The following is a 56,609-nucleotide window of genomic DNA, read 5'->3' as shown; positions in this document are numbered from 1 at the left end:
CCTCCAGCCGGCCCGACCCCCCGCCGGGCACCCCGACAGCCTGCCCCGGACGCCGCGCTGATCGCCAGGGGCAGGAAGGTGGGGGTTACCTCTTGACTTGGGCGAAATGGGGAGGAAAATAGCAAATACACCAGAAAACCAGAGCGAGCCGCACTGTCGACGAAGACGTTCGTCGATGAGCGTGACCACTTGTTGGCTCTGGCCAGGCCCCCGGCAGGTCCTCCCGGTCCCGGAGCGTTCAGCGACGGCTGAAGCTCAGGGGATGGAGACGGACTGCCGGGGACTGCCTTTGCCCTGTGGACGTTACGCAGGGTGGCCATGCGGGGGCGTAGTGTGGTGGGGTGGAGTGTGATGGGCGGGGGTGCCTTCGCCACCAGCCGCCCCCATGGTCAGGTCCAGGTGATGATGACCGCTCCGTCTTTGCCGCTGGAGCCTGCGGTCCCGGCATCGCCTGACGGGCCGTAGCCGGCATCGGCGCCGTGGTGGCAGTCCCCTGCGGCGGTGCCGACGTTGGGTTCGTAGCAGCCGCCCGCGCCTCCCGCCCCACCGTGCCCGCCGCGTCCTCCTGCGCCGCCGTCGCCACCCGCGCCGTAGGTCGCCGTGGCACCCTTGCCCGGGGAGCCTCCGTTGCCCGAACCGCCACCTTCCCGGCCGCGGGACCGCCGGTTGCCGATTCCTTCCCCTCTTTCCCCTGCCTCGCCGGAGCGGCCTGCGGATCCGCTGCCGCCCTTGCCGCCTGTGACACCGGCTTTGGTTTCGAGGGCCTGGCATTGCGGGTGGTAATTGCCGTAACTCGTTCCGCCCCCTTGGCCGCCCGAGCCTCCCTGCCCTGTTGTCGTGGCACCCTTCCCACCGCCACCACGGCCGCCGTTCTTCTCGCCGCCGTAGCCGCCGCCTCCGCCGTGCCCGCCGCCACCGCCCGCGCCGGGTTTCCCGCCATGACCGCCGAGGGCCTGCCAAGCGCCTGCCGAGCTGGCGCCGCCGGCGGTTCCGTCGCCGGAGGCTTTCCGTCCGGCCACACCGTCGTGCCCGTTGCCACCGCCGCCGGGCATCAGGTGACTGCCGCTGCCGCCGCTGCCCCACTGCCCGCCTTCGGGGCTCGTGCCTGCGCCGTGCCCGCCGCCGCCTGTGCCCACGGTCACGGTGAATGGCGAGAAAGATGTCAAGCGGCACTTGAGGTAGCCGCCGGTGCCACCGCCGCCGCCACCCCCGCCACCGGCTCCGCCACCGCCGCCGCCCCCTCCGCCCCCGGCGTTCTGGGTGAACGAGCGGGAACCGCCGCCGCCCCCGCCGCCGCCCGCACCGGTGCCGCCGCCACCCCCGCCTCCACCGCCACCGCCGGCTCCCCAGAGCTCGATGATGACCTCATCGACGTTCGCCGGCACGGTGAACTTGTACTGACCGGGAGTGGTGAACACTTTCTTTCCCGAGGCGGCCTCTGCTGGTGTGGCGATCCCCAGCGGCAGCAGGGATGCGGTCAACGCCAGTACCGCGGAGGCGGCGTGGAGGCCACGGCGCCGTGAGCATGAGGGGCGATGGCGATGAGGACCGGACAGGGCGGAACCCAGCACGACCGGGAGGGAACGGCGCGACACGCTTCTCCTTGAGGAAGGGGGACGTCAGGCGGGCAACCGTAACCCTGCGTGCCGCACCGTGCTCACTCCGCAGTCGCCAGTCGCTTAATCGTGTGATCCCAGCGGCTTCAGGTGTACGCCCTGGGGGGCGGTCAGCCAAGAAATGATGATCCGTCGTTCGGGTTGTCGGCCATAACGCCGCCCGCGCGCGAACGGTTAACACCTCGTCGCAGTCTGGGTGGTCCAGGAGCGGCGAGCGGCTGGAGGCCCGTAGACATGAAGAAGTTCACCAAGACCGTCGTGATCGCCGTGAGCGCCGGAGTCCTCACGGGTGCCCTGGGGTTCCTCACGTCCGGTACCGCTGCGGCGGACACGATCCGCTGCTCCGATGCGAGGTCGGCGAACACGAACGGGAACCTCTCCAATGACGTCGCACAGCAGGGCAACAAGCTCATCGGTTCCGTCGTCGACGCGGCGACCTGCACCACCATGCAGACCAGCAACGGACTGAACGGCGCGGACAACGCCGCCTAGGCGGCCTCGCGGCCGGTACGAGGCGGCGGCTGCCGCGACTGGGCCTGTGCCCATTCCGCCGCAGTTCGTGCGCGCCGGGAGGAAGGCGCCTGACGGGCAAAAGCCCAGTTCAGGCGCCTTTTGCGCGTCTCTGGAAGAAGCCAGTGGCCGCCCAGGCGCCGGCCGCGGTGCTTCCCGGAGGATCGCGTGGGCGTTGGAGTCGACGGCGGCCAGGCGCGGGGCATCCCTCCGCGGCCAGGGTGCGGACTCGCTGGGGATCTCCACCGCGGCACCGCTCAGGTGTACAGACCCGCAGAAGCACGTGTCCGAGGGTGAAACCGTGTCACCCGAACGATGTCATCACCACGAAGCGGCCTGGACTCACGCATCCTGGTGGTGTAGGTCACCACAACGGCGGTGACGACCCGGGCACGTGTGCCGTACTCCTCGCAGTTTGCTCCGGCGGCCCGGCGGCTGGACCGGGAGATAAGGGGCGCGGCCCTGTGACCCATGGCGGCAGGAGCGTCCTGAGCGAAGCGTGAAGAGGAAGTGGCAAGGGTGGAAACCTGGACCGGATGGACGGCGCTGTCCGTCTACTTGGCCGGAGGGGTGGTCGACCTCTGCCTACGCAGCTGGCTGCATTACCGCGCGACCGGCGACAACGGCCACCGCTACACCCCGCCGGCGCTGGGCACTCTCCCGTGGTGGTCGCAGATACTCACGGGCGCAGGACTGGTGCTGGGGGCGTGGGCTCCGGTGCTCGCCGTGCTCGGGCTGGTGAGCCCGGCGGAAGAGCTGGACGTCGTGCCGGTGTTCGGCATGGGGCTGGCAGTCGCCGTCGTCGGGTTCGCCGGGGTGTTCGCCGCGCAGCAGGCGATGGGCCGCTCCTGGCGGATCGGTGTCGACACGGGCGAGCGCACGGCGCTGGTGACGAGCGGGGTGTTCGGACTGATGCGCAATCCCATCTACACCGCGCTGCTCACTGCCCTGACGGGCATGGTGGGCATGGTGCCCAGCTGGCTCCAACTACTGGCCCTGCTCTTCGTGTTCGCCGGTGTCGAGCTCCAAGTGCGGTATGTCGAGGAGCCCTACCTGGCACGGACGCACGGCACCGCCTATCTCGAGTACACCGCAGTGGTCGGGCGGTTCGTTCCCGGCGTGGGGCGGGCAGCCATCGCCGGGCCCGCCGGGGCGGACCAGGAACGGGACATGTGATGAGCGCGGACCTCACGGCGCGGAGGAGCTACTCCTTTTCCGCCACGGCGCCAAGTTCCCGGACGGCGTCCGGGAGCAGGCCAACCGCCTCATCGAGAGGGCGGGCGGAAGGCGCCCGAACGGGCATAAGCCCAGCTCAGGCGCCTTGTTCGCGCCTCTAGAAGAAGCCCAGCTTCTTCGGGGAGTACGAGACCAACAAGTTCTTCGTCTGCTGGTAGTGGTCCAGCATCAGCCGGTGGTTCTCCCGTCCGATGCCCGACTGCTTGTAGCCGCCAAATGCAGCATGGGCCGGGTACGCGTGGTAGCAGTTGGTCCAGACGCGGCCGGCCTGGATGGCTCGGCCTGCTCGGTAGGCCGTGGTGCCGTTGCGGGTCCAGACACCGGCGCCCAGGCCGTAGAGGGTGTCGTTGGCCGTGTGGATCGCGTCGTCGAAGTCGGTGAAGGGTGCCACCGCCACCACCGGGCCGAAGATCTCCTCCTGGAAGACCCGCATGCGGTTGTCGCCCTCGAAGATGGTGGGCTGGACGTAGTAGCCGCCCGCGAGTTCGCCGCCGAGGTCGGCGCGGGCGCCGCCGGTGCGGACCCGGGCGCCTTCCTGCCTGCCGATGTCGAGGTAGGAGAGGATCTTCTCCAGCTGGTCGTTGGAGGCCTGGGCGCCGATCATCGTGTCGGTGTCCAGGGGGTGGCCCGGGAGGATCGCTTCGGTGCGGGCCGTGGCCGCTTCCAGGAAGGCGGCGTAGTGGCCTCGCTGGATCAGGGCGCGGGAGGGGCAGGTGCAGACCTCGCCCTGGTTGAGGGCGAACATCGTGAAGCCTTCGAGGGCCTTGTCGAGGAAGTCGTCGTCGGCGGCCGAGACGTCGTCGAAGAAGATGTTCGGGCTCTTGCCGCCCAGTTCGAGGGTGACCGGGATGATGTTCTCCGACGCGTACTGCATGATCAGGCGGCCCGTCGTCGTCTCGCCGGTGAAGGAGATCTTCGCGACGCGGGGGCTGGAGGCGAGCGGTTTGCCGGCCTCGACGCCGAAGCCGTTGACGATGTTCACCACGCCCGGCGGCAGCAGGTCGGCCACCAGGTCCAGCCAGACGTGGATCGACGCCGGGGTCTGCTCCGCGGGCTTCAGGACGACGGCGTTGCCCGTGGCCAGGGCCGGGGCGAGCTTCCACGCGGCCATCAGAATGGGGAAGTTCCAGGGGATGATCTGGGCGACGACGCCGAGCGGCTCGTGGAAGTGGTAGGCGACCGTGTCCTCGTCGATCTGGGAGAGGCCGCCCTCCTGGGCGCGGATCGCGCCCGCGAAGTAGCGGAAGTGGTCGATGGCGAGCGGGATGTCGGCGGCGAGGGTCTCGCGGACCGGTTTGCCGTTCTCCCAGGACTCCGCGACGGCGAGGAGTTCGAGGTTGTTCTCCATGCGGTCGGCTATGCGGTTCAGCAGGAGGGCGCGTTCGGCGGGGGAGGTGCGGCCCCAGGCGGGGGCGGCCGCGTGGGCCGCGTCCAGGGCCCGTTCGACGTCCTCGGCCGTGCCGCGCGCGATCTCGGTGAACGGCTGTCCGTTCACCGGGGTCGGGTTCTCGAAGTACCGGCCCTGCTTCGGCGGCACGTACTCGCCGCCGATCCAGTGGTCGTACCGGGGACGGTAGGAGACGATCGCCTCGGGGGTTCCGGGGTTGGCGTAGCGGGTCATGGGGCGGCCTTCCGGTTCGCTGCCGCCCGCTCCCGACGCGGACGGCGACCGGCAGGAAGCTAGTGCCGGGGAGGTTGCCCGAACGTTGCCCCCGCGCCGGGGGCGTACGCCTCGCGCAGGCGGCGGGCCCGCGTGGCCACCGCCCCCCGCTGCGGCGCGCTCTCCGGCAGCGCGGCCAACAGCCGCTCCCACACCTCCAGGTCCTCCTCGCCCCACGGGCTGTCGGCCCACATCCGGAGCGCGGCCGCGTCCCCGCCGCCCAGGACCGCGCGCCGCAGCCGGTCCTCCAGCAGTCGTCGCATCCGGCGGACCCCCGGCGCCTCCGACGCCGGCAGCAGGGGGCCGACGTACGCGCGCACCGCCGCCCGGAGGTCACCCGACGTCAGCTCGCGCTCCACCCGCGCGGTATCCGTCTCCACCGGCCCGTACAGGCGGTACGGGCGGGAAGCGAGCAGCGGGCCCACCAGCCGCCGCAGCCGCGACAGCTCCGCCCGCAGGGTCACCGGCGGCACCGGGCGCTCGCCGTACAGCGCGCACGACAGCTGGTCGCCCGTCAGCCCGTCGGGGTGGCCGGCCAGCAGGACCAGGATCTCGCTGTGCCGGCGGCCCAGCCGTAATCGGCGCCCGTCCGCCACCAGCAGGGCCTCGTCCCGGCCCAGTGCCGACAGGGCGAGCCCGGGCGCGGGGGCCGGCGTCGTCAGCTGCGCCTCGGCGGCCCGCGCCGTCGCCTGGACCAGCGCCAGGCTGTGCGGGGCCGCCAGATGGTCGCCGCCGGTGATGTCGATCGCCCCGAGCAGCCGGCCGGTGCGCGGGTCGTGCACGGGCGCGGCGGCGCAGGTCCACGGCTGGACGAGCCGGTTGTAGTGCTCGGTGGCGAAGATCTGCACCGCGTGGTCCAGGGCGAGGGCCGTGCCCGGCGCGTTCGTCCCCGCGTGCCGCTCGTCCCAGCGGGCGCCGGGGACGAAGTTCATGGCCTCGGCCCGGTCCCGGACGCCCCGGTGCCCCTCCACCCACAGCATCCGGCCCGACGCGTCGCAGACCGCGAGCAGATGCCGCCCGTCGTCGGCGATCGAGCCGAGCAGCTCGCGGACGAGCGGCATCGCGCGCGCCAGCGGATGCGCCCCGCGGTAGTCCGCCAGCTCGGCGTCACCCATCTCGACCGGGGTGACGAACTCCGGTCCGGGCAGCGCCGCGGCGGAGCGCCGCCAGGAGTCGGCGACCACCCGGCGGACCCGGTCGTTCAGCGCGCCCCCAGCCGTGAAGTCCTCGTGGGCGCTCCTGACCAGGGCACACCGCTCGGCGGGATCCGCACCCGACGCCAACGCCAGCCATGGGTTGACCACGTGGACCCTCCTGCCCCGGCCGCCCACCCGGAGGTCGGCGCCGACCATACCGCCGCAAGCCGCCTTCCCCGGTTTCCCGGCGGCCCGGAACGGCGAGAACAAGCCCAGGAGGTGTTTCGCACCTCACCCCCCGAAGGACCCCCGGACCCCACGTTCCAGATCTCCGGGCCTCGGAACCCCCACCGGAAGCGGGAGCACGCCCATGCGCAAATTAATCGCCGACATCGCCGAACGCACCCTCGCCGCCTACGTGACCACCTTCCTCGGCCTCCTCCTGGCCGACGGATTCGACCTCACGGACATATCGGCCCTCAAGGCCGCCGCCATCGCCTCGATACCCGCCGCCCTCTCCGTGATCAAGGGGGCCATCGGGGGCCGTTTCGGCGACAGGTCCAGCGCCGCCTGGCTGCCGGCCGGCGACGGCGCACCCGGCAGACGCTGATACCCGGCCGCCGCGGACGCCTGGCAGACACTGACGCCCGGCCTACCGCGACAGACCGCTGACGCCGGAGGGCGAGCGGAACGCGGCCGTTCACACGGGGTGTGCGTGACGCACCCACGCCCACCCCGCACACACGCTCCCGCGCCCGGCCCGCACACGGTTGACTCATTGCTGCGAGTCCCAATGGAGCGACGGGACGGGGCTGCCGGCCACCCCCCGAGCCGGCGGCCCACCGCCCCGTACCGCCGGGCGGACGGTACGGGGCGGAGCCATGCGCCCGAGCGGGCGGCTCTCCGGGGCGTCATGACGCCCCCCGCCGTCGCGCCGCGCGCGACGGGTGCAACGATGTGCACGTCATGAGTGCAGGGCAGTCCGGTCAGGTACCGCGGACGCTGCGAGCCGCCGTGTTCGCAGCGGTCTGTGTGCTGCTCGCTGCCCTGGGGCACGCGGTCATGTCCGGGACGCACGTCCCCTGGTGGGCCGTGGCCGTCGCGCTGTGCGGTACGGGCAGCGGGGCCTGGTTCCTGGCGGGGCGCGAGCGGGGCCCGGTGCTGATCACCCTCGCCACCGTGGGCGCGCAGACGGGCCTGCACTCGTTCTTCACGCTCGCCCAGAACGTCGCGCGAAACGTCGCCCTCGAGGCGGCCGCCCGCGCGGCCGGCGACGGCACGACCACCATGACCGGCATGCCGGGGTCCGGCACGTCGATGTCCATGGGCGGTCATACGATGCCCATGCCCGCCGGCCACTCCGGCCACTCCATGGGGGCCATGGACCAGATGGCCATGCACGCCGGCCACGGCGCCCTCGGCATGTGGTCCGCGCACGTCCTCGTCGCCCTCATCTGCGGCATCTGGCTGTCCGGCGGTGAGCAGGCCGCCTTCCGGCTCGGCCGCACCCTCGGCGCCCGGCTCTTCGCGCCGCTCCTCGTCCTCTTCGGTGACGTACCGCCGTGCTCCCGGCCGCCGCGCATCCGCGCCGACCGTACGCGCGCGGCGCAGCGCCTGCGGCAGCTGCTGTACGCCCATGTCCTGGCCACACGTGGTCCACCGGCCGGTGTCGCCGTCAGCTGACGGCGACACCCAGGGCCGAACCACGTCACCGGGCCCCCGCCGCGTAGCCGTCGGGCGCCCGGATTCCCAGGAAGGACCCAGGGCGATGACCCCTGCCCGCACACGGGACGTGCCACGACGGCACATCCCCCCTTCGTTCTCCTCGGCGCACGCCGTTTCCTCGGCCGAGATCGACTCAGCCGAGGTCGAAAGCCGCCGTCAGCAGCTTGAGCCGGCGCGCCTGCTCCTCCCAGCGGCAGCACTCGGCACACCCCCGCAGATGCGAGTCGAGTGTGGCGTCGCAGATGCCCGCAGGCAGCTCCTCGCCGTCCACCCGGGCGGATACAGCGGTACGAAACTCAACGCAATGCACCCCGCCATCGTCCCCGGCGGCGTCGGCGCCCGGCGCACCACCCCCCGTGCGGGGGGCCGCTGTGCGTGACGACGAGACGGTGACCGCGTGGGCGCTGGCCGCGCGTGGCGGTGACGCCGACGCCGTGGAGCGCTTCATCCGCGCCACCCAGAGCGATGTCCGGCGGTACGTCGCCCGGCTGAGCAATGATCCGCAGGGCGCGGACGACCTCGTACAGGAGACGTATCTGCGGGCCCTGCGCGGGCTGCCGCGCTTCGAGGGCCGGTCCTCGGCCCGCACCTGGCTGCTGTCCATCGCCCGCCGCACGGTCGTGGACCGGCTCCGCTTCAACGCGGCCCGCCCCCGGCTGTCGGACACCGACGACTGGCAGAGCGCCGCCGAGCGCACCCAGTCCGCGGAGCTGCCCGGCTTCGACGAGGGGGTGGCGCTCTCGCAGCTCCTCGACCGGCTGCCGTACGAGCGCCGCGAGGCGTTCGTGCTGACCCAGCTGCTGGGGCTGCCGTACGCCGAGGCCGCGGCCGTGGCCGGCTGCCCGGTCGGTACGGTGCGCTCCCGTGTGGCGCGGGCGCGCGAGGCACTGATCGGCCAGTTGGAGACGGCCGAGCGGGACGCGGCGCGCATACCGGTGGCGCGCGTCCCGGCACTGGCCGGGTAGCGGCACCCGGCGCCCGCTGCGCCGCACCACCGACACCGCGCGGGCCGCGGATCGCGGGGGCAACGCCCCGGCGACCCGCGGCCCGCGCGGTCCGTCCGGCTCAGCTTCCCGTCCCCGGGCGGACGACCACGGCCTCCGCCCGTACGGTGCCGCTCTCGCGGAACCGCAGGACGAACGGGACGCGGTCACCGACGCGCAAGCCCCGCGGCGGGGCGCTCACCATGACGTCCAGATCGTGCGGGGACATCTCCAGCGTGCCCCGCGCGGGAACGGTCGCGGAGTCGACCATTCCCATCGAGCCCGCGCCGTTCTTGACCACGGTCCGGCTCAGCATCGCGCGACCGCCCGCCGTCGGCGCCTCGACGCCGATCAGCTCGTCGTCCTTGTCACCGGTGTTGCGCACGCGGAAGAACGCGGCGCTGTCGTCCGTGCCGAAGGGGAGCAGCATGCGCCCCTCCTCGACGGTCACGCCCGCGGGCCGGCCCGCCTCGCCGGACGCGGTCCACGCGACCAGCCCTCCGAGGGTCACCGCGCAGGCGACCATGGGGACGAGCGCGGAGAACGCGGTCTCGACGAGCCGGGGGAGGAGGGGGGAGGGGGCCTTCATCGCGTGTCACCTCGTGAGCTCGTAGCGGTGGCGGAACCGTCCGTACGGTCCGGGCCGCCGGACGGGGACGGCAGCTCCGCGCCCGTGCGGCGGGCCTCGTCCGCGGTGGTGGCGCCGGGGCGTCCCGCCCCGCCCGGCCCGACGCGTCGCTGCGCCGGCGCACCCGCCCGGCCACCCGGCCGTCCGGGCCCCCGCCCCGCCGAAGGCCGCCCCGCCGACGACCGTCCGGGCGACGGCTGCCAGCCGCGCAGCCGCAGGCTGTTGCCCACGACCAGGAGCGAGCTGACGGACATCGCCGCCGCCGCGACCATGGGGCTCAGCAGTCCGACGACCGCGAGGGGCACGGTGACGAGGTTGTAGCCGAAGGCCCAGACGAGATTGGCCCGCACGGTCACCGAGGTGCGCCGGGCCAGCCGGACCGCGTCCGCCAGTGCGCCCATGTCCTCGCGCACCAGCGTCACATCGGCCGCGCCGATGGCCGCGTCCGTGCCGCTGCCCATCGCGATGCCCAGGTCCGCGCCGGCCAGCGCGGCGGTGTCGTTGACACCGTCACCGATGACCGCGACACGGTGGCCCCGGGCGCGCAGCGTCCGGACGAGCTCGGCCTTGTCCTCCGGGGTGGCCCGGGCGTGGACCTCGGTGATGCCGAGCTCGCCCGCGACGGCGTGCGCGGCGGCCGCGCTGTCACCCGTGGCCAGCACGGGCCGCAGCCCCAGCCGCTTGAGGTGGTCGACCGCGCGATAGCTGCCGGGCCGCACGGTGTCGCCGAGGGCGATCACCGCTTCGGGTGTGCCGTCCACCCGCACCAGCACCACGGTCCGGCCGTCCTTCTCCGCGGCGCGCACGGCCGCGCCGAGAGCCTCCGGCAAGCCGGCGTCCGACGGCCCGGCGGGCTGCTTCGCCGCCCCCCGCTTCCCCGGCTTCGCCGTACCTTCTCCCGGCTTCGCCGAGTCCGGCCGGGCCACCTCCACCAGGTGCCCCTCGACGCGGCCCGCCACGCCCACCCCGGCCGTGGCGCCGAAGTCCGTCACCGGCGGCAGCGGCGCGGCCGGCTCACCGGCCGGAGTCCGCAGCGCGTACGCGTGGATCGCGCGGCCCACCGGATGCTCCGAGCCGCTCTCGGCCGCCGCCGCGAGCCGGAGAGCCGCTCCGGCGCCGATGCCGTCGGGGCGGTCCGTCACCTCGGTCACCGTCATCGAACCGGTCGTGAGCGTGCCCGTCTTGTCCAGCACGACGGTGTCCACACGGCGCAGCCCCTCCAGCGCCTGCGGTCCGCTGACGAGAATGCCGAGGCCCGCGCCGCGTCCCGTGGCGGCGAGCAGGGCGGTCGGGGTCGCGAGCCCCAGCGCGCAGGGGCAGGCCACCACGAGCACGGCCACCGCGGACGTGATAGCCGCCTGCGGGTCCGCGCCCGCGCCGAGCCAGAAACCGAGGACGGTGACGGCGACGGCCAGGACCGCCGGGACGAACACGCCCGCGACCGCGTCGGCGAGCCGCTGCACCCGCGCCTTGCCCGCCTGGGCGTCCTCCACCAGCCGGGCGATCCGGGCGAGTTGGGTGTCCGCACCGACGGCCGTGGCCCGCACCTCCAGCAGACCGCCGGAGTTGACGGCACCGCCCACCACGGCGGCGCCGGGCCCCGCCTCGACCGGCGCACTCTCACCCGTGACCAGCGACAGGTCGAGCGCGGAGCTGCCCGTCACGACCACGCCGTCGGTCGCGACGCGCTCACCGGGCCGGACGACGAAGCGGTCACCGACCCGCAGCTCCGTGATCGGCACCCGCCGCTCGGCCCCGTCGGCCCCCCGGACGACGACGTCCTTCGCCGCGAGCGACGCGAGCGCCCGCAGCGCGGACCCCGTACCGCGCCGCGCCCGCGCCTCCAGCGTGCGGCCGGCCAGAACGAACAGCGGTACGGCGACCACCGCCTCCAGATACACGTCCGCCGTGCCGTTCATCCCCGCGCCCGAGGGCAGCAGGGTGAACGGCATCCGCATCCCCGGCTCCCCGGCACCGCCGAGGAACAGGGCGTACGTCGACCAGGAGTACGAGGCGAGCACCCCGAGGGAGACCAGCGTGTCCATCGTGGCGGCGGCGTGCCGCAACCCGCGCAGCGCCTTGTCGTGGAACGGCCACGCGCCCCACACCGCGACCGGGGTGGCCAGGGCGAAGCACAGCCACTGCCAGTTGCGGAACTGCAGCGCCGGCGCCATGGACAGCACCAGCACCGGCACGGACAGCAACGCCGTGATCAGCAGCCGGGTCCGGGCGGATGCTTCCGCACGGTCCGACGCCCGATCCGCGGCATCCGCCTCGGGATCCGATCCCGCCGGGGCGTCCTCCCGCGCGGCGGGCGGCTGCGGCAGCCGGGCGGTGAAGCCCAGCCCTTCGACCACGGCCACGAGTTCCGCGGGGGTCACCGCCGCCGGGTGGCTGACCCGCGCCTTGCCCGTGGCGAGGTTGACGCTCGCGCTCACCCCCTCCAGGCGGCCGAGCTTCTTCTCCACCCGCCCCACGCACGCCGCGCAGGTCATCCCGCCGACGATCAGCTCGGTGGTCCGGCAGGCGTCCGGCGCCGGAGCGGGCGGCTGCGTGGCACTCCCGGCCTCCCGGGCCGCCCCGCTCATCGGGTCACCCGCAGGGCCGGAGCGCCCATGTCGTGCATGCCGCCCATGCCGCCGGAGTGGCCCGAACCGCCGCCCGAACCACCGGAACCGCCGGCGCCGCCCGGGCCGTCGTCGGTGCGGTGCATGCCGGGGGCCACGGGCCCGGCCGCCGCCCCGGTCGCGTACGCGACACCGAAGAGGGCGGCCAGCAGCAGGACGAAGCCGATCAGGGTTCCGTACGGACTGAGGAGGTGACGTGCTGTCATCGCGGCATCGTGACACGTCGCGCACCGCGTTCGGCCCCGCGCGGGCCGCCCCCGGCGCGTGAGGATTATCCCTTTCGCACCCGGGAACCAGCGGCCCCCGGCAACCGACTACCCAAGGATCGCGGCGCCTTGTCCCGCCCGCCCCGACACCCGTTCCCGCACCGGTGCGAAGACGCGGGAACTCACCCCCTCCGCCGTACGACTTCTCAGGGGTCCACGACTTCGCGAGGAGACTCCCCGTGCCGCTGCCCGACCCGTTCCCCCTCTACGGACCCGCGTACAAGCGTGACCCCTACCCGCTCTACGAGCGGATGCGGGCCGCCGGGCCCATCCACCGGGTGCTCTTCCCGAGCGGGGTCACCGCCTGGCTCGTCACCGGGCACGCCGCCGCGCAGCGGACCCTCGCCGACCCGCGGCTCGGCAAGAACCACGCCCTCGGCAACGATCGCTGGCGCGAACACGCCTCGATCATGCCCGAGCCGCAGCACTCCGAACTCCAGGTCCATCTGCTGCACCAGGACCCGCCGAAGCACACCGCCATGCGCCGCTACGTGACCGACGCCTTCGCGCCGCGCCGCGTCGAGGAACTGCGCCCCCGCTTCCAGGAGATGGCGGACGCGCTCGTCGACGCGATGACCGCGGACACCGGCAGCGATACCGACACCGTCGACCTCGTCCGCTGCTTCGCCGCCCGGTTCCCCTTCCAGGTCCTCGCCGAGGTCATCGGCCTGCCCCCGAACCTCGCCGCCCGTTTCCGGCGCGAATGGGGCAAGGTCGTGGCCCCCGTCGGACCGCAGGACCCCGGCCGCCCCGCCTACGAGGCGCTGCTGCGCGGCCTGCAGGGCTACATCGCCGAGGTCGTCGCGGAGAAGCGCGCCGAGCCCGGGGACGACCTCCTCAGCCGCCTGGTCACCGCCCGCGACGAGGGCGAGCTGACGCGGGAAGAGCTGGACTCCATGGTCTTCCAGCTGCTCGTCGCCGGACAGGAGCCGGTCACCAACCAGATCACCACCGCCCTGGTGGCCCTGATGCGCCAGCCCCGACGAGAAGCCGTGCTGGAGCGGCTGCGCGCCGAGCCGGAGCTGATGCCGAACGCGGTCGAGGAGCTGCTGCGCCTCGACAGCGCCTTCGAGCTGACCACCTGGCGGTTCCTGGCCGAGGACGCCGATCTGCACGGCACCCGGGTCCCGGCCGGCGACTCCGTGATCGTCTCCCTCTGCGCCGCCAACCGCGACCCCGAGCGGTTCCCCGACCCCGACACCCTCGACCTCGACCGCGCCCAGGGCCCGCACCTGGCCTTCGGCCACGGCATCCACTTCTGCCCCGGCGCGGCCCTCGCCCGCATCGAACTCCAGGTCGCCCTCGCCACCCTGATACACCGGCTGCCGGGCCTGCGCCTCGCCGTCCCCGACGAGGACCTCCCCTGGATCCCCGCCGTCCTCGGCCGGGGCGTCAGCGAACTGCCCGTCGCCTTCGACCGGGCCGTGTGCCCCCGCCCCCGGGGATGACGCGCCACATGCCGAACAGCACCCTCACCCGCACCCCGGTCGAGACCCGCATCCTGGATCTCCTCCTGCCGTACCACCGCACGACGGAGCCGGGCCCCCCGGACCCGGCCGCCCACCCCGAACAGCTCGACCAGATACGCCACTTCACCGAGGCGGGTGAGCCGGTCCTCTTCACCCTCCCCGGCTTCCCGTGCAAGTCCCCGAACCCCGCCAAGGTCCTCGGCCACCTCCCCGACGAGGGCGAACGGCTCTCGCTCGGCTTCCTGGACCGGCTGTGCGCCCGGATCGGCGAGATGTACGAGCCGGGCGCCCGCATGCTCATCTGCTCCGACGGCCATATCTTCGGCGACCTCATCAACGTCCCCGACGCGCACATCGACGCCTACGGGGACGAGCTGCGCGCCCTCATCCGCCGGGAGCGGCTGAGCCACCTCGACACCTTCGACCTGCGCCATGTGCACGGGGAGCTGGACTACGACACCAAGCGCGCCCTCGTCACCGACGCCTACGCGCCCGACCTGGAGACGCTGCGCGCCCAGGCCCGTACCGACGAGGAGACCGCCCGCCTCTACCGCGGCATCACCCGCTTCCTCGTCGAGGACACCGCGGGCTTCACCGGTACCCGTTCCGCGCTGCAACGCGAATGCCGGGCCCGCGCGTACGGCGTCATCGCCCGCAGCCGCGCCTGGGGCGACCTCATCGCGGACTGCCACCCGCGGTCCGTACGGCTGTCCATCCACCCGCAGCGGCCGGGCGCCGCGAAGTTCGGGATCCGGCTGCTCGACGCCGCCGACGCGTGGGCCACGCCGTGGCACACCACGGTGCTGCGGGAGGCGGGGGGCCGTGCGCGGCTGGTGCACCGTGCGGATGCGGAGCGGATCGGACGGCTGGTCCTGCGGGACGGGCGGCCGAGCCACTACGAAGTGCCGCGCTGACGCGCGGTGTCCTCAATCGCCGGACGGGCTTGGCGGCTGGGCTCAGCCACATCAAGCCCGTCCGGCGATTGAGGACGCGCCCGCAGGGCGCCCGCCGCAGGCAGCAAGACGGCTCGCCGTCGTCAGGTGTTCACACGCCGGCCGGCGCCCGGTGGTCGAAGGCGATCAGCGGGTCGCCGGTCAGCGGGTGTTCCACCACGGCCGCCCGGACGCCGAACACCTCCGCCAGCAGCTCCGGTGTCAGCACCTCGCGCGGCGTGCCCGAGGCCACCACCGACCCGTCGTGCAGGACGTGCAGCCGGTCGCACACCGACGCCGCCGCGTTGAGGTCGTGCAGCGCCAGCAGCGTCGTACGGCGCTGGGCGCGCAGCAGGGTCAGCAGCTCCACCTGGTGACGTACGTCCAGATGGTTCGTCGGCTCGTCCAGCACCAGCACCTTCGGGTCCTGCGCGAGCGCCCGCGCCAGCAGCACCCGCTGGCGCTCGCCGCCGGACAGTGCGGAGAACCGCCGCCGCCCGGCCCCGGCCATGCCGACCTGCGCCAGCGCCGCCGACACCCGCTCGGTGTCGGTGCGGTCCTCGCCCGCGAACGCCCGTTTGTAGGGCGTGCGTCCCATCGCGACGATCTCCCGGACCGACAGCTCGAAGTCGCTGCCCCGCTCCTGCGGCAGCGCCGCCACGTGCCGGGCCGACTGCACGGCCGTCAGCGACCGGATGTCGGTCCCGCCCAGCAGCACCCGCCCGGCGTGCGGCCGCAGATGCCGGTAGACGGTGCGCAGGACGGTCGACTTGCCGCTGCCGTTCGGCCCGACGAGCCCCGCGATCTCCCCGTCCTCGGCGATGAGCCCCACCCCGCGGACCACGGTCCGCCCGGACAGGGCCACGTCCAGATCCTCGATGGCGATCCTCATGGTTCGCGCCGTCCCCTCATGTTCCCCTCATGCCTTCTCGAGGCGCTGGTCCAGCAGATACAGCAGGGTGGGCGCCCCGATCAGCGCGGTCACCACACCCACCGGCAGCTCCTGGTCGGGCAGGGCGGTCCGGGCCACCAGGTCGACGACGACCAGGAGGACGGCACCGAACAGCGCGGCCACCGGCAGCAGCCGGCGGTGGTCGCCGCCCACCACCATCCGGCACGCGTGCGGCACCATCAGACCGACGAAGCCGATCGCCCCGGACACCGACACCAGCACGCCCGTGAGCACGCTCGTGACCACGAACAGCTCTCGCCGCAGCCGGGCCACCTCCACGCCCAGGCTGGCGGCGGTCTCGTCGCCCATCAGCAGCGCGTTGAGCGCCCGGGCCCGTGCCAGCAGCGCCGCCAGCGCGAGCAGTACCGCCGCCGCGGGCAGCGCGAGCCCGCTCCACTGCGCGCCGCCCAGGGAGCCCATCAGCCAGAACAGCACGCCGTGCGTCTGCTGGTCGTCCCCGGCCTGGAGCACCAGATAGTGGGTGAAGCCGGACAGGAACTGCCCGATCCCCACCCCGGCCAGCACCAGCCGCAGCGGCGAGAACCCGCCCCCGCGCCGGGCCATCGCCCACACCAGGGCGAACGACGCGAGCGCCCCGGCGAACGCCGCCGAGGACAGCCCCAGCCCGAGCAGCCCGCCCGCACCGGCCCCCAGCACGATCGCCGCGACCGCGCCCAGCGAGGCGCCGCTGGAGATGCCCAGCAGATACGGGTCCGCGAGCGGATTGCGGACGAGGGCCTGGACGGCCGTGCCGACCAGGCCGAGGCCCGCGCCCACCACCGCGGCCAGCAGGGCGCGCGGCACCCGCAGCTGCCACACGATCAGATCCTGGGTGCCCGGCACCGGGTCACCGCCGCTCACCCCACGGGCCACCGCGGACCACACCTCGCCGAGCGGCACCTGGGAGGAGCCCAGGCACACGGACGCGGTCAGGGCGACCAGCAGGGCGGGGGCCAGCACGGCGCAGGCCCACCGGGCCGCCGCCGCGCCGTGCTCCCGCTCCCGTACGGGCTCCGCCGTTTCCTCCCCGACCGCGGCGGTCGCCGTCATCTACTTCACCCGGTCCGGGTGGACGGTGTGTGCGATCTCCCGCACGGTGTCCGCGCTGCGCACCCCGCCGATCGTGGTCCGCTCGGAGCCGATGCGCAGGAAGTGCCCCTCCTTCACGGCCTTCAGGTCCTTGGTCGCCGGGAAGGTGCGCAGGAAGTCCGCGGCCTCGTCGAAGGCCTTGCGGTTGGCCTCCTCGCTGCCGCGGTTGCGGACGCCGAGCTGGATCCAGTCGGGGTTCTTGGCGACGACGCTCTCCCAGTCCACGGGCTTGAAGTCACCGGCGCAGTCACCGAAGACGTTCCGGGCTCCGGCCTGGGTGATCACCGCGTTGGCGACCTGCCGGTTGCACACCGCCATCGGCTGCTTGGTGCCGGCGTCGTAGTCGAAGAAGAAGTACGACGGCCGCTTCGCTTCGGGCACGTCCTTCAGCGCGTCGCGCACCGCGTCCGTCTTCTTCCGCATGCCGGCGACCAGCTCGGCGGCGCGGGCCGAGGTGCCGGTCACCCGGCCCAGCTCCTCGATGTCGGCCTCGACCCCCGACAGGTCCGTCCGTGCGGCCTTGCTCATCGACGCGCACGCCGTCGACTTCAGATAGACGTGGCTGATGCCGGCGCCCTTGAACTCCTCGGCGGTCGGGGCCATGCCCATCCCGCCCATGTTCTTCATCGAGGAGAAGGAGTCGACGTACAGATCGGCGCCCGAGCCCAGCAGCTTCTCCTTGGGGATCACCTTCTTGCCCAGCACCGGTACCTTCGCCGCCCGGTCGGCGAACTGCTGCGGCACCGTGCCCTTGCCCGGCGGGAAGCCCGTCCCGGCCACCTTGTCGCCCGCGCCGAGCCACATCAGGAGCTCCAGGGCGGCGGCGTTGCTGGTGACGATCCGCTTCGGCGCCGCGTCGAAGGTCGTCTTCGCCCCGGAGCAGTCGGAGACGCTCACGGGGAAGCCGGTCTTGGCGTTCGCCGCGGCACCCGCGTCGTCGGACTTCTTCGACTCACCGCCGCCGCAAGCCGTCGCCGACAGGGCCACCGCGGCCAGCACACCGCACCACGCACGAGGGCGCATCAGAAAACTCCAGGAACTCGACGTACAGACGTACACGCGAACGCTCGCGCGGGGCCACGCGGTGCGGGCCCGGTTCAGGTAGTCGGCCCGCGGGACCGCCCGGTTCCCGCGTGTCGCGAAGAAGCCCGTCGCACGCCGCGCGCCCGTCATACGCTGCGCGGGAAACCACCGCGGACCGCGGCGCGCGACGCGGTCCCGTCAGCCGCCGCAGCAGCCGACCCAAGGAGACCGGGATGACGGACCAATTCGCCGAGATGCCCACCGACTGGCACCGCGCCCTCGCCATCGTCGCCCACCCCGACGACCTCGAATACGGGGCCTCCGCCGCCGTCGCCACCTGGATCGACGGCGGCCGCTCCTGCGCCTATCTGCTGGCCAGCGTCGGTGAGGCGGGCATCGACACCATGCCACCCGCCGAGGCCGGACCGCTGCGCGAGCGCGAGCAGTGGGCCAGCGCCGCGGCCGTCGGCGTGACGACCGTGGAGTTCCTCGGCCACCGCGACGGCGTCATCGAGTACGGGACGGGGCTGCGCCGCGACTTCGCCGCCGCCATCCGCCGGCACCGCCCCGAACTCGTCCTCACCCTGAACCACCACGACACCTGGGCCGGCGGCGCCTTCTGGAACACCCCCGACCACCGGGCCGTCGGCCGGGCCGTCCTCGACGCGGTCGCCGACGCCGGCAACCGCTGGATCTTCCCCGAGCTCGTCGAGGACGGGCTGCTGCCCTGGGACGGTGTGCGCTATGTCGCGGTCGCCGGCTCCCCGCACGCCACCCACGCCGTCGACGCGAGCGACGGCCTGGACCGGGCCGTGAAGTCGCTGCTCGCCCACCGCACGTACATCGAGGCGCTGACCAAGGAGGACCCGGAGTCGTACTGCCGTACTTTCCTGGAGGGCAACATGGCGGCCGTCGCCGAGAGGTTCGGGGGACGGCCGGGCGTGTCGTTCGAGCTGTTCAGGCGGTGAGCCCCGGGCCGGCCGCTCAGAGCTTGCGGTACGTGCGGGCGTCGTCCGTCGCCGCGAGGACCGCGGCCATGTCGCCACCCGCCGACGCCGTCACCAGGGCGGTCACCGCGCCCTCGACGAAGGGCGCGTCCGCGATCCGCACCTCGGTCCCGGCGGGGAAGCCGTCCTCCCGGTCGTTGAGGAGTGCCTTGACGGTGAGGACCGCGCTGCCCATGTCGCACAGCACCACCACCCCGCTGCCCCGGTCGACGTCCTTCACCGCCCGGCGGACCAGCTCCGCGCTGGTGCCCACGCCCCCGTCGGGCAGCCCGCCGGCGGCCGCGACCGGGGCCGGGTCGCCCGTACCCACCAGGGCCTCGGCGAGCGCCGCCGTGGCGGCGGCCACCTCGCGGCTGTGAGAGACCAGCACCACGCCGACACGGCCCGCCGGTTGCGGCTCGGTCTCCGGAGCGGCGGCAGCCTCTTCGGTCTCCCCTTCCAAGGCGGCCTCGCACAACGCCGGGTCCGTCGCCTCGTACAGCGCGGTGACCAGCATCGCGGAGGACGTGGCGCCCGGGTCCTGATGCCCGACACTGCGCTCGCCCAGATAGCTGGCGCGCCCCCGCCGGGCCCGCATCGGCACGGTCGCCGCCGCCCCGTCCCGGGCGGCCCGTGCCGCCGCGTCCAGCGCGGCCACCACGTCGCCACCGCCCGCCAGGGCCTCGGTGTAGGCGTCGGCGGCCGGTTGCAGGGCATCGACCATGGTCTTGTCGCCGGGGGCGGAGTCGCCGAGCCGTCGTACGCTCGCGACGGCCGCGGCCAGCGCCCGCCCCAGCGTCTCGGGCGCGACCACGGCGTCCTCCCCGAGCAGCTTGCCCATGCGCCGCAGCACCGTGCCGAACAACGGCCCCGAGGCGCCGCCGACGGTGTTGGTCAGATGGACGCCCACCGCGGTGAGCAGCGCTCCGGGCGTGGCGGCCGGCCCGTCGGCCGTGACCTCGGCGGCCGAGGTGAAGCCGCGCTTGAGGTTGGCGCCGTGGTCGGCGTCACCGATGGCGGCGTCGAGGTCGGTCAGATACGCGGCCCGCGCCACGACGACCCGTGTGGTGCGGTCCAGGAAGCGGCGGAAGAAGTCCGTGTCGAGCGTGACGGTCATGGGCGGGCGGCTCCTCGTCGCTGTACCCGGCGGCGCGCTTGGTGGCACGCTTGGTGGCACGCGCCCACCGGTAGGGTCTCGGCTTGGCTCAGCCTAGGCTCTGTCCGGCGCGACGTCGGCTGCGGGCCGTCCTGCCGACGGCGGCGGGCGCCCTGCGGGCTCGTCCTCAATCGCCGGACGGGCTTGATGTGGCTGAGCTCAGCCACATCAAGCCCGCTGGGGGTACCTCCCAGCGGTAGCCGGTCGGCGCCCGTTCCTGACCGGCCGCCCTACTTGATGGCCTTGATCAGCTCACCGCCCGACGTGTCGCCGCTCAGCTCCCAGAAGAAGGTGCCGCCGAGGCCCTGCTGGCGCTTGTAGTCCATCTTCCCGGCGATCGTCGAGGGAGTGTCGTAGCTCCACCACTCGTTGCCGCACTTGGCGTAGGCCGTGCCGGCGACCGTGCCGTTCGCGGGGCACTTGGCCTTGAGGACCTTGTAGTCGTCGATGCCCTGCTCGTACGTCCCCGCCGCGGGGCCGGTGGCGGTGCCGCCCGGGGCGGACTGGGTGACGCCTGTCCAGCCGCGGCCGTAGAAGCCGATGCCCAGCAGGAGCTTCGAGGAGGGCACACCGAGGCTCTTGAGCTTCTGGATCGCGGCGTCGGTGTGGAACCCGGCCTTCGGGATGCCGTTGTACGAGGTCAGCGGCGAGTGCGGGGCGGTCGGGCCCTTGGCGTCCCAGGCACCGAAGAAGTCGTACGTCATGGGGTTGTACCAGTCGACGTATTGCGCCGCGCCCGCGTAGTTGGCCGCGTCGATCTTGCCGCCGTTGGTGCCGTCGGCCGTGATGGCGGCGGTGAGCAGGTTCTTCTGGCCGAATTTCGCGCGCAGCGCGGCCATCATGTTCCGGAAGGCGTCCCGGCCGCTGGTGTCGCAGGTCAGGCCGCAGGCGTTCGGGTACTCCCAGTCGATGTCGATGCCGTCGAAGACATCGGCCCAGCGCGGGTCCTCCACCAGCTTGTAACAGGACTCGGCGAACGCGGCGGGGTTCTTCGCGGCCTCGCCGAAGCCGCCCGACCAGGTCCAACCACCGAAGGACCAGATGACCTTGAGGTTCGGGTGCAGCTTCTTGAGCTTGCGCAGCTGGTTGAAGTTGCCGCGCAGCGCGCCGTTGTCCCAGGTGTCGGCCTTGCCGTCGACGCTGCCGGCCGCGTCGTAGGCCTTGTCGTAGTCGGCGTAGGCGTCGCCGATGGCGCACTTGCCGCCGGTGACGTTGCCGAAGGCGTAGTTGATGTGGGTGAGCTTGGCGGCGGAGCCGGAGGTCTCGATGTTCTTGACGTGGTAATTGCGGCCGTAGACGCCCCAGTTGGTGAAGTAGCCGACGACCTTGGAACCGGCCGTGGTGTCGTCGTCGGCGGGTCCGGCGGCGGTCTTCGCCGGCGGCGCCGCGGCGTGCGGGCCCGCCGTGGCGGTGCCCGCGAAGAGCGTGGTGGCGAGCATCGCGGTGCCCGCGGCGAAGGCCGCGAGAAGCGTGCGGGGCCGGCGGAGGGGGTGATGTCCGTGCGGTCTGGGCATGGTTCTCCTCGGTGGGGTGGGGAGAGCGGGGGGTGCGTGACCTGCGGCCATGTTTGACATGGACGCGTTGAACAGTGGGGAAACGGTAGAAGGACTAGACCAGTGCGGTCAATGGTTTGGACCAACCCCGGCCGGAGACCTCATGATCAGCAGACCCGTGACGGGGGGCAGCCGATCGGGCATACTCCAATCCGCCACAGCCGCAGGTCATCCCGTACCGAGACCCGGCAGGGGACCATCGACTGAGGCGTCCCGGACGGCGGCGCCACACCCTTGCGCGCCCGCCGCCGCAGCGCCCGACAGGGAGGAGAGCCGCGCCATGACCGACCACGGCCCGCAGCCGGTGGAGCGTCAGCTGCCCACCGAGGAGGCCCGCGACCTGATCTCGCTCGTACGCGAGATGGTCCAACGGGAGATCGAGCCGCACGCGTCGGGCGAGGAGGACGCCGGGCACTTCCCCCGCGAGGTCTTCGCCCTGCTCTCCGCGTCCGGACTGCTCGCCCTGCCCTACGCCGAGGAGTTCGGCGGCGGCGACCAGCCGTACGAGGTCTACCTCCAGGTCCTGGAGGAACTCGCCGCGGCGCGGCTGACCGTGGGGCTCGGCGTCAGCGTCCACACCCTCGCCTGCCACGCGCTCGCCGGATACGGGACCAAGGAGCAGCGGGCCGAGCACCTGCCCGCCATGCTCGGCGGCGGCCTGCTCGGCGCGTACTGCCTCTCCGAGCCCGCCTCGGGCTCCGACGCGGCCTCCCTGCGCACCCGCGCCACGCGCCACGGCGACACCTGGCGCATCGAGGGCACCAAGGCATGGATCACCCACGGCGGCGTCGCGGACTTCTACACCGTCCTGGCGCGGACCGGGGGCCAGGGCGCCCACGGCATCACGGCCTTCCTCGTCCCCGGTGACGCCCCCGGCCTCTCCGCCGCCGCACCCGAGCGCAAGATGGGGATGAAGGGCTCACCGACCGCCCAGCTGCACTTCGACGGCGTCGAGGTCGCCGACGCCCGCCGCATCGGCGAGGAGGGCCAGGGCTTCGCCATCGCCCTGTCCGCCCTCGACTCCGGCCGCCTCGGCATCGCCGCCTGCGCGATCGGTGTCGCCCAGGCGGCGCTCGACGAGTCCCTCTCCTACGTCGCCGAGCGGCGCCAGTTCGGCCGCCCTCTCGCCGACTTCCAGGGGCTGCGCTTCATGCTCGCGGACATGGCCACCCAGATCGAGGCGGGCCGCTCCCTCTACCTCACCGCTGCCCGGCTGCGGGACGCCGGCCTGCCGTTCTCCAAGCAGGCCGCCATGGCCAAGCTCTTCTGCACCGACGCCGCGATGAAGGTCACCACCGACGCCGTCCAACTGCTCGGCGGCTACGGCTACACCGTGGACTTCCCCGTCGAGCGCTACATGCGCGAGGCGAAGGTCCTGCAGATCGTCGAGGGCACCAACCAGATCCAGCGCATGGTCGTCGCCCGCCATCTCGCGGGCCCCGAGTCCCGCTGACCGCCGCGCCCGGAGAGTCACGGCGTCAGCTGCGACAGCTCCGGGACCGTCGTCGGCTCCACGCCGCGGATGCCCGCGGTGGCCTTCAGGCCTGTCGCGGTACCGACCGCGACGACCAGCCCGCCGTGCTCACGGACCCAGCGGCGGGCGGCGGCGACACCCACCGCCGAGGAGGGCTCCAGGAACAGTCCCTGGGCGCCCAGGCTCCGGTGCTCGGCCATGAACTCCCCGGTCGGGACGGCGACCGCCGAGCCGTCCGACCGGCGGAGCGCGTCGAGCCCCTGCCAGGTGGGGCGCTCCTCGCCGAGGGAGAAGGCGGGGGAGGGGCGATAGGGCACGGACGTGCGCTCCTGCTCCGCCGGCGCGCTACGGGCCAGCGCCGCCGTGAAGGGCGCCGCCGCGTCGGGCTCGGCCGCCACCAGAGCGGGGACACGGGCCAGCAGCCCGGCGGTGCGCAGCTCACGGAAGCCGCGCTCGATGCCGGACAGCAGATCGGCGCGGCTGGTGGGGACCACCACTGTCGCGACCCGGTCCCCGAAGTCCCGGGCGATCTCGTACGCGACGGACTTGTAGCCCTCGTTGGCGTAGGCGTTGCCGCCGGGGGCGGGCGAGGCGAAGCTGGTCAGCGGATACCAGCCGAACCGCTCCACGGCCTCCCGCATCGCCGCGTTCCGCGCGGAGCCGTCCTTGCGCACCACCCGGACCGCGCCCAGCGCGTCGATCTGCGCCCGCAGCGGTTCGGGCACCTCGTCCGTGGTGAAGACCACGCACCGCAGCCCGGCGCGCGCCGCGTACGCCGCGGCGGCCGCGCCCGCGTTGCCGGACGAGGCCGCGACCACGGTGTCCGCCCCGGCGGCGACCGCGGCCGCGACACCCACGGACATCGCCCGGTCCTTGTGCGAACCGGTCGGATTGGCGCCCTCGTACTTCACCCACAACTCGCCGTCGCCCCCGTGGTCGGAGGGGACCCGCACGTGGGGCGTGCCGCCCTCGCCGAGCGTCACCGGCGGTCCGGTCACCGGCAGGGCGGCAGGCCAGCCCCAGGGCCCGCCCGGGTACGTCCGCAGCGACAGCCCGGACAGATCGGCGAGGGGCGGCACCGGGTTCGCGCCGATGCCCTCCGCGCGGCACTCGCCGCACCCCGAGAAGTCCTCGGCCCCGGTTCCGCAGCGGGGGCAGTGCAGGGGTGTCGAAGGCATGCGAACTCCTCATGGGGAGAGGGTTGATGATCCTTCGACGGTAACAGTCGCGGCGCGGGGGAGACCCGTACAGCTCGGACCCGTACGGCTCGGGCACCCGCACCGCCGGCCGGAGGCCGTCCGGTCAGCGGTGGCGGCGCATCTCCGGGACCCGCACCGGGCGGGAGCCGGGGCCGCCGATGTGGGAGAACGGCTGGCGCCGCCAGTCCAGGCTCTCCGGCAGATTGAGCAGCAGGGCCGCGTCGCACTCCTGGGTCTCCAGCGACTCGTCCGCCGGTGCGGCCTCCTCGACGCCGCGGCCCGTGCCCGGGCAGACCGTGAGCCCGAAGGGGTTCCACGGCGACGGGCACAGCGCGTGCTCGGGGAGCACGTCCTCGTCGGCGAGCAGCGCGATCGGCCGCGCGCAGTCCGGGCACGTCACCCGGAACATCTCGTAGATCTCGTACAGGCTGCCGTCGCCGTCATTGAGGCGTTCCAGGCTGGGCATAGTGCTTCTCCCCCTCGGATGGGCCGGCCAGGCACCTCGGCCTCGGCCACAGCAAGCACTTCCCTGGTGGAGGGTCAGATAACCGCCCGTTCCGGCACAGGACACGGGCGCATGAGTGTGTCGTTCATCACATGGCTTGTGCGGCTATGCGCCCGTTCGGCTGTGCCGGGCGGCCCGGGACCCAGTAGGTTGACCCGCGTGGAGGAGTTGGACAGAGAAATCGTGGAACTGCTCGTCAAGGACGGGCGGATGAGCTACACCGACCTGGGGAAGGCCACGGGCCTGTCCACCTCGGCGGTGCACCAGCGCGTGCGCCGGCTCGAACAGCGCGGCGTCATCCGGGGGTACGCGGCGGTGGTCGACCCCGAGGCCGTCGGGCTGCCGCTCACCGCGTTCATCTCGGTGAAGCCCTTCGACCCGAGCGCCCCCGACGACATCGCCGACCGGCTCGCCGAGATCCCCGAGATCGAGGCCTGCCACAGCGTCGCCGGCGACGAGAACTACATCCTCAAGGTCCGCGTCGCCACGCCCCTGGAGCTGGAGCACCTCCTGGCCCGGATCCGCTCGTTGGCGGGGGTCTCGACGCGCACGACGATCGTGCTGTCGACCCCGTACGAGGCCAGACCGCCGCGGGTGGGCTGACGGCCGGCCGGTCCGGCGACCGGAGCCCCGGTTACGGGAAGGGGCGGGGCTGGGAGAAGATTCGCTGCATGAGCGACCGCCCCACCCCTCAGGAAGAGCCCCGTACCGTGCTGCTGCGCGGCGGCGAGGTGCACAGCCCCGCCGACCCCTTCGCCACGGCCATGGTGGTCGAGCGCGGCCACGTCGCCTGGGTCGGCTCCGAAGGCGCGGCGGACTCCTTCGCCGACGGCGTGGACGAGGTCGTCGACCTCGAAGGCGCGCTCGTCACCCCCGCGTTCACCGACGCCCATGTGCACACCACCTCCACCGGCCTCGCGCTCACCGGCCTCGACCTCACCGACGCCCGCACGCTCCCCGAGGCCCTCGACCGCATCCGCGCCCACGCCGCCGCCCGGCCCGCTGACCGGGTGCTGCTCGGCCACGGCTGGGACGCCACCCGCTGGCCCGAGCACCGGCCCCCGTCCCGCCGCGAGCTGGACGAGGCCACCGGCGGCCGGCCGCTCTACCTCACCCGCGCCGACGTCCACTCCGCCGTCGTCACCACGGCCCTGCTCGACCTCGTCCCGCACGCCGCGGGGCTGCCCGGCGGCGGCCCGGACGCGCCGCTGACCGGCGACGCCCACCACGCCGTGCGCGCCGCCGCGTACGCGAGCGTCACCCCCGCCCAGCGGGCCGCCGCGCAGGCCGCGGCGCTGGAGCGGGCCGCCTCGCTCGGCATCGGCTCCCTCCACGAGTGCGCCGGGCCGCGGATCTCCAGCGCCGACGACCTCACCGGCCTGCTGAGCCTGGCCGCCGAACGCCCCGGCCCGCGCGTCGTCGGCTACTGGGCCGAGGCGCTCACCAGCGCCGCCGACGCGAGCCGCGTCCTCGAACTCGGCGCGCTCGGCGCGGCCGGCGACCTCTTCGTCGACGGCTCCCTCGGCTCGCACACCGCGTGCCTCCACGAGCCCTACGCCGACGGCCCGCACGCGGACCACACCGGCACCGCGCACCTGGACGCGGCCGCCATCGCCGCCCACGTCACCGCCTGCACCGAAGCGGGCATCCAGGCCGGTTTCCACGCCATCGGCGACGCCGCGCTCACCGCCGTGGTGGAGGGCGTACGGGCCGCCGCCGACCGGCTCGGCCTCGCCCGGATCCGCGCCGCCCGGCACCGCGTCGAGCACGCCGAGATGCTCACCCCCGAGCACATCGCCGCCTTCGCCGAACTCGCCCTCACCGCCTCTGTCCAGCCGGCCTTCGACGCCGCCTGGGGCGGCGACGAGGCCATGTACGCCGAACGGCTCGGCGTGGAGCGGGCCCGCACCCTCAACCCGTACGCGGCCCTGCTGCGGGCCGGTGTCCCGCTCGCCCTCGGTTCGGACAGCCCCGTCACCCCCCTCGACCCCTGGGGCACCGTCCGCGCCGCCGCCTTCCACCGCACCCCCGGGCACCGCGTCTCCGTCCGGGCCGCCTTCACCGCGCACACCCGGGGCGGCTGGCGGGCGATCGGCCGTGACGACGCGGGCGTCCTGGTGCCGGGCGCGCCCGCCGACTACGCCGTATGGAGGACCGGTGAGCTCGTCGTGCAGGTGCCCGACGACCGGGTCGCCAGCTGGTCCACCGACCCCCGCTCGGGCACGCCCGGCCTGCCCGATCTCACCCCCGGCGCCCCCCTGCCGGTCTGTCTGCGCACGGTGGTCGGCGGGCACACCGTCTTCACGCGTCCGAACGAGTGACGCGCACGGCGCCGCGTACCGCCGAACGACGTGCCGTGAGCCGGCCCCTCCGACGCCCCACTCGCCGTACTGACCTGCTGATTTGAGGCAGCCACGCAGGTCATGAGGGTGTTGACAGGGTGCGGGCGGCGGCGGGTAGGTTCGGCGGAGTCCACCACAGGACGTCCGACCGGTGAATCTCCACACAGTCGTCGAGCGCCGCTGGGCCATGGGCGGTGAGCCGGAGCGCTCACCGCCACTGGGAGCCAGGTCCAGCGCACGGGGGCGAGGGACGGTTCCGCCGGGCCGGCAGGTGCGACCCGGGTGGGGCCCGGACGTTCAGTAGACAACGGCATTCGGTCGACTCGCAGCCAGCGGATCCCAGGCCGGCCCGAAGGACGCCGGGCCCCCATTCGACCGGGGCGGCAGGCCCCGCTGCCCGCACCCGGGAGCCGGTGGCCCCCCCGGGCGTTGTACGGTCGGCTCACCACCGCACAGCAGCAGGAAGGCGCGACCGTGCCCCCGGGTCCCGAAACCACCGCCGACGCCGCCGACGGCGACACCGTCGGCCGGCCGGGCGGGCCGTCTTCCCGCTCCCCGCGTCCACCGGGCCCGCCAGCGCGGCCCGACGCCCGCGAGAACGCCGCCGGCCGGCCGCAGGCAGCCGACGAACAGCCGGAGGCCGGTGACGCTGCGAAGGCGCCCGTACCGCCGACACCGGCGGACGGCCCCGACGCCTCGGACGCTTCAGACGCGCATCCGGACGCGGTTTCCGCCGCCGGTGACACGGCATCCCGGTCCGGCGGCCCCACGCGGCTCACCCGCCTCGTCCGACTGGCCCGTCGTGAGGCGCGGCGCAGTGCCCTCGCCGCCGTCGCGGGACTGGCCCTCACCGCGTCCTTCCCGCCGTACGACCTGTGGCCGCTGTCCTTCGTGGCCGTCGCCGCCCTGGCACTGCTGACCCGGGGCCGCACCGCCCGGCAGGGCGCCTGGACGGGCTTCGCCTTCGCGCTGCCGTTCTTCTTCTTCCTGCTGCGCTGGCTGCACGTGGTCGGCTACGACGCCGTCTTCGGCCTCTCCGTCATCGAGGCGCTGTTCATCGCCCTCCTCGGCGCGGGCCTGGCCGTGACCTCCCGGCTGCCCGGCTGGCCGCTGTGGGGCGCCTGTCTGTGGGTCGCGCAGGAGTGGGCCCGTGACCGGACGCCCTTCGGCGGCTTCCCGTGGGGGCGGCTCGCCTTCGCCAACACCGGCTCCCCCTTCACCCCGCTCGCCGCGCTCGGCGGCGCCCCGCTGGTCACCTTCGCCGTGGCGCTCACCGGCGGGCTGCTGGCCTGCGCGGTGGTCGCCGCCTGGCGCCTGCGGGGGGCCGCCGGCGACCGCGTACGGGCCGTGCGCGCCGCGCTGCCCGCCGTCGAGGCCGCCGCGCTGGCCGCGGCCGTCGTCCTCGCCGGGTACGCCGTGCCGGTGCCCACCAAGGCGGCCGACACGGTCGACATCGCCATCGTCCAGGGCAATGTGCAGAACCCGGGGATGAACTTCCTCGGCCGCCCGATGATGATCCTCAACAACCACGTCGACGCCACCCTCGCCCTGGCGAAGGACATCAAGGCCGGCCGCGTGAAGAAGCCCGACCTGGTCATCTGGCCGGAGAACTCCTCCGACCTGGATCCCTTCCAGTACGCCGAGGCCTACGACCGGATCGAGGAGGCCGTGCGGGCGGTCGGCGTGCCCGTCCTCGTCGGCGCCCTCGTCGACCACCCGGGCAAGCCCGGCTACGTCGACAACCAGGGCATCGTCTGGGACCCCGTGAAGGGCCCCGGCGCCTCGTACACCAAGCAGCACCCGGTGCCGTTCGGCGAGTACGTGCCCTTCCGGCAGCAGCTGAGCAAGGTCATCACCCGACTCCAGCGCGTGCCCCGCGACTTCTACCCCGGCGACCACACCGGGGTGCTGAAGATCGGCCCGGCGCGGCTCGGCGACGTCATCTGCTTCGAGGTGGCCTACGACGAGATCGTCCACGACACCGTCATGGCCGGCGCCCGCGCCCTCGTCGTCCAGACCAACAACGCCACCTACGGCCGCACCGGCCAGCCCGAGCAGCAGCTGGCCATGTCGCGGCTGCGGGCGGTCGAGCACGGCCGGGCCGTGGTCACCGCCGCGACGAGCGGCATCAGCGCGGTCGTCGCCCCCGACGGCAAGGTGCTCCACCGCAGCGCGGAATTCACCCGTGACGTCATCAGCACCTCCATCCCCCTGCGGGACGAGATCACCGTGGCCGACCGCGCCGGTGCCGCGCCCGAATGGGCGCTCGCTATGGTGGGCCTTCTGTCCTGCGCGGCCGCGATCATGATCGGCCGTCGAGGACGACCGGACGAGAAGGGGCAGCAGTGAACGACGGTGGTCAGCGGAGATACGGTCCGCTCGGCACGACCTTGGTGATCATCCCGACCTATAACGAGGCGGAGAACATCAAGCTCATCGTCGGCCGGGTGCGGTCGGCCGTGCCGGAGGCGCACGTCCTCGTCGCCGACGACAACAGCCCCGACGGCACCGGCAAGCTCGCCGACGAGCTGGCGGCCGACGACGACCACGTCAAGGTGCTGCACCGCAAGGGCAAGGAAGGCCTGGGAGCCGCCTATCTGGCCGGCTTCCACTGGGGCCTGGACAACGGCTACGGCGTCCTGGTGGAAATGGACGCCGACGGCTCCCACCAGCCCGAGGAGCTGCCCCGGCTGCTCACCGCCCTCAAGGGCGCCGACCTGGTGCTCGGCTCCCGCTGGGTCCCCGGCGGCCGGGTCGTGAACTGGCCGAAGTCCCGCGAGATCCTCTCCCGTGGCGGCTCCACCTACTCCCGCCTCCTCCTCGACGTCCCGATCCGCGACGTCACCGGCGGTTTCCGGGCCTTCCGCCGGGAGACCCTGGAGGGGCTGGGCATGGACGAGGTGGCCTCCCAGGGCTACTGCTTCCAGGTCGACCTGGCCTGGCGGGCCGTGAAGGCCGGCTTCCACGTCGTCGAGGTCCCCATCACCTTTGTCGAGCGCGAGCTGGGCGACAGCAAGATGAGCCGCGACATCGTCGCGGAGGCCCTGTGGCGGGTCACGTCCTGGGGCGTCGGCTCCCGGGTCGGCAAGGCCCTGGGCCGGGGCGGGAAGAACTGACCCGGACCCCGCCGGACGCCCCCACCCGGGGCGTTCCCCACGGGCGCGGCCCAGGCACACTTGAGGCATGACGTTCGGAGCACAGCAGACGATGGACGGCCGGCCGCCGAAACGGGGCCGTGCCCGCAGGCTCATCCCCTTGGCCGTGGCGGTCTGGGCGGTGCTGGAGATCTGGCTGCTGATGATGGTGGCCGACGCGGCGGGCGGGCTCACCGTCCTCGCCCTGCTGGCCGGGGGTGTGCTGCTCGGCGGGTTCGTGATCAAGCGGGCCGGACGCCGCGCCTGGAAGCGGCTGACGGACTCCCTCCAGCCGCCCAAGGCCCCGGACGACGCGCAGGGGCCCGCCGCCGCGCAGGCCCCGGGCGCCACCGGGAGCACGGGCGGCAACGGTCTGACGATGCTGGGCGGGCTGCTGCTGATGGTGCCGGGCCTGCTCTCCGACGCGGCCGGGCTGCTGTGCCTCTTCCCGCCGACCCGCGCGCTGCTGCGCAAGGGCCTGCAGCGCGGCGTGGACCGCCGGGCGGCGGCCTTCGGCCCGGGCCCCCTCGGTGACGCCTTCCAGCAGGCCCGGATGCACCGGCCCGACGGCAAGGTCGTCCAGGGCGAGGTCATCCGCGACGACGAGCCGCCCGCGCCGCGCCAGGACGGGCCGCGGCTGCCGCGCTGAGACGGGCCGGGAGGCCGGGCCGACGCCAGTCGGCCAGGGGACTCGGTCAGGGGCGTTACGGGCGCTTTACGGGCATCGGGTGACCGATGCCCGTCTTCGTCCCCCGGGTCGGCGCTACAGCCCCAGGGCGCGGACAAGCCCCCACAAGCCCCCATGACGCGGACAAGGGCCCGGGCCACTGCTCAGCGCAGTGGCCCGGGCCCTTGACGGATCCGATGGATCAATCCCTATGCCGCCCCGACAAACTCAGGCGGACTTGCGGTTGTCCCGCGGATGCACGGCGATGTTCATGGCACCGGAGCGCAGGACGGCCAGCCTCTCGGCCAGCACCTCCTCGAGCTCCTCGCGGGTACGCCGCTCCATGAGCATGTCCCAGTGCGTACGCGCGGGCTTGCCCTTCTTCTCCTCAGGACCATCGCCGTCTACCAGGAGTGCCACGGCGCCGCACGCCTTGCACTCCCACTCCGGCGGAATCTCCGCCTCTACCGAGAACGGCATCTCAAATCGATGTCCGTTCGGGCATGCGTACTCCACCGCCTGGCGCGGGGCCAGATCGATGCCGCGGTCGGTCTCGTAGCTGGTAACCACAAGTCGCGTGCCGCGGAGAGCTCGCTCACTCATGAATCGTGCCTCCCGGGCTTTGTCGCCCACAGGACAGGTGTCGCTGTCGTCGTCATCCGGTCAACGTCCGGTCGGCGGTGAAGATTCCCCGTTGAGGGACATGCGTCGCCCGTCGTGCCGCCCCTTGTTGTACCCACCAGCGCCCGGTTTGTCACATCTGACAACAGATGTCACCCTGTGTTTCTGCCTATTCAGCGCGCAGTAACGGTCCGTCCGGTGGGTCAAAGGCGTACACTACCGGCCCGCCGGTCCGTGGCCTAAACCAGGTCCGGAACTTCGCGTGCCGTGACCGCCGGGGAGGCCACCGGAACGGCCGTATCGCGCGGCTCTCGGGGGCCTTCCGGGTCCTCGGGCCGGGGCTGCTCCGGCCGCTCCGGCAGGGCGAAGGCGCGCAGGAAGAACTGGGACAGCGGCCCGATGCCCACCGCGTACAGCACCGTCCCGGCGCCCACCGAGCCGCCGAGCGCGAACCCCGTCGCCAGCACGACCACCTCGATGCAGGTGCGCACCAGCCGCACCGAGCGCCCGGTCCTGCGGTGCAGGCCGGTCATCAGCCCGTCCCGCGGACCCGGGCCGAAGCGCGGGGTGATGTAGAGCCCGGTCGCCACCGCGCCCAGCACGATCGAGAGGACCAGCAGCGGAACCCGCACCCACAGCGGTCCGGGGGCCGGGGTCAGGGTCAGCGTCGCGTCCAGCGCCAGGCCGATCACCAGCACGTTCGAGACCGTGCCCAGGCCGGGCCGCTGGCGCAGCGGCACCCACAGGAGCAGCACGAGCGCCCCGATGAGGATGGACACCGTCCCGATCGACAGGCCCGTACGCCCCGCGACACCCTGGCTCAGGACGTCCCACGGTGCCAGCCCGAGCCCCGCCCGCAGCTGCAGCCCCGCGCTCACCCCGTACAGCACCAGCCCGCCGTACAGCTGGACCAGACGGCGGGCGAGGGACGGCCCCCCTGACGCGGACAATGGTTCCTCCTGCTGGGTCGTACTTCGTCGTCCGGAGCCGGGCTGCGCCGGACCGGGGCGGGCCGAATGAATTCGGCCTAAAGCCTATTTTCGGCGGCCACCGGTGGTACGGGTGGCCTGCCGCGTGCCAGTCTGTGGACTGGTGGAGGATGTACTCCATGGCCAATTCCCGAAAGGTGGACCGCACGAGATGAGTCAGTGGACCTCTTCGGTGGGGGCGCCGCAGTTGGCGCGTCTCCTCGGTTCGCAGCACGCGCGCGACACCGTGACCCCGATCGGCGGCCGTCGCTCACCCGCCTACCGCTCCCTCGCGGACGGCATCCGGCTGCTCGTCCTGGAAGGCCGCGTCCCGGTCGCCGCGCGGCTGCCCGCCGAGCGGGAACTCGCCGCGGCGCTCTCCGTCAGCCGCACCACCGTCGCCGCCGCCTACGAGGCCCTGCGCGGCGAGGGCTTCCTCGAATCCCGCCGCGGCGCCGGCAGCTGGACGGCCGTGCCCGCCGGAAACCCGCTGCCCACCCGCGGACTCGACCCCCTCCCGCCGGAGGCCGTCGGCTCCGTGATCGACCTGGGCTGCGCCGCCCTCACCGCGCCCGAGCCGTGGCTCACCCGCGCCTTCCAGGGCGCCCTCGAGGAGCTGCCGCCGTACGCCCACACCCACGGTGACTACCCCGCCGGGCTGCCCGCCCTGCGCCAGGCCCTCGCCGACCGCTACACCGCCCGCGGCATCCCGACCATGCCCGAGCAGATCATGGTGACCACGGGGGCCATGGGCGCCGTCGCCGCGATCTGTCGGCTGTTCGCCGGGCACGGCGAGCGGGTCGCCGTCGAGTCCCCCTCGTACGCCAACGTCCTGCAGCTCATGCGCGAGGCCGGCACCCGGCTCGTGCCCGTCGCGATGGCCGACCGGCTCGCCGGCTGGGACCTGCCCGCCTGGCGTCAGGTGCTGCGCGACGCCGCGCCCCGCCTCGCCTACGTCATCGCCGACTTCCACAACCCGACCGGCGCGCTGGCCCCCGAGGAGCAGCGCCGGGAACTCGTCGAGGCCGCGCGGGCCGCCGGCACCCTCCTCATCGCCGACGAGACCATGTCCGACCTGTGCCTCGAACCGGGCGTCGCCATGCCCCGGCCCGTCTGCGCCTTCGACCCGGCGGGCAGCGCGGTGATCACCGTCGGCTCGGCCAGCAAGACGTTCTGGGCGGGGCTGCGGATCGGCTGGGTGCGCGCGGCCCCCGACGTCATCCGCAGCCTCGTCGCCGCCCGCGCCTACGCCGACCTCGGCACGCCCGTGCTCGAACAGCTCGCCGTGACCTGGCTGCTCAGCACCGAGGGCTGGGACGCCTCCATCGGTATACGGCGCACCCAGACGCTGGAGAACCGTGACGCGCTCGTCGACGCCCTCGGCCGTCACCTGCCCGACTGGGAGTTCACCGTCCCGAAGGGCGGGCTCACCCTGTGGGTGCGCACCGGCGGCCTCTCGGGATCGCGGATCGCCGAGGCGGGGGAGCGGCTCGGCGTGCGGGTGCCCTCCGGTCCGCGCTTCGGTGTCGACGGGGCCTTCGAGGGCTTCGTACGGCTCCCGTTCACCGTCACGGGGGCGGTCGCCGAGGAGGCCGCGACCCGGCTCGCGGAGGCCGCCCGCCTGGTGGCGAGCGGCGCGACGGCAGCGGTCGAGGCCCCGCGGACCTACGTGGCCTGAAGCGGCTTCGGGTCCGTGCCGGGGTGGTGGGGGCCGGCACGGTCACCGGTGTCCGGTCCGGCCGGACCGTGCCCCGGCCGGCCCTCGCCGGCCTCCGCCAGTTCGGCACCGGCCCAGGCCAAACCGGGGCCGGCCTGCGTCGAATCCACACTGAGCCACACCGGGTCGGTGCCCGCCCAGGTGGGTCCGCCGTCGTCGGCCGCCGGGACGGCGGTCGCCCACGCCGCGCCCGCGCCGCCCTCCGTCGAGTCCGGGTCGGGGTCATAAGCGGAGGCGGAGGCATAGGCGGAGATGGGGACGGAGGTGGAGACAGAGGCGGAGACAGGGGGAGGGGCGGAGGCGGCGGTCGGGGCGGGGTCCGCGTACGACCAGGGGTCCTCCGCCGCACCCGGGACGGGAGCGGTCTCGGGCAGCAGGGACAGCACCGCCTCGCGCTGGGCGTCGGTCGTCTCCTCGTCGTACGGGTTCGGGGTGTGCGGCACCTGGACCCGGTGCACCGGGCCCGAGCCCAGCCGGGCGTAGCCGCGGCCCGGCGGGACGTCCCGCGCCGGTGTGGTGTGCGGTGGCGCGCCGAGCGCGGTGCACACCTGATCGGGGGTCACGGCGCCGAGGACCAGCCGGGCGCGGGTGTGGGTCCGGACCGGCTCGGTCAGCTGCTCGTAGCCGTCGAGCTGTTCGGCCACCGCGACGGTGACGTTGCCGACCCGGCCGTGCCGCAGGGGTACCTGGAGCAGTTCCTGCGGATCGCGGCGCCCCTCGCCCCGGGCGAGATGGCTCAGCACCGTGGGCCGGTCGACGATGACCCACAAGGGGCGGCGGATGTCCTCGGGCGTCGGGCGGCCCTGCTGGCGGGCGTGGTTGGCGGTCAGCAGCCGGCGCTCGGTCTCGTGCGCCGCCCACTCCAGCGTCGCGAGGGCGCCCGGCAGGGAGGATTCGACGGCCAGCACCCCGTCCCGGCCGCGCAGGAAGGCGTACTCGCCCGCGCCGCTGCCGTCGACCACCACGACGTCGCCGTGGTGGAGGACCTGCAGAGCGATCGAGCGCAGCAGCGTCGTGGTGCCGCTCGACGGCTGGCCGAGGGCCAGCAGGTGCGGCTCGGTGGACCGCTGGCCCGTGCGCCACACGACGGGCGGTGCGTCGCGGGTCTCGTCGCCCGCGGTCACCGGCAGGGTCCGCTGGACGTCCGAGGCGTCGGTGAAGCCGAGCACGGCCTCGCCGGGCGCGGTGACGAACCGCTGGGCGAAGACGTCGGTGTCGAGCGCGGGCAGCGCGTGCAGGGCGAGGCGGTTGCCCGCCTCGTCCCAGTCGAAGCGGTACTCCCGGCCCCGGCCGGCCTTGAGGTGCAGCAACTGCTCGATCCGGGTGCGGGATTCGGCGTCGCCGTCGGTGAAGTAGGCGGGGTAGCGCAGCCGGAGGGCGGTCAGCCGTCCCCGGTCGTCGAAGGCGTGCCCCTCGAAGGCCGCACTCCAGCTGCCCCCGTGCGCGTAGAGCGGCGCAGGGTCCCCGGGGGCCGCGAAGTACGGCACCAGGGCCTCGTACAGCGCCTGGAGCCGTCCGGTGTCCGCCTCGTCCACCTCCGCCGCCGGCTGGGGCGCGTTCCGGCGCCCCGCCCAGGCGGCCGCCGCCATCAGCCCGATCGTGGCGAGCACCGGCCCGTACGGCACGAGCGCCACGATGAACACGCACGAGCCCACCAGGACCACCGTGGGCCCCCGCCGTTCCTTCGGGGTCTCGGCCCACTTGCGCCGCCCGGAAGCGGCCAGGGAACGCAGCCCACGCGAGACGACGATCAGCGGGTGGAGCACATCAGCGGCATTGTCGGCGACGGTGCGCGAGAACTCCCGGACACGGGTGATGGTCGGGTTCTCGGACAGAAAGCGGGGGAGCGTACGCCGGCCCACGTCGGTCTCCTGTTGTCGGTACGTGCGGGGGTGCGGGAGGCGTCAGAACTTGAGCCCGCCCAGCAGGCTCGCGAGGCTCGCCCCGCCCGCCTTGATGCTGGGCGCGATCGCCGTTCCCGCGAGGTAGAAGCCGAAGAGGCAGCAGACGAGCGCGTGCGATGCCTTCAGGCCGTCCTTCCTGAAGAACAGGAACACGACGACACCGAGGAGCACGACGCCGGAGATGGTCAGGATCATGGGGTTCTCCTGTTGGTGGGGGACGGTCACCATGAGTCCCTCCAGCCTCACAGAAAGTGTTAATACGGCAAAAGCGGCAAAGGGGTTATTTATCGTTCGATTCACTCGATCGGGAGGATGGGTGATCACTTCACCGGGGGAGGCGAACCCCGCAATCACGGCCCGAAACCGGCTCCCCGGCGATCATCGACGCCCCTGCCACGCCCTTGGCGTCCGCCGATGGGGATCGACGGTGATTCACCCGGACGGACGCGCCCGACTCCGCCGGGGCCGTCCGCGCGTTCACCGGTGAGCTCCGCCCGGGGCCGGTTGGCCGAAGAGGCGCGCGCCGCACGGCACTGCCGGTTCCCCCGCGCGCGGCCGTACGTAGGGTGGAGCGGCACCCAAGTCGGGGTGCCGTTCCAGGCGCCGAACCCGGAGGACCGCAGACCATGACCGAGTCGACCCCCGAGACCGAGCCCGCACACGACCCCGAGGTACTCCAGCTCGCGTCCAAGGTCTTCGACCTGGCACGACACGGGGACACGGACACGCTCGCCGCGTATGTGGACGCGGGTGTACCGGCCAACCTCACCAACGACAGGGGTGACTCCCTCATCATGCTGGCCGCCTACCACGGCCACCTCGACGCCGTGAACGCCCTGCTCCAGCGCGGCGCCGACCCCAACCGCCCCAACGACCGCGGCCAGACCCCGCTCGGCGGCGCCGTCTTCAAGGGCGAGGACGAGGTCGTCCGCGTCCTCCTCGCCCACGGCGCGGACCCGGAGGCGGGCTCCCCCTCGGCGACCGAGGCGGCGGCGGTCTTCGGCCGCCAGGACCTGGTGGAGCTGTTCCGGGGGGAGTGAGGCGGGTGGGGGCGGGCACCGGGGAGGCCGGGCGCCCGCCCCTTGCTTGGTGTGGCGGGAAGGCCATACCGGCACGGTGGTGCACCCGCTGATCCGGTCGGTGTCGCTGGCCAGGGCCACGCGTCGCCCGTCAGGGTTCTTCGCCTGAACGGCGAGCCCTCTCCTGCTACGGTCGTCCGTTCGCTGAGGAGGTCGCGAGTCATCGACTGGGAGGACTGGGGTCTGGCGCCCCGGGGCTTGGACGCCGCAACGCTGTGGGGCAACGCGCTGGCCGTCCCGGCACTCGCGGACCGCGTCCGCCGGGAGCGGCGTGCGGACTTGGAGAGCCGGGACGGCAAGCTGATGGCGCTGTCTTCCTGTCGAAGATCGTCGGACCGCACGCCTACGAGGAGGACCCGCTACTGGCGCCGGCCCGGAAGGAAGCCGAACGCCTGGTGGCTGAGCTTCAGCTCTGACGGCGTGAGTGGAGGGCGCACAGGTACTGGTTGACGGCAGCAGTGTCCACCTTGGCGCCCAGGGCCAGCACCAGTTGGGCCAGGTGACCGGGATCGTCGGTGCCGACCGCCGTTGCGGCAACTCTGGGCAGGTGGAACGCGGTCCGGAACGCTGCCTGCATGCGGGACAGACCGTCGTGGGGCGGTCGCAGGAACGGCCGGGGACCGACGCAGGATCGCCGTGGCATCGAGGAGGTCGACCCCTACGAGGAGCCCGGCCCGGATCGTCAAGCCGTCCGGAGAAGGCAGGCCGTCCACCCCCACCGTCCCAAGCGGCCGGGGGTCCCACGAGGCCACGCCCCAGGCACAGCACAGGCCCTCGCGGGCGGCGTCGGCCAGAGCGATGCAGGCGCTGCCGAGGAGAGAGTGGCCGTCAGCCGGGGACAGGCCCGTGAGGCTCCGCTCGGGGTTATGGAGGAGCCCATCTTTGTGGAGAGGGTGAACTTCGGCAACAGATCGGCCGCAGTCTCGGCCAATGCCGTGTGTGAGCGGAATCCGAGGTAGGGAGCCGCGGTGTCCAGTGCGGTGACGCCGAGGTGAAGCGCGGGCGTCAGGATGTCGCGATGGTGACGAGACCGGTGTAGGCCGAGGACAAGGCGGGGGTCAGCTCCGTGCACAGCTCCTCCTTCAGCAGGATCTCGGCGAGCTGTTCCACGTCCACGCCGGTCTTCTCAGCGGTGTCGCAGATGTCGACGGGGTGGCCGCTGAGGAGCAGGGTGAGGGCGGGGTACGCCTTGCCGGCGAAGGTGAGCTTCTTGCCTGCGGCGAGGACGTCCACGGTGTCACGGTGTTGCTGGATCACGGGCTCGAAGTCCGTGACGCATACGACGGCCGCAGGCTTGCCGAACAGGCCGGTCGCGGGCACATGGCGGGCGGCCGGGCGTTCCCGCTCGCGGGCATCGAGGAAGCCCTGAGGTGTCAGCTTGGCGGCCATCTCGGCAACAGCCTTGGCCAGGAGCTGCTGTTGCCCCTCCCACTGGCCGACCGAGTTCCAGCGGTCCAGGTCGCACCGGAACAGCTTCTGGGTTCGCGCCTGGTCGGTGAGCCAGGCCAGCCAGTTCACGCCGACGCGCTTCACGATGCCGAAAGTGGCGTGCAGGCTGTAACCGTCGCCCTGGTCGTCCCGTGTGGCCTGGTGCCAGAAACCGCGCGGGATGTGCATCACGTCCCCGGGCTCCATGACGCCCTGCCACACGATCTCGTCGCCGGGCTCGGAGTTGGGGGCCGAGTCGCGGTACATCGGCACCTTGCGCGAGGCGCCACGGACCTCCCAGCTCTTGCGGCCGGCGGGCCTGGACGACTACGACGTTGTGGTCGCCCCAGTGGAGCTTGAAGCCGCTGGCGTCCTGCGTGGTCAGGTAAGCGTTGACCTGGACCAGTTCGCGGGCCCACCACTGGAGTGCGCGGCAGGTGGCCTCCATGGTCGGGTCGAAGAAGTCGACCTCATCCAGGACCATCATGCAGCCCTCTCGCATCAGTTCCCCGGCGCGTCGCATGTCAGCCATGGGGATGGCCTGTCCGCGTCGGGTGACGGAGGGGTGGATATAGCGGCCGGGGTGCAGTTCGACGCCGCTCTGGAAGATGCGGAACTGGGGCGTGGTGACGCTGCGGCGCATCACCAGGTCCAACAGCTTGCTGGGATTGAGCAGCCGGTCGAGCAGGGAAACATCCTCGATCGTCCCCTGGGCGAAGGCGGCTCCGAGTGCACCGGTCTGCGTCATGGGGCGAGGGTCGGGGGCCCGCCGTGTACGACGAGCCCCTGGTCGGTGCTGTGGTGTGCTGGTGGCGCTACTCCTGGGGGAGGTTCAGGCCGTCGCGGTTCTCGCCGTCGTCGCCCGCGGAGGTGCCGGTGGGGTCGGACTCCGCGCCTCGGCGGTGAAGCGGTCCTGGACCTTGGTCAGGCTCTCGACGCCGATCAGCAGGTTGTCCTTCTGCGCTGCCATGTGCGTGACTCCATCTCCTGGTCGCCCAGGGTCGACGGTTGCCGGCCCATCCCCAAATGGGGGTGCCTTGCCAGTACCGTTAGAGGGCGGTTCTGCTCCACCTAGTTGGTGCGCACAAGACGCCAGTCCTTCGGCTGAGCAGTGGTGAACTCGCCTCCGTGCACCCTTCCAGGGAATCCCGACGGGCAACGAGTCGGAAGCCGACAGGGGTTAACCGAGCTGCTGTTAACCCCCGTTGAGCTGAGGTGATTGCGGCGGGCCGACAGTTGCGCTCAACTGGCCACCCAGCAGGGGGAGGTGTCCGAATGAATGAGCGTATGCGCCAAATCGCCCGGCCGGGATCTTATGGGGCCATCTCGATGCCGAGAAGATCGTGGCGATCCCGGCGCTGCAACGCAAACAGGCGCGACGGTAGGCGCCTGTGCGAGCCGCTAGCTGAGCGGCACGGCATGCAGGGTGTCCCCTGCTGAAATCCCCGTACTGTAAAGCAGCCTGTCGTCCGACTCTTTTCTTTGCAGGCGGGCCCAGGCTGTTCCCATCCTGCGGTAGGCGTGTCCCTTCTTTTCGTCGATCAACACCCACTTGTCTCCGTACGTGTACGGCGGGACCCACTCCGGCGCGAACGACCACGCCTCGTTCAGGAATTCCTGCACGAGGGTGTCGTCGCCTACCGGAATGCGCACCGACGCCACATCGTGATCCATTTGGCTGTAGGAGACCTCGATGAAGCGATGGCGGAAGTCTTCGCGTGCGCTCTCGATCACCCCTGCCACTATGGCGTCCTTGCCGATGGCGCCCATCTTCGCATCGAGCATCTTCGGGATCACCTCCTCTATTGCCGAGCGAATTGACGCCTCCATGTTTTCCACGCTGCGGTTGCGTGAAGTGTTGAGAGCGTTGACGAAGTCTCGTACGCTCGGGTTCTTGGAGTAGTCCTTCGGCGCGTAGAGGACGTAGGGTCGCTGCACGAGGATCGTGAAAAACGCGGAGGCGACTCCTATCGGAAAGATCACGGAAAAGAGCACCAGAACCGCTTGCAGCCAGCCTTGCGTTTGGGTGGCCGCCGCACCTGCGGCGGCTTCTGATACCGTCAAGAACAGCGAGATGATCCACAGTGGGTTGAGTGCTCTGGGACCCCTTGGGGCATTCGGTGGCTGGCTCACCATTACCTCTCACGAGTTGCGCTGCACATAAGCATTGCAGTGTGCGCTGCGACTCGTAGGCGGTTTTACGTGATGGGTTGATTTGTGCGGTATGGGGTGCGACGACGTCCAAGCGGCTCCGAACAGGTGCCGGCGTCGGCGAGCGCACTGATGCGGGCTTGACGGGCAGTCACCCCGGCGGAGGGGGAGCCCAGCCCACGGCCAGTCAGCGACGCGCCTCGGCCGCCCCGCCAACCGCCGCGTCTTAGAACCTTCTTAATCCCGTTCGTTATCAACTCCTCATGCACTTCATCACCTCCCGCCGGAATGCCCGGACCGCCCGCACCGTCCGTGCCGCCGCCGTGGCCCTCGCGGTCACCGTCCCGTGCGTCACCCTCGCCGAGGTGGCCCAGGCGACCGCACCCCAGGCCAAGGCCCAAACCGCCGCCAGCGCACCGCAGTCGGCCCGCGTCCACGCCGGTCACCTCGTCGACCTGCCCGTCCGCGGCGGCACCGCCACCGTCGACACGGCCACGCTCCGCGTGACGGCACGCACGCCGAAGGGAGAAGTCGAGCTCTCCGCCCCCGCCGCCACCGCTCCCGGCAAGGCCGGGAAGGTGACCGTCACCGCCGACGGCGCGCGTTGGACGTACCCAGGCAGCGGGCTGGCCGTCACCGCCCGCTCCGAGCAAGGGCGGCTCGTCGTTTCCGTCAAGTCCACCGGCGCCGCCGACCGCACACTGAGCTGGCCCGTCACCGGGACCGACCGGGCCGCCTCCGCCGTGCAACTGCCGCGGGGCGAAGGGCTGTCCATACCCGTGGGCGACGCGTTCTGGAACTCCGACCGTGCGCAGCTCGTCAACAGTGAGCTCGACATGTCCTCGGCGCTGACCATGCCGCTGTGGGGGCACACCCTCGGTGGCCGCGGCGTCAGCTATCTCGTGCCCACCGACATCGGCACCTCCCTGCGATCGGTGTCCGACCACGGGCGGCTGCGCACCACCGCCACCCACCGGTTCTCCCGCGGCGAGGGCACCACCGACTACACCGTCACCTTCGCCCTCACCGACGGTTCCCCCGTCGCGCCCGCCGTCGACTACCGTGCCTGGCTGGAGCAGCACGGGCAGCTCGGCAGTCTGCGCGCCAAGATCGACGCGGTGCCGGCCACCAAGAAGCTGCTCGGTGCCTTCCATGCCTACACGTGGGGCGACGCCCGTACCGCCGAGGGTATGAAGAAGCTGCGGGCGCTCGGCGTGGACCGGATGTGGCTCGGCTACGACGCCGACGACACGCCCATGGACGCCGCCGCCGTCGCCGCCGCCAAGAAGGCCGGGTACCTCGTCGGGCCGTACGACTCCTTCGCCAACGGCCAGGACCCCAAGTCCTCCGACGCCCCCACCTCCGCCTGGCCCGACAAGGTCTATCCGGACTTCTGCGTTCAGGGCGCCGACGGCAAGCCCGTCCCCGGATTCCACGACCGCGGCTGCTACCTCAGCTCCGAGGCGTTCGAGAAGGCCGAGCCCACCCGGCACTACCTCGCCGACCGCACCAAGAAGATGACCGCCAACGGTGCCGACAGCTACTTCCTCGACGTCGACGCCGCCGGTGAGCTGTTCCGCGACCACAGCGACGCCCACCCCATGGACCAGTCCCGCGACCGTGCCAACCGGCTCGCCCGGATGCAGCGGCTGTCCGGCAAGAACCGTCTCGTCCTCGGCTCCGAGTCCGCGGGCGCCTGGTCCAACCAGGTGCTCGCCTTCGACCACGGATCCGGCACCCCCGTCGTCGACGGGCTGTGGAAGGCGCAGAGGGACAAGGAGAAGTGGGGCGGCTACACCCCCGCCAAGGCCCCGGGAATCTTCTTCAAGCCCGCCGAGCTCCCCGCCGATGTCGCGAAGGCCATGTACGACCCCGCCTACCGCGTCCCGCTGTTCGAGACCGCGCTGCACGACTCGCTCGTCAACACCGAGCGGTGGGAGCTGTCCTACGACAAGCTCCCGCAGCAGAAGACCACCCGCGCCCTGCTGGCGATGCTCTACAACACCCCGCTCAACTTCGTCCTCGACGGCACGTCCATCCAGGAGCGCGGCAGCGAACTCGCCGCGCTGCAGAAGTACTTCAAACCCCTGCACGAGGCGGCCGGCACCCAGGCCATGACCGGCTTCCGCACCCTGAACGCCGACCGCACCGTCCAGCGCACCGTCTTCGGCGACGGCACCCTCACCGTCACCGCCAACTTCGGCACGAAGGCCCACGGCGGGCTGCCCGGCGGCTGTGTCGACGCGAAGCTGAGCGGCGACAAGAAGCCGCGGCGCCTGTGCCCCGCCGACGTCAACCGGTGACCTCGAACGGCGGACCGGGCTAGCCCTCGGGGATCAGGCCCGCCAGCACGCTCTCCACCGTGTCCGCCTCCTCCGCCGTCTTGTCCTCCCGGTAGCGCAGCACCCGCGCGAACCGCAGGGTCACCCCCTCCGGGTACCGGGTGGACCGCTGGACGCCGTCGAAGGCGATCTCCACCACCAGCTCCGGGCGCACGGTCACCACGAAGCCGTCGTCGGAGAGCGCCAGCTCCCGGAGCCGCTCGGTCTGCCAGGCCAGCAGCACGTCCGTCAGCCCCTTGAAGGTCTTGCCGAGCATGGCGAACGAACCGTCCGCACGGCGCGCCCCCAGGTGCAGATTCGACAGCTTGCCGGTCCGCCGCCCGTGGCCCCACTCGGCGGCCAGCACCACCAGGTCCAGGGTGTGCACCGGCTTCACCTTCAGCCAGGAAGCACCGCGCCGCCCCGCGCTGTACGGCGCGTCCAGCGCCTTGGCCACCACCCCCTCGTGGCCGCGCCGCAGCACCTCGGCCGCGAACTCCCGCGCCGCCGTGCGGGCCCCGGCGTCCGCCGGGTCGGCGACCACCAGCCGTCGTACGCGCAGCGGCTCGGGCACCACCCGTGCCAGCTCCGCGTGCCGTTCGGCCGTCGGCAGCTCCAGCAGGTCCCGGCCGTCGACCGACAGCAGGTCGAAGAAGACGGGTGAGAGCGGCACGGTGACGGCCGCCCCCGCCACGTCCGTCCGGGAGCCGACCCGGCCGGCGGTCTCCTGGAACGGGCGCGGGCGGCCCGTCGCGTCCAGGGCGATGAGTTCACCGTCCAGCACGGCCCGGGACACCGGCAGCTCCCGGGCCACCCGCGCCAGTTCGGGCAGCCGCTCGGTGATCTCGTCCAGGGTGCGGGTGTAGACCCGCACCGCTTCACCGTCCCGGTGCACCTGCACCCGGATGCCGTCCAGTTTCTCCTCCACCGCGCACGGCCCGAGCCGGTCCAGGGCCTCGTCCACGTCCTTGGCGCTGTGCGCGAGCATCGGCTGTACCGGCCGCCCCACCTCCAGCCGGAAGTCCGCCAGCGCCCCCGGCCCTCCGGCCAGCAGTGCGCGGGCGACCGTGCCGAGGGAGCCGCCCAGCATCACCGCCCGCCGTACGTCCGCCGGGGCCGCGTCCGTCGCCGCCGCCAGCCCCTCCACGGCCAGCGCGTCCAGGGCGCCCTGCCGCAGCTCACCGCCGATCAGCCCCAGCAGGAAGCGCTGCTCCTCGGCCGTGGCCGCGCCCATCAGCGCGTTCACCAGCCGCTTGCGTTCGCCCTGCGCGCCCTTGCCCGTCACGCCCGCGATCCGGGTGAGGGCGGCGTCCACCTCCCGGACGGTCAGGGTCGGGGCGTCCGCCGGGGCGGCGGCGTCGCGCAGGGTGCTCCATCCGACACCGATCCTGCGCTGCGGCAGCCGGCCGGCCAGGTACGGAATGGCGATCGGCGCCTCGTCGGGCTCGGCTTTTCGGAACAGCTCCGCCAGCAGAGAGATCTTGACCGACCGCGCGCTGGTCGCCGCCACCTGTGCTGACACCCGGGCGATATCGACAAGAAGCATGCGTTCATCGTGCGTCGTGCGCCGCCCGGGCGCCTCCCGGATCCGGTGGCCTCAAGCGACCGGCCTCAAGCGAGGGCCCCGGCCGTTTCGCGGTCGCGCCCGGCGCCGTCGCTGATTCTGATCAGCAGGGCCACCATCAGCCAGTTCGCGACGAGGGACGAGCCGCCCTTGGCGAGGAACGGCAGCGCCTTGCCGGTGAGCGGGATGAGGCCCATGACACCGCCCGCCACCACGAAGACCTGGAGCGCCAGCGCCGCCGCGAGCCCCACCGCCAGCAGTTTGCCGAACCGGTCGTGCGAGCGCAGCGCCACGCTCAGCCCGCGCTGGACGAGCAGCGCGTAGAGCAGGATCACCGCCATCGTCCCGGCGAGCCCGAGCTCCTCCCCGACCGTGGTGAGGATGAAGTCGCTGCGGCCTGCGAAGCCGATGAGTTCGGGGTGGCCACGGCCCAGGCCGGTGCCCGTGACGCCGCCGCTGCCGAAGCCGAACAGGGCCTGGGCGAGCTGGTCGGAGCCCGTGCCCGGCGGCTGCCGGTCCTTCGGCAGATACACCGCGAACGGGTGCTGCCAGGCGACGATGCGCCCCTTGACGTGCGGTTCGATGGAGCCCACGACGCCGGCTCCCACGACGGCCATCGACAGTCCGACCAGCACCCAGCTGAGGCGCTCGGTGGCGGTGTAGAGCATCACCACGAACAGCCCGAAGAAGATCAGCGAGGTGCCGAGGTCCCGCTCGAAGACCAGCACCAGCAGGCTCAGCGCCCAGACGCCCAGGATCGGCCCGAGCTGCCGTCCCGGTGGCAGCCGCACCCCGAGGACCCGGCGGCCGGTGAGCGCCAGGGCGTCCCGGTGGGTGACCAGATAGCCCGCGAAGAACACCGCGATGATGGTCTTGACGAATTCACCGGGTTGCAGCGACAGCGGCCCCAGCAGGATCCACCGCTTGGCGCCGTAGCTGTCGCCGGGGAAGAACGCCGGTGCCATCAGGAGCACCAGCGCCACGGCCATCAGGACGTAGATGTAGCGCTGCAACCGGCGGTGGTCCCGCAGTACCAGCAGCACGCCGACACAGACGGCGACGCCGATGACGGACCACATGAGCTGGCCGGGGGCGGTCGTTTCGGATTTGTACGCCGCCCGGTACGCGGGGTCCAGCCGGTACAGCAGCACCAGTCCGAAGCCGGAGAGCAGCGTCGCCAGGGGCAGGATCAGCGGATCGGCGTACGGGGCGTAGCGGCGCACCACCAGATGCGGTACCAGCGCCAGGGCGGCCATGCTGACGGCGAACCCGGGAAACCCCTCCGGGACGGCCCCGTCGAGGGCCAGCCCGGTGCTGGCGTAGCCGAAGCAGCTGATGAGGACGGCGAAGCCCAGCAGCAGTGCCTCGCTGCGGCGTCGCCGCCGTGGTGCCGCGGACGGCACCTCGGGGGCCCGGCTGTCGTCGCTGTCCCCCACGTGTACGGAATCCACGGTCACACTCATGAATCATGGACGGCACGGCCTGAAGGAAACCTGAGGGTTCTGAAGGTTCCTTCAGGAACCCGCGGGCCGTGCCGTGGCCGGTTTTCCCGGATGTCCGTCCGGCAGCGGGAAGCGGGCCACCAGCCGTGCCCCGCCGCCCCCGGCGGCCACCACCAGGCTCCCGCCGTGGGCGTGCGCGATCTCCCGGGCGATGGCCAGCCCGAGGCCGCTGCCGCCGCTCTCCCGGTCCCGCGCGGCGTCCAGCCGGACGAAGCGTTGGAAGACCCGCTCGCGCTGGTCCGCGGCGATCCCCGGCCCGTCGTCCGTGACCTCCAGCACCGCCTGCCCCGCCGTCCCGTCGAGGAACGCGCGCACCTCCACCTGTGAGGCGGCATGCCGCAGCGCGTTGTCCACGAGGTTGGCCAGCAGCCGCTCCAGCTGCCCGGTCCGGCCGCGCATCGGCGCCGGCAGATCAGCGGTCACCGTCAGCGGTACGCGGGTCGCCGCCCGCCGGGCGGCCTCCTCGGCGGCCAGCAGCGCCAGGTCCACCGGCTCGCCGGCCCCGGTCGGCACCCGGGCGTCGAGCCGGGCGAGGAGCAGCAGGTCCGCGGCGATGTGCTGCAGTCGTACGGTGTCGGCCAGCGCGGCCCGCACGGCCCCGCTCGTCGGGCATCCGGCCGTCGGGCATTCGACGGCACCGTCCGTCGGGCAATCGGTCGCGCAGTCCGCCCGGTGGCCGGGCCGGGCCGCGGCGGCCAGCGCCACCTCCAGCTGCGAGCGCACCGCGGCGACGGGGTTGCGCAGCTCGTGGGAGGCGTCGGCGACGAACTGTCGCTGCCGGGCGACCGCCTGCTCCAGCCGGTCCAGGGTGGCGTTGACCGTACGGGCCAGCGCCGCCACCTCGTCCCCGCCCGCCGGGTCCGGCACCCGTCGGCCCAGCTCGCTGGCGGTGACGGCGGCCAGCTCGGTGCGGATCGCGGTGACCGGCCGCAGCGCCAGCCCGGTCACCGCCCAGGCGATGGCGGCGGCGAGGGCGATGAGCGGCGGGGCGCCGCCGAGCAGGCCGAGCGCGATGGCGTGCGTGGCGTCGTCGACGTCGTTGAGCACGGTCAGCGCGTAGACGTAGCGCTCCTCGCCCGGCACCGGGCTCGCCCGGACCACGACGACGTCACCGCGCTCCCCGCCCATGGCCGGGGAGCAGCACAGGACCTTCGAGGCGGCGTCCTGCCCCGGCTGCGGGCGCAGATCCGCGAACGCGCGGGCGAGGGGCTCGGCCGAGGGCCGGCTGGTGGCGACCACCTTGCCGCGCGGATCGAGGACGAGGACCATGTCGACGCCCGACCGGGGCGCGGGCAGCAGGGACGGCAGCGGGCCGGCGTCCGCCAGGGCCGCCACCTCGCGGGCGGCGAGTTCCGTGCGGCCGTTGGCGTTGTCCAGCAGGTTGGTGCGCAGGATCGCGTACAGCCAGCCGCCGCCGCCCGCGAGGACCAGCGCCATGGCCAGCGCCGCGGCCGCCGCGGACCGGCCCCGGACCGTACGGGGCAGCAGCCGCGAGCGGCCCCGCCGGGGCGTGGGGCGGCTCATGCGTCAGCCGCCGTCGGGCGCGAGCCGGTAGCCCGTGCCGTGGACGGTCACGATCGCGTGGCGGCCGAAGGGGGCGTCGATCTTCTTGCGCAGCGAGGAGACGTAGACCTCCACGATGTTCGGGTCGGTCCCGGCGGGGGAGTCCCACACCTCGTCGAGGATGTCCCGTTTGGCCACCGCCTGCCCCGCGCTCGCCATCAGGTACCGCAGCACCGACAGCTCGCGCGCGGTCAGCTCGATCTCCTGGTCACCCCGGCGGCAGAGCCGCCCGGCGATGTCCAGAACGAGGTCCCCGGCCCGGAGGGTGGTGGTTTCCGCGCCCCGGCGACGGCCCAGGGCCCGCAGCCTGGCCAGCAGCACGACGAACGAGAACGGCTTGGACAGATAGTCGTCCGCCCCCGCGTCGAGCCCCTCGGCCTCGTCGTACTCGCCGTCCTTCGCGGTGAGCATCAGCACCGGCGTCCACTGGCCGAGCCTGCGCAGCCGTGCGCAGATCTCGTAGCCGCTGAGGCCGGGCAGCATCACATCGAGCACGATGGCGTCGTACGCCCCGGACAGTGCCGCCTCCAGCCCGCGGTGTCCGTCGTGGACGACGTCCACCCGGTGCCCCTCGGCGCCCAGCCCCCGCCGCAGCGAGTCGGCGAGCCCCACCTCGTCCTCGACCATCAATATGCGCACGCCCCCCAGCCTCACATATCCGGTATGCCGGGAAGTCTGGGGACCAAGGCATCACTGTGCGTCATTTTTCGCACACCTGGTGGAATTACCGTAACCGGGCGGCGCCGGGCCGAGTTGACGCCTTCAGACAGCAGGAGCCGCCAGCAGGACGGGAGCAGTGGATCAGCCATGAGCAAACGCCAGAAGGGCCGTAGACACCGCAAGGTCAACCGCACCCCCCGCCCGGTCGGCTCGTCCAGCCCGGGACCGTCCCGCGCCGAGCCGCGAGCCGAATCCCGAGCCGAATCCCACGCCGAGACCCGGCCCGAACCCCGTGCCGAGCCGCGCGTGGTGGTCTCCGCAGGGACACCGGATCTCGGCCGGCACGAGGCCCGCACCTGGGAGGGGCTGCGGGCGTCCGGCGTCGAGGGGGCTTCGGTCGACGAACTGTGCGCGGCCGTGGGCTACCAGGCGCGCACCGTCCTCAAGCACGTCAACGGACTCGCCGCGTACGGCATGGCCGAGCGGCGCGGCGACCGCTGGTACGCGAAACGGACGGCGGAGCCGGGGACCGCGCGACCGGCCGAGGGCGCGCTCGTCGACGCCTAGGCCGGCCGGCGGTTCGGCCCGCGCCCTGCGGGCGCGTCCTCAATCGCCGGACGGGCTCATAGCGAGCCCGTCCGGCGATTGAGGACAGAGCACAGCAAGCCCGTCCGTCACCCGAGGTGCGTCGCTCCCCCCGTCTCCCGGCGGCGCGTGGCGAGCGCGGTGAGCACTGCCTCGTGGGCGAACAGGGCGTCGGCCGTCCGGTCCAGGGAACGCGCCGCCGACTCGGCGCGGGCCGCGTGTCCGAGAATCCGCCGCCGCAGGGCGGCACCCTCGGCGCCGGGCAGCGACACCGCCGCCGCGCCCTCGCGGAGCCGGGCCGCCTGCTCCCGCAGCCGGCCCGCCTGGGCGTGCACGGGCTGCGACCAGGGCGCGATCCCGGCGAAGGAGACGCCGTCGGCGGCCCCGTCGAGGTCGTCCGCGCCGTTCGCTCCGACGGCTCCGCCCTGTTCCTCGCGGTGGTCCCGGCTCACCGGTTCACCCCCCGTGGCTTCGGCCGCAGCGCCGTCCAGGGCGCGAAGGCGTTCCGTGCCCCCTCCAGCGCCGGGGCGAGCTCCGGGTGGTGGCGCAGCAGGACGTCGCACATCCCCGTGCGGTCGATCCACTCCAGGCCCTCGGGGGTGTAGACCTCCGGCCGGTAGTCGGAGGTGAAGAAGCGGTCGCTCTTCAGCCGCCGGGACGCCATCAGCACGAAGACCCGGAACGCGGTGTCGCTGAACGCGAAACCCCGGGGCTTGCGTTCGGCGTACATGCCGACCATCGTGTCGACGCGGTCCAGCCGCCCGTCGTAGACCTCCCGCAGCTCGGCGGCCTGCCCGGCGTTCCCGCCGGTGAGGTCCTCGAAGGAGGTCACCGGCGGACGGTGCAGCGCCGTGCGGAAGGCGGCGTAGCGCGGGACGCCCCGTTCGCGGTCGCGCAGGACGTCCACCGTGCCGACGTCGACATGCTCCCCGGAGATCCGGGCGAGGTCCCGCAGACAGTCGGGGTGGTTGTGCAGGGCGATGGCCCCGGGGTTCATGGTGCCGAAGGAGTAGAACAGGTCGGACCAGCCCCAGCGGTCCACCGCCTCCCGGGTGGCCAGCGCCTGGAGCGGATCGAAACCCGTCCGTTCGATGAGCTCGCCCGTGCGGTGGGAGCGGATCTCGTACTCGTCGCGGATGAGCGGGTGCAGCCGGTAGGAGCTGACGAACTCCTCGGTCATCGAGAACGGGGCGGTGTGATGGTCGGTGGGGCCGCCGAGGATGCCGAAGAGCGCCTCGCCCTTGCCGAACCGCCGTACGTTGCGGCGCAGCCGGGCGGGCAGCACCCCGTACCAGTTGAGGTGCATCGCCGCCCGCGTCACCCGCTGGTCGATCATCGCCGGGGTCCACTCCACCGTGTGGATCTTCGCCAAGACGGCGGTGTTGACGAGTCTCGCCGTGTGGAACAACCGCTCGTCGCCCCAGGTAGGGTGCACGGCGGCGATGCGGTCGCAGATCGCGTTGTGCTCCTTGGCGAACAGCGTGTGCAGCAGGGACAGCCCGACCCAGTAGTTGTCGTTGAAGCCGGTGGCGTCGATGCCGGAGAGACCCTCGGTGGTCTCGTCGGGCAATCTGCCCTTCTCGACGTGGAGTTTGCCGGCCTCGCCGGTGCGCAGGGCCCGGCACTGCGCCTCGCTCGAACCGTAGATCTGCGAGCCGTCCCACCAGTGCGTGACGGTGTTCTCGTACGTCGGCGGCCGGTCCCCGTCGGTGTGGGCGACCGGGTCGGGGCGTGAGCGGCGCACCATCATCGGGCAGCGCGGCCAGTCGTCGTCCGCGGCGAGCGGGACCTCCAGCGGCTCGACGGTCTTGTTGTCGCCGTGGCTGAACCACCCGTGGTTCTGGAACTGGATCCAGGCCGCGGCCAGCATGTTGAGCGTGGGTGCCGGGCGGAAGCCCGCGCGGCGCGCCAGCAGCCGCCTGCTGACCTCGCGCGGGCTGGGCGCGAACAGGCCGTCGTCCTCGGCGTCCGGGAAGGTATCCGGCAGTGCGCAGTTGCGGTCGAAGCGGGTGCCCGCCCTGCCCATGTCGACATCGTCCGGGTCATAGCCGGACCCGTCGTAGCTGCGGTACGGCAGCAGCTCGGGTGTCGGCTTGCGCGGGCGCTCGCCACCGGCGCCGTAGGTGTCGTGCAGATTGTGCGCGCGCAGCAGCTCCCGCTGCTTCCTGATCTCCAGCAGCGCCAGCGGGAAGGGCATCGAGTGCCACTCGCGACGGGGCCGCGGTACCGGGGGCATCAAACATCTCTCCAGGACTCGGGGTGCCGGCGTACGTGAGGGGTGCCGGCGGGTGGGGGCAGGGATCAACGGGCATGGATCAGCGGGCGTGGATCGGCGGGCCTGGGCCTGGGCGTGGCACGGATCAGCGGGCATGGGCGTGAACAGGGATCGGCGGGCGTGGGTCAGCGGTCGTGGAGGCGGAAGACGACGGTCTCCTCCACGACCCCCCGGTACGGGGCGAGCAGGGCGTCCACCCGGTCGCGCGCCTCGGGGACGACCTCGTCGAGACTCTGCGCGTAGACGCCCACGTTGTGGCACTGCGGGAAGTCGTGCGCGGGGTCCACCCAGGTGATCTCCAGCCAGTCCGCGGGCACCGGGAAGACCGACACCGGACTGCGGCCCTCCAGATTGGGCACCACATCGTGCTCGTTGACGAGGCTGACGACGCGGGTCTCGGGGTCGCGGGGGCGTTTGAAGTCGATGGGCGAGCCGACGGCGACGACGTGCGTCAGCCGCCATTTCTGGTTGACCTCCGGGATCTCCGTCAGATTCATGGCCGCGATGCCGCCCTGGCTGTGCCCGATCAGCGCGATCGACGCCCCTTCGGGCACGGTCTGGGCGACGGCCTTGCGGACGGCCCGGGTGTACGGCGAGTCGTTGCGGCCCACCGCGGTGACGGCGCCCACCAGATCCTGCGGAGTGGCGTTGCGGGGCAGACCGAAGGCCATGCCGGCCAGCAGCACCAGATAGCGGGTGACGCCGTCCGGGCCGGTGACCCGCTGGATGATCATCCGGCCGTCGTTGCCGATCGCGGTCAGGTTCCGCAGATGCGCGCTGATGCCGCCGCCGTCGTCCAGGGCGGCGAGCAGGGCCGGATCCGGCGGCTCGGCCACGGCCCGGCCCGCGCCCCGGTCCCAGCGGGCCCAGGCCCCGATGCCCGTGCCCAGCAGCGGATCGCCCTCGGCCCGGGAGCCGGTGACGATGCACCAGGCCGCCGCGTCGTTGAACGGGTTCTCGTCCACCAGCGCGTTCCACGCCATGACCTCGGTGAGCGAGGGGGCGAGCGCGGCCAGGGCCCGCTCGGCGCCGTCCGCGCGCACCGCCCGGTGGAAGACCCGCAGCGCCTGGGTCTGCCGGTCGGCCTCGATGGCCCCCAGCAGCCGCCGCACCGGCCCGTCCTCGATGAATTCCGGGTGCCGCACCGCGCACAGCCGGATCCGCAGCTTGAGCGAGGTGACCGCCACCGCGACCGCGAGATTCTCCCGGCTGGTGAGCACCCCGCCCAGCCAGGCGGCCCGGCCCACCCGCCCGCCGTCCGGGGCGTAGCCCAGCCCGGCCGGTTCGGTGAGGGTCCGGGCGAGGGCCCGCACCGCGCGCACCCCGGTGCGGGGCGAGCGGCCGAGCGAGGCCGCCAGCTGCGGGTCCGTGGCGATCGCCGTGACCGTACGGCCCGCCTCACGGATCACCCCGGCCACCTCGCCCAGCATGCGGGCGACGGCCGCGAGCGAGGCGGTGTCCACCCCCTCGGGGCAGCCCTCGGAAGGGGACCCGCAGCCCTCGGAAGCGTCCGGGCCGTCCGTGGCGCCCCGCGTGCCGACGGGCGCTTCGCTGTCGGTGGTCATACGCCCTCCGCCGGCCGGCGGGAGCGGACCCCGATGCGCAGCCGTGCCGCGTCGAAGGTGTGCGGCAGCGGCCGGTCGGGGCTCAGCCGCGGGCCGGCCACGGCCAGCTCCCCGGCGCGCAGGAACTCGGCGACGAAGCCGGTGGCCAGCTGGAGGCCCAGCTCCATGCCGCTGCACTGGGCCTCGCCCCGGCTGAAGGGGCTGACGGCCCAGTCCCGCTCGGCCGTGCCGTCCAGCCACTTCTCCGGTGCGAACCGGTGCGCGTAGTCGATCCGTTCGCCGTCCCGCGCGTGGAACCCGGCGGGCACCAGCACATTGACGCCCCCCGGCGCCACCGCGTCGCGCCAGCGGGTCTCGGCCGTGGTGCGCCGCATCAGACTGGACACCGGCGGCCACAGCCGCGCCGCTTCCTGCACACAGGCACGGACGTACGGCATGGCCTCGAACCCCGCCGCCGTGCGCGGCCCGTGCGCCCGGTCGGCCGACTCGGTCTCCGCGAGCGCACGCTCGTACTGCACGGGGTGCGAGGCGAGCAGGGACAGGGTCTGGAGGGCCGCCGCGTGCACCACGCCGAGCGCCATGAACCAGTGGGCGACCTGGGCCTCGGGCGCGGTCTCCGGCCCCCGGGGCGCGCTGCCGAACAGCCCGGCCAGGCTGCGCGGGTCGGCGTCGGCCAGATAGCGGGCCTGGCGTTGCATCAGCCGCCGCCGGATCCTGCGGGTACGCCCGGTGCGCCAGCGTCGGGCGCCCATCCAATTGGCCTCGGCCAGCAGCAGACCGAGCAGCCGGGAGTACTCCACGTCGTCCGCGGCGGCCTCGCCCAGGAAGCAGCGCCGCCCCGCCCGCTCGAACCGCTCGCGGATGTCGTCCGGCCGCAGGCCCTCCACCGCCCGGGGCCCCAGCAGGGCCGCCGCCTCCTCGCCCACGACCCGCAGGAAGTGGTCCGCGAGCCGGTGCACGGGACACCCCGCGTCCAGCACCGCGTCGTTGAACGCCCGCCGCGCCGCGCGCTGCCCGCCGTGCGAGGCGACGAGCGTCTCGGGCTGCACGGCCGCGAAGCCGCTGACCTTCTCCCAGGTGTCCACCGCGTACACCTCGACGGGGCCCGCCAGCACCTGTTTGGCGTCCTCGGGGTCCAGGACCAGCAGGGTCGGCCCGGAGGTGCCGCGCACCAGGACCGGGCCGCGGCCGTGCCGGCGGCGCATCCGGCGCATCAGCTCCAGGCCGCGCCGGGCGGGGTCGGTCCGGGCGACGAGCGCGGCGATACGGGGACGGGCACGGAAGGCGCCCTTGAGGTAAGTGGGAAGGAAATAGACAAGGGTGAGCCGGAGGTTCTCGCTCCGGGACGCGGTCGGCAGTGCGGCGCGCCGCTCACCGATCCCCGGGGCGTCGATCGTGTCGCTCATGCCAGCACCTTCCCCGGGTTGAGCAGCCCCTCGGGGTCGAGCAGCCGTTTGACGTCCCGCTGCAACCGCAGGTTGCGGGGCGGCAGTTCACGGGCCAGCCAGTCGCGCTTGAGGACGCCGACGCCGTGCTCGCCGGTGATGGTGCCGCCCAGCTCCAGCCCGGCGGCCATGATGGCGTCGTACGCCTCCTTGGCGCGCCGGACCGCGTCCGGGTCGGAGCGGTCGAAGATGACGGTCGGGTGCAGATTGCCGTCCCCCGCGTGCCCGACGGTGGAGATGTAGAGGTCGTACTCGTCGGCGATCAGCTCGATCCGGTCGATGAGGGTGGCCAGCGCGGCGCGCGGCACCGCGACGTCCTCGATGAACGCCGTCACGTCACCGGAGAGCGCCGCGGCCCGGGCGCCGAGCGCCGGCAGCACCATCCGCCGCGCCTCCAGCACCTCCTTGGACTCCCGCTCGTCGGCGGCGGCGCTGACGGACAGCGCCTTCGCCGACCGGCAGAGCGCGGCCATCGCCCGCACCTGCTCGGCGGCGTCGGGCGCGTCGCTCGCCACGATCAGCGTGGCCGCGGCGTGCCCGGCCAGCAGCGGATGGCCGAGCGCGGCGACCGCCTCGGTGGTGGTGCGGTCCATCAGCTCCAGCGCGGAGGGGATGTGGCCCTCACGGATGATCGCGGCCACCGCCTCGCCCGCGTCCGAGGCGGACGGGAACTGGGCCAGCAGCGCCACGGCGGGCGGCTGCGGCGGGCGCAGCGCCAGGGTCGCCTCGACGATGATGCCCAAGGTGCCCTCGGAGCCGACGAACAGCCGGGTGAGGTCGTATCCGGCGACGCCCTTGACGGTGCGCCGGCCGACGCGCAGCACCTCGCCGTCGGCGAGCACGACGGTCAGCCCGAGGACGTAGTCGGCGGTGACCCCGTACTTCACACAGCACAGGCCGCCGGCCCCGGTGGCGATGTTCCCGCCGATCGTGCAGGTCTCCCAGGAGGCCGGGTCCGGCGGGTAGCACAGGCCCCGCTCGGCGACGGCCGCGGCGAGGTCGGCCGTGACGACCCCGGGCTCGCAGCGCACCAGCCGGTTCGCGGTGTCGATCTCCAGGACGCGGTTCATCCGGACCATGGACAGCACCACACAGCCGTCGACGGCGTTGGCGGCCCCGGCGAGGCCCGTGCGGGCGCCTTGCGGCACGACGGGCACCCCGTAGGCCCGCGCCGTGCGGACCACGTGCTGGACCTGCTCGATGGTGTCGGGGCAGACCACGGCGGCGGGTCTGCCCGCCTCGCTGAACGGCGCGGAATCCCTGGTGTGCAGGTCGAGTTCGGCTTCGCCGGTCAGTACGGATCCGGGGGGCAGGGTCTCGCCCAGGGCGGTGAGGAGGGGATTCTCGACGGTTACGGTCATCGGCAACTCCATGCGGTGGGGGGCCGCTTACGAGGCGGTGTGAAGAAGAAGTCGAGGAGGGAGCGCGGTCACAGGGTGGGGGGAACGGTGGTGATGGGCGCCACGATGAGCACCGGCCCGTCCGGCGATGTGGTGGCGGCCGCGACCAGCTCGGCGAGGTGCGCGGCGTCCGTGGCGCGGTGCGCGGGGACCCCGTAGCCCCGGGCCAGGGCGCACAGGTCGATGCCGGGGATGTCCAGACCGGGCACCCCTGGGGTGTTCTCGAAGCGGCCGAACCATTTGAGGATCGCGTACTCCCGGTTGGCCGGGATCACGAAGGTGACCGGGACGCGGTAGGCGGCCGCCGTCCACAGCGCGGTGATCGCGTACTGGGCGGAACCGTCACCGACGAGCGCCACCACGGGCCGGTCCGGCCGGCCGAGCCGGGCGCCCACCGCCGCCGCGAGACCGAAGCCCAGACCGCCGCCGGTGGTCATCAGGAAGGACCCCGGCCGGTCGATGCGCACATGGTCGCGGAAGGCCTGGACGTTGGAGGGCGACTCGTTGACCCACACGGTCTCGGGCGGGGCGGCACTCGCGACGGCCGCGAGGGCGTCCACCGCGGACATCGGCTCGGGGGCCGGGTCGGCGGCCGGGGCGCTCTGCGCTCCGGGCCCGGTCTCCGCCACCGTGGGCGCCGTCGTCACCCCCGCGGCCGCGTCCGCCGGGCCGTCGCCGCCGCCCTTCTTCTCCAGCACCTCCGTCAGCAGCTCCAGGGTGGGCCGCAGCCCCGCGACGAGGGCGTCGCCGACGGGTGCCCGCGCCGCCTCGTCGGGGTCGCTGGTGAGCAGCACCAGCTCCGCGCCGTCCGGCAGCACCGGGCCGGGCACATAGGGGTAGTAGCGGAAGACGGGCGCCCCCACCACCAGCACCAGATCGTGTCCGGCCAGGGTCTGCGCCAGCGGCGCGAGGGCCGGTGGCAGGACGCCCTGGTAGAGGGGATGGTCCTCGGGGAAGCCGACCCGGCCCTCGATGGGCGAGGCCCACACCGGC

49 protein-coding genes and 3 pseudogenes (1 of these 52 cut by a window edge) are annotated in these 56,609 nt (G+C 73.2%); 19 read left to right on the top strand and 33 right to left on the bottom strand.

Annotation, left to right across the window (positions count from 1 at the left end; genetic code table 11):
• Nucleotides 1-389: 389 nt before the first annotated feature.
• The gene (locus JO379_RS06490) at nt 390-1,481 is read right to left on the bottom strand and encodes a hypothetical protein (protein ID WP_207303851.1); all 1,092 of its coding nucleotides are present in this window, start codon (nt 1,479-1,481) and stop codon (nt 390-392) included.
• 369 nt (nt 1,482-1,850) lie between these two features.
• Here JO379_RS06490 and JO379_RS06485 point away from each other — a divergent pair, with 369 nt between their 5' ends.
• Complete coding sequence (locus tag JO379_RS06485) at nt 1,851-2,108, top strand: hypothetical protein (protein ID WP_130876823.1); 258 nt, start codon at nt 1,851-1,853, stop codon at nt 2,106-2,108.
• 537 nt (nt 2,109-2,645) lie between these two features.
• Nucleotides 2,646-3,302: a methyltransferase family protein gene (locus JO379_RS33875; RefSeq protein ID WP_209514313.1), complete on the top strand. Its 657-nt coding sequence runs from the start codon at nt 2,646-2,648 to the stop codon at nt 3,300-3,302.
• A 157-nt stretch (nt 3,303-3,459) separates the two neighbouring features.
• Here the strand turns inward: JO379_RS33875 and adh are convergent, their stop codons facing one another.
• Both adh and JO379_RS06470 read right to left on the bottom strand, forming a co-directional pair.
• Complete coding sequence (adh, locus tag JO379_RS06475; RefSeq protein ID WP_130876789.1) at nt 3,460-4,983, bottom strand: aldehyde dehydrogenase; 1,524 nt, start codon at nt 4,981-4,983, stop codon at nt 3,460-3,462.
• Between the two features lie 59 nt (nt 4,984-5,042).
• On the bottom strand, nt 5,043-6,326 hold the full coding sequence (locus JO379_RS06470; protein ID WP_209514312.1) for a GAF domain-containing protein: 1,284 nt from the start codon (nt 6,324-6,326) through the stop codon (nt 5,043-5,045).
• Nucleotides 6,327-6,528: 202 nt separating this feature from the next.
• Between JO379_RS06470 and JO379_RS06465 the strand changes: the two genes are divergently transcribed.
• Complete coding sequence (locus tag JO379_RS06465; RefSeq protein ID WP_130876787.1) at nt 6,529-6,768, top strand: holin; 240 nt, start codon at nt 6,529-6,531, stop codon at nt 6,766-6,768.
• Nucleotides 6,769-7,124: 356 nt separating this feature from the next.
• Nucleotides 7,125-7,841, top strand: a complete 717-nt coding sequence (locus JO379_RS06460; protein WP_130876786.1) for a hypothetical protein — start codon at nt 7,125-7,127, stop codon at nt 7,839-7,841.
• A 175-nt stretch (nt 7,842-8,016) separates the two neighbouring features.
• On the opposite strand, the gene JO379_RS06455 is transcribed toward JO379_RS06460, so the two are convergent.
• Nucleotides 8,017-8,193, bottom strand: a complete 177-nt coding sequence (locus tag JO379_RS06455) for a zf-HC2 domain-containing protein (protein WP_130876785.1) — start codon at nt 8,191-8,193, stop codon at nt 8,017-8,019.
• A gap of 61 nt (nt 8,194-8,254) precedes the next feature.
• Between JO379_RS06455 and JO379_RS06450 the strand changes: the two genes are divergently transcribed.
• Nucleotides 8,255-8,848, top strand: a complete 594-nt coding sequence (locus JO379_RS06450) for a sigma-70 family RNA polymerase sigma factor (protein ID WP_130876784.1) — start codon at nt 8,255-8,257, stop codon at nt 8,846-8,848.
• Between the two features lie 100 nt (nt 8,849-8,948).
• Here the strand turns inward: JO379_RS06450 and JO379_RS06445 are convergent, their stop codons facing one another.
• The 3 genes from JO379_RS06445 to JO379_RS06435 are packed head-to-tail and all read right to left on the bottom strand — an operon-like array spanning nt 8,949 to nt 12,327.
• Nucleotides 8,949-9,455: a copper chaperone PCu(A)C gene (locus tag JO379_RS06445; RefSeq protein WP_209514311.1), complete on the bottom strand. Its 507-nt coding sequence runs from the start codon at nt 9,453-9,455 to the stop codon at nt 8,949-8,951.
• Nucleotides 9,452-12,082 carry a heavy metal translocating P-type ATPase gene (locus JO379_RS06440; RefSeq protein WP_443742792.1) on the bottom strand — a complete coding sequence of 877 codons (2,631 nt, stop codon included), beginning with the start codon at nt 12,080-12,082 and terminating at the stop codon, nt 9,452-9,454. The genes JO379_RS06445 and JO379_RS06440 overlap by 4 nt, the downstream gene beginning before the upstream one ends.
• Nucleotides 12,079-12,327, bottom strand: coding sequence for a hypothetical protein (locus tag JO379_RS06435; protein WP_130876782.1), 249 nt, complete (start codon nt 12,325-12,327; stop codon nt 12,079-12,081). Before JO379_RS06435 ends, JO379_RS06440 begins: the two co-directional genes overlap by 4 nt.
• Before the next feature lie 239 nt (nt 12,328-12,566).
• Here JO379_RS06435 and JO379_RS06430 point away from each other — a divergent pair, with 239 nt between their 5' ends.
• Nucleotides 12,567-13,835 carry a cytochrome P450 family protein gene (locus JO379_RS06430; protein ID WP_209514310.1) on the top strand — a complete coding sequence of 423 codons (1,269 nt, stop codon included), beginning with the start codon at nt 12,567-12,569 and terminating at the stop codon, nt 13,833-13,835.
• 8 nt (nt 13,836-13,843) lie between these two features.
• On the top strand, nt 13,844-14,770 hold the full coding sequence (locus JO379_RS06425) for an L-tyrosine/L-tryptophan isonitrile synthase family protein (RefSeq protein WP_130876780.1): 927 nt from the start codon (nt 13,844-13,846) through the stop codon (nt 14,768-14,770).
• Nucleotides 14,771-14,900: 130 nt separating this feature from the next.
• Here the strand turns inward: JO379_RS06425 and JO379_RS06420 are convergent, their stop codons facing one another.
• The 3 genes from JO379_RS06420 to JO379_RS06410 are packed head-to-tail and all read right to left on the bottom strand — an operon-like array spanning nt 14,901 to nt 17,852.
• On the bottom strand, nt 14,901-15,680 hold the full coding sequence (locus tag JO379_RS06420; RefSeq protein ID WP_130876779.1) for an ABC transporter ATP-binding protein: 780 nt from the start codon (nt 15,678-15,680) through the stop codon (nt 14,901-14,903).
• A 27-nt stretch (nt 15,681-15,707) separates the two neighbouring features.
• On the bottom strand, nt 15,708-16,790 hold the full coding sequence (locus JO379_RS06415) for a FecCD family ABC transporter permease (RefSeq protein ID WP_130876778.1): 1,083 nt from the start codon (nt 16,788-16,790) through the stop codon (nt 15,708-15,710).
• Nucleotides 16,791-17,852 (bottom strand): ABC transporter substrate-binding protein, encoded by a 1,062-nt coding sequence (locus JO379_RS06410; RefSeq protein WP_130876777.1) that lies wholly within the window; start codon nt 17,850-17,852, stop codon nt 16,791-16,793.
• Nucleotides 17,853-18,085: 233 nt separating this feature from the next.
• Here JO379_RS06410 and JO379_RS06405 point away from each other — a divergent pair, with 233 nt between their 5' ends.
• Nucleotides 18,086-18,820 (top strand): PIG-L deacetylase family protein, encoded by a 735-nt coding sequence (locus tag JO379_RS06405; RefSeq protein ID WP_130876776.1) that lies wholly within the window; start codon nt 18,086-18,088, stop codon nt 18,818-18,820.
• Nucleotides 18,821-18,836: 16 nt separating this feature from the next.
• Here JO379_RS06405 and JO379_RS33155 read toward each other — a convergent pair whose 3' ends face one another.
• The 3 genes and pseudogenes from JO379_RS33155 to JO379_RS06395 all read right to left on the bottom strand — a co-directional run bounded on the left by JO379_RS33155 (nt 18,837) and on the right by JO379_RS06395 (nt 21,508).
• The gene (locus JO379_RS33155) at nt 18,837-19,229 is read right to left on the bottom strand and encodes a PTS-dependent dihydroxyacetone kinase phosphotransferase subunit DhaM (RefSeq protein WP_372449137.1); all 393 of its coding nucleotides are present in this window, start codon (nt 19,227-19,229) and stop codon (nt 18,837-18,839) included.
• Between the two features lie 87 nt (nt 19,230-19,316).
• A pseudogene (gene dhaL, locus JO379_RS33150) lies at nt 19,317-19,955 on the bottom strand (dihydroxyacetone kinase subunit DhaL); the annotation flags it as partial.
• Nucleotides 19,956-20,224: 269 nt separating this feature from the next.
• Entirely contained in the window at nt 20,225-21,508 is a 1,284-nt protein-coding gene (locus JO379_RS06395; protein ID WP_130876775.1) for a glycoside hydrolase family 18 protein, read from the bottom strand.
• Between the two features lie 319 nt (nt 21,509-21,827).
• Here JO379_RS06395 and JO379_RS06390 point away from each other — a divergent pair, with 319 nt between their 5' ends.
• Nucleotides 21,828-23,000: an acyl-CoA dehydrogenase family protein gene (locus JO379_RS06390; protein WP_209514308.1), complete on the top strand. Its 1,173-nt coding sequence runs from the start codon at nt 21,828-21,830 to the stop codon at nt 22,998-23,000.
• A 17-nt stretch (nt 23,001-23,017) separates the two neighbouring features.
• Here JO379_RS06390 and JO379_RS06385 read toward each other — a convergent pair whose 3' ends face one another.
• Both JO379_RS06385 and JO379_RS06380 read right to left on the bottom strand, forming a co-directional pair.
• Nucleotides 23,018-24,199 (bottom strand): threonine synthase, encoded by a 1,182-nt coding sequence (locus tag JO379_RS06385; protein WP_209514306.1) that lies wholly within the window; start codon nt 24,197-24,199, stop codon nt 23,018-23,020.
• 124 nt (nt 24,200-24,323) lie between these two features.
• Nucleotides 24,324-24,686 (bottom strand): hypothetical protein, encoded by a 363-nt coding sequence (locus JO379_RS06380; RefSeq protein WP_130876772.1) that lies wholly within the window; start codon nt 24,684-24,686, stop codon nt 24,324-24,326.
• A gap of 198 nt (nt 24,687-24,884) precedes the next feature.
• Here JO379_RS06380 and JO379_RS06375 point away from each other — a divergent pair, with 198 nt between their 5' ends.
• The 5 genes from JO379_RS06375 to fxsA all read left to right on the top strand — a co-directional run bounded on the left by JO379_RS06375 (nt 24,885) and on the right by fxsA (nt 30,850).
• Nucleotides 24,885-25,328, top strand: a complete 444-nt coding sequence (locus JO379_RS06375) for an Lrp/AsnC family transcriptional regulator (protein WP_030365423.1) — start codon at nt 24,885-24,887, stop codon at nt 25,326-25,328.
• Between the two features lie 68 nt (nt 25,329-25,396).
• Nucleotides 25,397-27,046: an amidohydrolase gene (locus JO379_RS06370; protein ID WP_209514304.1), complete on the top strand. Its 1,650-nt coding sequence runs from the start codon at nt 25,397-25,399 to the stop codon at nt 27,044-27,046.
• A 495-nt stretch (nt 27,047-27,541) separates the two neighbouring features.
• Nucleotides 27,542-29,416 carry an apolipoprotein N-acyltransferase gene (lnt, locus tag JO379_RS06365; RefSeq protein ID WP_307841907.1) on the top strand — a complete coding sequence of 625 codons (1,875 nt, stop codon included), beginning with the start codon at nt 27,542-27,544 and terminating at the stop codon, nt 29,414-29,416.
• Nucleotides 29,413-30,183, top strand: coding sequence for a polyprenol monophosphomannose synthase (locus tag JO379_RS06360; protein ID WP_130876770.1), 771 nt, complete (start codon nt 29,413-29,415; stop codon nt 30,181-30,183). The genes lnt and JO379_RS06360 overlap by 4 nt, the downstream gene beginning before the upstream one ends.
• Nucleotides 30,184-30,250: 67 nt before the next feature.
• Nucleotides 30,251-30,850 carry an FxsA family membrane protein gene (gene fxsA / locus JO379_RS06355; RefSeq protein ID WP_242625943.1) on the top strand — a complete coding sequence of 200 codons (600 nt, stop codon included), beginning with the start codon at nt 30,251-30,253 and terminating at the stop codon, nt 30,848-30,850.
• A gap of 246 nt (nt 30,851-31,096) precedes the next feature.
• On the opposite strand, the gene JO379_RS06350 is transcribed toward fxsA, so the two are convergent.
• Nucleotides 31,097-31,471, bottom strand: a complete 375-nt coding sequence (locus JO379_RS06350) for an RNA polymerase-binding protein RbpA (protein ID WP_087929069.1) — start codon at nt 31,469-31,471, stop codon at nt 31,097-31,099.
• A 257-nt stretch (nt 31,472-31,728) separates the two neighbouring features.
• On the bottom strand, nt 31,729-32,439 hold the full coding sequence (gene yczE / locus JO379_RS06345; RefSeq protein ID WP_209514302.1) for a membrane protein YczE: 711 nt from the start codon (nt 32,437-32,439) through the stop codon (nt 31,729-31,731).
• A 190-nt stretch (nt 32,440-32,629) separates the two neighbouring features.
• Between yczE and JO379_RS06340 the strand changes: the two genes are divergently transcribed.
• The gene (locus JO379_RS06340; RefSeq protein WP_130876768.1) at nt 32,630-34,135 is read left to right on the top strand and encodes an SCO1417 family PLP biosynthesis transcription factor; all 1,506 of its coding nucleotides are present in this window, start codon (nt 32,630-32,632) and stop codon (nt 34,133-34,135) included.
• Here the strand turns inward: JO379_RS06340 and JO379_RS06335 are convergent.
• Together JO379_RS06335 and JO379_RS06330 are read right to left on the bottom strand one after the other, a co-directional pair.
• The gene (locus JO379_RS06335) at nt 34,123-36,036 is read right to left on the bottom strand and encodes a hypothetical protein (protein WP_207303845.1); all 1,914 of its coding nucleotides are present in this window, start codon (nt 36,034-36,036) and stop codon (nt 34,123-34,125) included. The two genes, JO379_RS06340 and JO379_RS06335, sit on opposite strands and share 13 nt — an antisense overlap.
• A gap of 42 nt (nt 36,037-36,078) precedes the next feature.
• Nucleotides 36,079-36,273 (bottom strand): hypothetical protein, encoded by a 195-nt coding sequence (locus tag JO379_RS06330; RefSeq protein WP_130877060.1) that lies wholly within the window; start codon nt 36,271-36,273, stop codon nt 36,079-36,081.
• A gap of 431 nt (nt 36,274-36,704) precedes the next feature.
• On the opposite strand from JO379_RS06330, the gene JO379_RS06325 reads away from it, so the two are divergent.
• Both JO379_RS06325 and JO379_RS33145 read left to right on the top strand, forming a co-directional pair.
• On the top strand, nt 36,705-37,118 hold the full coding sequence (locus JO379_RS06325; protein ID WP_130876767.1) for an ankyrin repeat domain-containing protein: 414 nt from the start codon (nt 36,705-36,707) through the stop codon (nt 37,116-37,118).
• A gap of 198 nt (nt 37,119-37,316) precedes the next feature.
• Nucleotides 37,317-37,573, top strand: a pseudogene (locus JO379_RS33145) (hypothetical protein); the annotation flags it as partial.
• Here JO379_RS33145 and JO379_RS33140 read toward each other — a convergent pair.
• The 4 genes and pseudogenes from JO379_RS33140 to JO379_RS06305 all read right to left on the bottom strand — a co-directional run bounded on the left by JO379_RS33140 (nt 37,564) and on the right by JO379_RS06305 (nt 40,649).
• On the bottom strand, nt 37,564-37,734 hold the full coding sequence (locus JO379_RS33140; RefSeq protein WP_245381397.1) for a hypothetical protein: 171 nt from the start codon (nt 37,732-37,734) through the stop codon (nt 37,564-37,566). The pseudogene JO379_RS33145 and the gene JO379_RS33140 sit on opposite strands and share 10 nt — an antisense overlap.
• Nucleotides 37,735-38,162: 428 nt before the next feature.
• Nucleotides 38,163-39,333 (bottom strand): annotated as a pseudogene (locus tag JO379_RS06315) (JmjC domain-containing protein).
• 84 nt (nt 39,334-39,417) lie between these two features.
• Complete coding sequence (locus JO379_RS06310) at nt 39,418-39,555, bottom strand: hypothetical protein (protein WP_209514300.1); 138 nt, start codon at nt 39,553-39,555, stop codon at nt 39,418-39,420.
• A gap of 431 nt (nt 39,556-39,986) precedes the next feature.
• On the bottom strand, nt 39,987-40,649 hold the full coding sequence (locus JO379_RS06305; RefSeq protein ID WP_130876766.1) for a hypothetical protein: 663 nt from the start codon (nt 40,647-40,649) through the stop codon (nt 39,987-39,989).
• Nucleotides 40,650-40,999: 350 nt separating this feature from the next.
• Between JO379_RS06305 and JO379_RS06300 the strand changes: the two genes are divergently transcribed.
• Nucleotides 41,000-43,039: a glycoside hydrolase gene (locus tag JO379_RS06300; RefSeq protein ID WP_209514297.1), complete on the top strand. Its 2,040-nt coding sequence runs from the start codon at nt 41,000-41,002 to the stop codon at nt 43,037-43,039.
• Between the two features lie 19 nt (nt 43,040-43,058).
• On the opposite strand, the gene JO379_RS06295 is transcribed toward JO379_RS06300, so the two are convergent.
• The 4 genes from JO379_RS06295 to JO379_RS06280 all read right to left on the bottom strand — a co-directional run bounded on the left by JO379_RS06295 (nt 43,059) and on the right by JO379_RS06280 (nt 48,325).
• Nucleotides 43,059-44,603, bottom strand: a complete 1,545-nt coding sequence (locus JO379_RS06295) for an ATP-dependent DNA ligase (RefSeq protein ID WP_209514295.1) — start codon at nt 44,601-44,603, stop codon at nt 43,059-43,061.
• A 65-nt stretch (nt 44,604-44,668) separates the two neighbouring features.
• Nucleotides 44,669-46,024 (bottom strand): FtsW/RodA/SpoVE family cell cycle protein, encoded by a 1,356-nt coding sequence (locus tag JO379_RS06290; RefSeq protein ID WP_372449136.1) that lies wholly within the window; start codon nt 46,022-46,024, stop codon nt 44,669-44,671.
• 111 nt (nt 46,025-46,135) lie between these two features.
• Complete coding sequence (locus JO379_RS06285; protein ID WP_209514292.1) at nt 46,136-47,647, bottom strand: sensor histidine kinase; 1,512 nt, start codon at nt 47,645-47,647, stop codon at nt 46,136-46,138.
• 3 nt (nt 47,648-47,650) lie between these two features.
• A complete protein-coding gene (locus tag JO379_RS06280) occupies nt 47,651-48,325 on the bottom strand; it encodes a response regulator transcription factor (protein WP_130876761.1) in 675 nt (224 codons plus the stop codon).
• Nucleotides 48,326-48,493: 168 nt separating this feature from the next.
• Between JO379_RS06280 and JO379_RS06275 the strand changes: the two genes are divergently transcribed.
• A complete protein-coding gene (locus tag JO379_RS06275) occupies nt 48,494-48,913 on the top strand; it encodes a hypothetical protein (RefSeq protein WP_209514290.1) in 420 nt (139 codons plus the stop codon).
• 107 nt (nt 48,914-49,020) lie between these two features.
• Here JO379_RS06275 and JO379_RS06270 read toward each other — a convergent pair whose 3' ends face one another.
• From JO379_RS06270 to mdlC, 6 genes are all read right to left on the bottom strand, one after another.
• Nucleotides 49,021-49,383, bottom strand: coding sequence for a hypothetical protein (locus JO379_RS06270; RefSeq protein WP_130876759.1), 363 nt, complete (start codon nt 49,381-49,383; stop codon nt 49,021-49,023).
• Nucleotides 49,380-51,167 carry a peroxidase family protein gene (locus JO379_RS06265; protein WP_130876758.1) on the bottom strand — a complete coding sequence of 596 codons (1,788 nt, stop codon included), beginning with the start codon at nt 51,165-51,167 and terminating at the stop codon, nt 49,380-49,382. The genes JO379_RS06270 and JO379_RS06265 overlap by 4 nt, the downstream gene beginning before the upstream one ends.
• A 164-nt stretch (nt 51,168-51,331) precedes the next feature.
• Nucleotides 51,332-52,771 (bottom strand): alpha/beta hydrolase family protein, encoded by a 1,440-nt coding sequence (locus JO379_RS06260; protein ID WP_242625941.1) that lies wholly within the window; start codon nt 52,769-52,771, stop codon nt 51,332-51,334.
• Nucleotides 52,768-54,177, bottom strand: a complete 1,410-nt coding sequence (locus JO379_RS06255) for a cytochrome P450 (RefSeq protein WP_209514289.1) — start codon at nt 54,175-54,177, stop codon at nt 52,768-52,770. The genes JO379_RS06260 and JO379_RS06255 overlap by 4 nt, the downstream gene beginning before the upstream one ends.
• Nucleotides 54,174-55,577: an FAD-binding oxidoreductase gene (locus JO379_RS06250; protein WP_245381396.1), complete on the bottom strand. Its 1,404-nt coding sequence runs from the start codon at nt 55,575-55,577 to the stop codon at nt 54,174-54,176. The genes JO379_RS06255 and JO379_RS06250 overlap by 4 nt, the downstream gene beginning before the upstream one ends.
• Before the next feature lie 68 nt (nt 55,578-55,645).
• On the bottom strand, nt 55,646-56,609 hold the 3' portion of the coding sequence (mdlC, locus tag JO379_RS06245) for a benzoylformate decarboxylase (RefSeq protein ID WP_209514287.1). The gene runs 698 nt beyond the window's last position; only the last 964 of its 1,662 coding nucleotides appear in the window; its start codon lies beyond the right edge, outside the window; it ends in the stop codon at nt 55,646-55,648.

The organism is Streptomyces syringium (assembly GCF_017876625.1).
GTDB classification, from domain to species: Bacteria; Actinomycetota; Actinomycetes; order Streptomycetales; family Streptomycetaceae; genus Streptomyces; species Streptomyces syringius.
The sequence above is the reverse complement of the archived record's forward strand: the minus strand, read 5'-3'. Positions and strand labels throughout refer to the sequence as shown.

Bases quoted from the DNA above. Each gene is read 5' to 3' on its own strand.
- JO379_RS06485 (WP_130876823.1), top strand. From the start codon at position 1,851: ATGAAGAAGTTCACCAAGACCGTCGTGATCGCCGTGAGCGCCGGAGTC.
- adh (WP_130876789.1), bottom strand. From the start codon at position 4,983: ATGACCCGCTACGCCAACCCCGGAACCCCCGAGGCGATCGTCTCCTAC.
- JO379_RS06465 (WP_130876787.1), top strand. From the start codon at position 6,529: ATGCGCAAATTAATCGCCGACATCGCCGAACGCACCCTCGCCGCCTAC.
- JO379_RS06460 (WP_130876786.1), top strand. From the start codon at position 7,125: ATGAGTGCAGGGCAGTCCGGTCAGGTACCGCGGACGCTGCGAGCCGCC.
- JO379_RS06445 (WP_209514311.1), bottom strand. From the start codon at position 9,455: ATGAAGGCCCCCTCCCCCCTCCTCCCCCGGCTCGTCGAGACCGCGTTC.
- JO379_RS06440 (WP_443742792.1), bottom strand. From the start codon at position 12,082: ATGAGCGGGGCGGCCCGGGAGGCCGGGAGTGCCACGCAGCCGCCCGCT.
- JO379_RS06435 (WP_130876782.1), bottom strand. From the start codon at position 12,327: ATGACAGCACGTCACCTCCTCAGTCCGTACGGAACCCTGATCGGCTTC.
- JO379_RS06425 (WP_130876780.1), top strand. From the start codon at position 13,844: ATGCCGAACAGCACCCTCACCCGCACCCCGGTCGAGACCCGCATCCTG.
- JO379_RS06420 (WP_130876779.1), bottom strand. From the start codon at position 15,680: ATGAGGATCGCCATCGAGGATCTGGACGTGGCCCTGTCCGGGCGGACC.
- JO379_RS06415 (WP_130876778.1), bottom strand. From the start codon at position 16,790: ATGACGGCGACCGCCGCGGTCGGGGAGGAAACGGCGGAGCCCGTACGG.
- JO379_RS06410 (WP_130876777.1), bottom strand. From the start codon at position 17,852: ATGCGCCCTCGTGCGTGGTGCGGTGTGCTGGCCGCGGTGGCCCTGTCG.
- JO379_RS06405 (WP_130876776.1), top strand. From the start codon at position 18,086: ATGACGGACCAATTCGCCGAGATGCCCACCGACTGGCACCGCGCCCTC.
- JO379_RS06395 (WP_130876775.1), bottom strand. From the start codon at position 21,508: ATGCCCAGACCGCACGGACATCACCCCCTCCGCCGGCCCCGCACGCTT.
- JO379_RS06390 (WP_209514308.1), top strand. From the start codon at position 21,828: ATGACCGACCACGGCCCGCAGCCGGTGGAGCGTCAGCTGCCCACCGAG.
- JO379_RS06385 (WP_209514306.1), bottom strand. From the start codon at position 24,199: ATGCCTTCGACACCCCTGCACTGCCCCCGCTGCGGAACCGGGGCCGAG.
- JO379_RS06380 (WP_130876772.1), bottom strand. From the start codon at position 24,686: ATGCCCAGCCTGGAACGCCTCAATGACGGCGACGGCAGCCTGTACGAG.
- JO379_RS06370 (WP_209514304.1), top strand. From the start codon at position 25,397: ATGAGCGACCGCCCCACCCCTCAGGAAGAGCCCCGTACCGTGCTGCTG.
- fxsA (WP_242625943.1), top strand. From the start codon at position 30,251: ATGACGTTCGGAGCACAGCAGACGATGGACGGCCGGCCGCCGAAACGG.
- JO379_RS06350 (WP_087929069.1), bottom strand. From the start codon at position 31,471: ATGAGTGAGCGAGCTCTCCGCGGCACGCGACTTGTGGTTACCAGCTAC.
- JO379_RS06340 (WP_130876768.1), top strand. From the start codon at position 32,630: ATGAGTCAGTGGACCTCTTCGGTGGGGGCGCCGCAGTTGGCGCGTCTC.
- JO379_RS06330 (WP_130877060.1), bottom strand. From the start codon at position 36,273: ATGATCCTGACCATCTCCGGCGTCGTGCTCCTCGGTGTCGTCGTGTTC.
- JO379_RS06325 (WP_130876767.1), top strand. From the start codon at position 36,705: ATGACCGAGTCGACCCCCGAGACCGAGCCCGCACACGACCCCGAGGTA.
- JO379_RS33140 (WP_245381397.1), bottom strand. From the start codon at position 37,734: ATGCAGGCAGCGTTCCGGACCGCGTTCCACCTGCCCAGAGTTGCCGCA.
- JO379_RS06310 (WP_209514300.1), bottom strand. From the start codon at position 39,555: ATGGCAGCGCAGAAGGACAACCTGCTGATCGGCGTCGAGAGCCTGACC.
- JO379_RS06300 (WP_209514297.1), top strand. From the start codon at position 41,000: ATGCACTTCATCACCTCCCGCCGGAATGCCCGGACCGCCCGCACCGTC.
- JO379_RS06295 (WP_209514295.1), bottom strand. From the start codon at position 44,603: ATGCTTCTTGTCGATATCGCCCGGGTGTCAGCACAGGTGGCGGCGACC.
- JO379_RS06285 (WP_209514292.1), bottom strand. From the start codon at position 47,647: ATGAGCCGCCCCACGCCCCGGCGGGGCCGCTCGCGGCTGCTGCCCCGT.
- JO379_RS06275 (WP_209514290.1), top strand. From the start codon at position 48,494: ATGAGCAAACGCCAGAAGGGCCGTAGACACCGCAAGGTCAACCGCACC.
- JO379_RS06265 (WP_130876758.1), bottom strand. From the start codon at position 51,167: ATGCCCCCGGTACCGCGGCCCCGTCGCGAGTGGCACTCGATGCCCTTC.
- JO379_RS06260 (WP_242625941.1), bottom strand. From the start codon at position 52,771: ATGACCACCGACAGCGAAGCGCCCGTCGGCACGCGGGGCGCCACGGAC.
- JO379_RS06255 (WP_209514289.1), bottom strand. From the start codon at position 54,177: ATGAGCGACACGATCGACGCCCCGGGGATCGGTGAGCGGCGCGCCGCA.
- JO379_RS06250 (WP_245381396.1), bottom strand. From the start codon at position 55,577: ATGACCGTAACCGTCGAGAATCCCCTCCTCACCGCCCTGGGCGAGACC.